Raw genomic sequence first — 57671 nt, 5'->3', positions numbered from 1 at the left:
TGCATATTGGTTGAGCAAAGAAGAAAAAGTAATCAATCCATATTTTGGTGAAGCAATGCTAACTTGTGGAGAAGTAAAACAAGTAATAGAATAATAAATCAAGTAATAACAATTAAATTTTAAACAATGAAGAAAGTAATTTTAAGTGTAGTTGCAATAGCAGCATTAGGTTTAACAAGTTGTAAAAACGAAACTAAAAAAGTTGAAGAAACTACAAAAACAGAAGTGTCAAAAGAAATCGCAATGACAGATTTATCTTTTGGAGTAAGAGGAAATTGTGGTATGTGTAAAAGTACCATTGAAAAAGCTGCCAATAGTGTTGAAGGTGTTGCAAGTGCCAATTGGGATGTCGATAAAAAGAAAATTGATGTCTCATTTGATGATACCAAAACTGATGCAATGGCAATTCATAACGCCATAGCAGCATCAGGTTACGATACCGAAAAAGTGGCAGGAAGTGAAGAAGCTTATAAAGATTTACCAGGCTGTTGCAAATACGATCACGAAATGATGATGAATCAGTCAGGTGAAATAAAATCAGAAGACTATTCAAATCATGATCATTAATTTTAAACAAAAAAGAGCCTTTTTTAAAAGGCTCTTCTGTTAAAAAAAAGTTATATGCTCATTTTATTTGCACAACCATTGCATTAAATAATTGATATATTTGTATAAATTATATGAAAATCCTTTTTTCCATATCAATGTCAATTTTATTCCTTTTTCAAGGGATAAGTATAGATATGGACTTTTGTGGGCCAATTAAAGAAATTTCAAACGTTATTAACCATTATCAAGACCATAAAGTTTATGGCGACTCTTTCTTTGAATACGTAGTTGAAGACTACTTTGGTAATGATGCTCAAAATGAAGAGCATCATCATAACCCAGATAAGGAAAATACACCTGTTCATTCTCATAATCAGTGTTGTCACCCATTGGTATTAATTATTGCGAACAACAATTTGGCTTTAAACAATCAACTAAAGTTTGAAGAGAAAAAACAGTATAATTTACATAAAGTAAACTTCACTTCCAGATATTTGGAATCACTTTTCCAGCCACCAAGGGCATAATTCAGTTTTTTTAAAGGATAACTATATCCAATTTTGAACCTTAAAGGTTCATTTCATTTCGTGTAATTCTATTTTCTATATCAGAATTGTACCGAAAAGTTTAACTGAATTAAAACATTTTCTATGATTAATAAAATCATTGATTTTTCAATCAATAACAAATTCATTATTGGTTTGCTAACGCTTACCATTATTGGAGCAGGTATTTGGAGTATGACCCAAGTACCCATCGATGCTGTTCCAGATATTACTAATAATCAAGTACAAGTCATTACACAAGCACCAAATTTAGGTACAGAGGACATTGAACAATTTGTAACCTATCCAGTAGAAGTTGCAATGAGCAACCTACCTGATGTAAAGGAAATCCGTTCCATTTCTCGTTTTGGTTTATCTGTGGTTACTATTGTTTTTGACGATGATATGGGAACCTATCTACCACGTCAATTAGTAGCTGAAAAGCTAAACGAAGTTAAAGAACAAATTCCAAGTGGTTTTGGCGAACCTGCTATGGGACCTATCTCTTCTGGTTTAGGAGAAATCTATCAATACACACTTAAAGTAAAACCAGAGTATAAAGACAAATATTCAGTTACTGATTTGCGCACAATGCAAGATTGGATTGTACAACGTCAAATGGCAATGGTAGAAGGTGTAGTTGAGGTAAATGCCATAGGTGGAAAAATTAAACAGTACGAAGTTGCTGTTGACCCAAACGAACTAAAAGCTATTGGTTTAACAATTACCGATGTTTTTGAAGCTCTTGAAGCTAATAATCAAAACACAGGTGGAGCATACATTGAAAAGAACCATCAAGCCAATTTTATTCGTGGAGAAGGTTTGGTGCGTAGTTTAGAGGATATTAAAAAGATTACGGTTAAAAACACAAACAATATTCCAATTACCGTTGGCGACATTGCGACAGTACAATTTGGTGCTGCCATTCGCTATGGTGCTTTAACTCAAGATGGAGAAGGCGAAGTAGTTGGTGGTTTGGTTATGATGCTTAAAGGCGCTAATTCAAACGATGTTATTGAGAATGTAAAAGTGCGAATGGCTCAAATTGAAAAATCATTGCCAGAAGGTGTCATTATCGAACCTTTGTTAGACCGAAGCAAATTAATAGCAGAAACGACTTCAACGGTTGCTACCAACCTAATTGAAGGCGCATTGATAGTCATTTTTGTTCTTATTTTCTTATTAGGCAATTGGCGTGGTGGTTTAATAGTAGCTTCAACAATTCCATTATCACTATTATTCGCATTTATACTAATGAATGTGTTTGATGTTTGGGCTAACCTAATGAGTTTAGGAGCAATAGATTTCGGAATTATTGTTGATGGCGCAGTAATTATTGTAGAAAGTACCGTTTTTTTAATTGCTTCCCAACTCTATAAGAAGAAAAAATTGACTTCCAAAGAACGTGAAGGTGTAGCAGCAAATGCCTCAAAAAAAATGATGAATGCTGCCTTTTTCGGTCAACTGATTATTCTAATTGTTTTTCTACCCATATTAGCATTAGAAGGCATTGAAGGCAAAATGTTTAAACCAATGGCATTGACCTTTATTTTTGCGATGATTGGTGCAATGGTGCTATGTTTAACCTACGTTCCAATGATGTCTGCATTAGTGTTAAGAGCACCAAAAGACGACAAAAAATCGTATGGCGATAAATTCGTGCATTGGGTAGAAGACAAATACCAACCGCTATTAGAAAAAGCCTTAAAGAAAGGAAAATTAATAATTGGTGTTTCTGTTGTATTATTTGGTATTGCAGTTTTTATGTTTACAAGAATGGGTGGCGAATTTATTCCACAACTCGATGAAGGTGACATTGCATTTCACGCCATTTTAAAACCCGGAAGCTCACTTACAGAAACGATTGAAACGACTACAAAAATTGAACAAATTGTAAAAGCAAAGTTTCCTGAAGTTGAAAAAATTGTAAGTCGAATTGGTGTTGCCGAAATTCCAACAGATCCAATGCCAATGGATTTAGCAGATGTATTTGTAATACTGAAACCAAAAGGTGAATGGACAACTGTTGAGACAAAAGATGAACTCATTGAAAAAATGAAAGAAGCTGTGGAAATAATTCCTGGTGTAAATTATGAGTTTACCCAACCCATTGAAATGCGTTTTAATGAATTGCTTGAAGGTGTTCGTGAAGACATTGCTATTAAACTTTATGGTGAAGATATAGACGTGCTATCTCAAAAAGCAGAAGAAATATCAAAAATTATTGCTGGTACAGAAGGTATTGGCGATATGAAAGCGGAAGCTACAACAGGTCTACCGCAAATGACCATTTCGTATAACAGAAATAAATTGGCACAATACGGACTTCAAATAAATACCTTAAACCAAATTGTACAATCAGCATTTGCAGGAGGTACGGCGGGAGTTATTTTTGAAGGTGAAAAACGGTTCGATTTGGTTGTGCGTTTGACTTCGCAAAATCGAAAGGATATTACAGATGTGCAAAATTTGTATATCAACTTGCCTTCTGGTGCGCAAATTCCGCTTCGCGAAGTAGCTGATATAAGTTACAAAGGTGGTCCAATGCAAATCAGTAGAGACAATACCAATAGAAGAACTTATGTAGGTATTAATGTAAGAGGTCGTGATGTAAAATCATTGGTAGAAGAAATTAAAACTAAATTAGATGCGCAATTAGAACTGCCATCAGGTTATTTTATTCGCTATGGTGGTGCTTTTGAAAATTTAGAACGTGCCAGTAACCGTTTACAAACTGTTGTTCCTATTGCCTTGTTACTCATTTTTGTACTGATTTATTTTGCATTAAAATCCTTACCACAAACCTTGATGATTTATATAGCAATCCCAATGGCAACAATTGGAGGAGTTGTAGCCTTATGGATGCGTGATATGCCTTTTAGTATTTCGGCAGGTGTTGGTTTTATTGTTTTATTTGGTGTTGCAGTATTAAACGGATTAGTAATGATTAGTGGTTTGAATGAGTTGAAAGATGAAGGTGTTACCAATCTAAAAGATAGAATCATAGAAGGTACAAAGCGAAGAATCAGACCAATTATGTTAACTGCGCTTACAGATGTATTAGGTTTTTTACCTATGGCAATTTCAGCATCAGCTGGTGCAGAAGTGCAGCGACCTTTAGCAACCGTTGTTATTGGTGGTTTGTTAACCTCTACACTATTAACATTATTCGTTTTACCTATATTATATCATTGGGTAGAAAACAAATCATTCAATTTTAGGGCTAACAAAAAGGTAATTACAGTTACTGCTATGGTGGCTTTTTTGTTTTTGTTGCCAATAACAGGAAATGCGCAAAAAATAAATGATTCGTTACCAATTATTTCGATGCAAGAAGCTGTAAAATTGGCTAAAGAAAACTATCCAAGTTTAAAACAACAACAACTCGAAATTGATAAGCAACAACAATTAAAAGGAACTGCTTTCGATTTTGGTACTACCCAAATTTTTACGGGAGGTGAAGAAATCAATAACGGAAATGGTATTTACACCACTATTGGAGTTGGTCAATCAAATATTGATGTATTTGGTATAGCACCAAAGAGAAAATTACTGGAGCAACGCATTCAGTTAGCTCAAAAAGCGTTTCAGCTTTCAGAATTAGATTTAGAACTGGAAGTAAAGAAAGCGTGGGCAAATGCTTTACAGAGTAAAAGGAATTATAATTTATACAAAGAGTTAGATTCCATCTATACCAACTTTGAAAAAGCAGTTGCTTTAAATTATGAAGTCGAAGCCATTTCTAAATTAGAATATTCAGCAGCCAAAAATCAAGCTTTACAGATTCAGAATAAATTAATGCAATCAAAAAGTGAATATGCTATTGCATTACAACAGCTAAACCTTTGGTTGGTTTCAGATGATTTTTTCACGGTTTCAGATGAAATTGATATAGAGAGCGAAATAAATGTAGAATCCTTTAGTATAGAAGCACACCCTTTATATACTGTTTCTCAACTTCAACTCGCAGAGGCAGAAGCAAACTTTAAAGCTGCCAAAGCTGAAAATTTACCAAAGTTAAACCTGCAAGGTGGTTTGCAAAAAGTAAACGGAAATTCAGGATTTTATACTTATCAAGCTGGTATTTCCATACCGTTTTTATCTGGTTCAACAAAAGCACAAGTTAGAACAGCCAAAATTGATAGACAAATTGCCGAATCAAATATGCAGTTCAAGCAAAAGGAAGTGCAATCTAAATTTAATCAAGCCAAAGAAAATCACCAAAAATGGAAAACATCTTGGCTGTTCTATAAGGATGAAGTATTACCACTTATTAAAGAACAAAAAACTGGTGCTTTGTTTGCTTATAAAGAAGGAGAGATTGATTACACAGCGTTTACACAACTTATAAAAGAAGCTATTCAATCTGAATTACAAGCTCAAGAAGCATTAATAAATTATTTAGAAAGCACATTTCAACTACAATATTTTAATCAATAAGACAATGAAAAACACACGATATATAATTTTAGCACTACTAACAGTTTCATTTTTAGTTGTTGCTTGCGGAAATAAAGAAAGCCATAAAGAAGGTGATGGTCATTCCCATAACGAAGAACAAAAGATTGAAGAAAACGATGACCATAGCGAAGGCGAAGAAGTGATGCTTTCACAACAACAGTTTGAAGCCTTAAAAATGAAGATAGACACAATTGCATTGCGTAATATGAGTGGCTATGTAGAAGCAAATGGCACATTGGAAGTACCACCACAAAGTGAAGCAGCAATAACTTCTGTAGTTGGTGCAAATGTATTATCCATAAAAGTGATTGAAGGAGACAAAGTGAATAAAGGTCAAGTTGTGGCATATCTTTCACATCCAAATATTATTCAAATGCAAACCGATTATTTGAATGCTTTTAGCAATAGTAATTTTTTAAAGAAGAACTTTGAGCGTCAGCAAAAATTATATGATGCAGGAGTTGGTTCTGGTGCAAATTTTCAAAAGGCCGAAGCCGAATATGATGCCTCTAAAGCAATGGTAAATGGATTGGAAGCGCAGTTGAAACTATTAAACATAAATACGTCATCAGTACAAAATGGAACAATTGCTCAAAGTATTTCATTACGCAGTCCTATTGAAGGCTATGTGCAAAAGGTAGAAGTAAAAACAGGACAGTATGTTGAACCACAAACCGAACTTTTTGAAATAGTAAATACACATCACGTTCACGCCGACTTAATGGTGTTTGAAAAAGATGTGTATAAAGTTAAGAAAGGTCAAAAAGTAAGCTTTAATATACAAACAATGCAAGATGAAGAATTAACAGCTGAAATTTATTCGGTAAGTAAAACTTTCGAAGACAATCCTAAAGCAGTGCACGTACACGCAGAAATTGAAAATAAAAAAGGAAATCTTATACCAGGAATGTATATTCAAGGGAAAATCCAAACAGAAAATACGGAAACTATGGCGTTGCCCGAAAGTGCCATTGTAAAAGAAGGCGATAGATTTTTCGTGTTTTCGGCAGAAAAAGAAAATGAAGATTGGAGTTTTAAACCTATTGAAGTGCTTTTAGGAGCAAAAGATGGCAATTGGGTAGCTGTTCAATTTACTGAAGAACAAAATAAAACCACAAAATTCGCTTATAACAATGCGTATTATTTAATAGCCGAAATGAAAAAAGGAGAAGCAGAACACGAACATTAATTATGCAAACAATAGAACAATTATTAGAGTCAAAAGATATACGTGTTACGGCAATGCGTTTATTGATTTATAAGTTTCTTGCAGAGAAACAAGTAGCAGTAACATTAAGTGATATAGAAAATGCTTTTGAAAAAGCAGATAGAACTACATTGTACAGAACTATTAAAACATTCGAGGAAAAGGATATTGTGCATCAAATAGATGATGGTACAGGAATTACTAAATATGCTTTGTGTGAAAAAGGTTGTAATTGCGAAATTGAAACCGATTTGCATTTACATTTTCATTGTAACAACTGTAATGAAACTGTTTGTTTAACAGAACATAAAATCCCACAAATTAAAGTGCCTGATGGCTTTGTTTCGGAAAATGTAAACTTGGTTGTAAAAGGTATTTGTGATAAGTGTAGTAGATAACAAATGCACTTCCATTGCACTTACTATTAGATTATTTTTATGAAAAATTAGTGGATATGAAGTTTAATACTAAAATACCTAAACCTCTTAAACTGGCTTATAACGAAGAATTAAAACGATATAGTTTCTGTTTAGAAAATAAGCAGTATAGTAATGCTTGGTATCATTTAGAACGCAGTCATATCATAGGGCAATCTTACCCAATAGAACATACCTATTCACATTGGTTAATGCTAAAGTTTGGATTTATGCAAAAAGATACTAAAGAAGTACTCGGTCAAATTATTAGGTTACTTGTTGGTGGTTGGAAATCATTTATTGACCACGTTCCACTTGGTAACACAGGCGGTGCAAACGTACCACCATTAAAATCTATGCCTATACCTAATGATATTAAAAATTTATTCAATTCAAAATGAAAAAAAAGAAAGTCAATTTAAGAGATTTAAAACCAAATTCAGAAGAGCAACATAGTAACGATGATGGTCATAATCATAGTGGCAACTCAAGTAATATTAAAGCCTATGTACCAGCAATTATAAGTTTTTCAATGCTAATTATTGGTATTGGGTTAGACTATTTTGATGTTGCTTTTTTCAAAGATTGGATTCGTATTGCTTGGTATGGCATTGCTTATGTACCTGTTGGATTTCCTGTAGTAAAAGAGGGTTGGGAAAGCATCAAAAAAGGAGATGTGTTTACAGAGTTTTTTTTAATGTCTATAGCCACTATTGGAGCCTTTATTATTGGCGAATATCCTGAAGGTGTTGCAGTAATGTTATTTTACGCAGTTGGTGAATTATTCCAAAATGCAGCAGTAAACAGAGCAAAGGGAAATATAAAAGCTTTGCTTGATGTACGACCAAATGAAGCTCTGGTATATCGAAACAATGATTATATATCTGTAAGTCCAGAAACGGTTGAAATTGGTGAAAAAGTGCAAGTCCGAGTTGGTGAAAAGATACCATTAGATGGTATTCTACTTTCCGACAAAGGTTCATTCAACACAGCAGCATTAACAGGCGAAAGCAAACCTGATACGATTGTAAAAGGCGAAAAAGTATTTGCAGGGAGCATTAATTTGGATGGAGTAATTGAAATTGAAACCACCAAAGAATTTAAAGATAGTTCCATAGCAAGAATTTTGGATATGGTACAGAACGCAACAGCTCGCAAATCTAAAACAGAATTATTCATTAGAAAATTTGCACGTATTTATACACCAATAGTTGTGTTTTTAGCAATAGGTGTTACGTTGCTGCCGTATTTTTTTGTAGATGATTATGTCTTTAGAGATTGGTTGTATCGTGCCTTGATTTTTCTTGTAATTTCTTGTCCTTGTGCTTTGGTAATATCCATTCCGTTAGGTTATTTTGGTGGATTAGGAGCAGCTTCAAAAAATGGAATATTATTCAAAGGTGCTTCATTTTTAGATGCAATGACCAAGATAAATACATTAGTGATGGACAAAACAGGAACTGTTACTAAAGGTGTTTTCAAAATCAAGGAAGTTAAAGCTATTGATTGGGATGAAACAGAATTTATGAAATACCTAATGGCAATGGAGGAACAATCCACACATCCAATAGCAAAAGCTATTTTGGAATATAAAGCTGAAGGTTCGGATTATGAAGCCAGCGAAGTTTCAGAAATCGCAGGTAAAGGTTTAAAAGGTATCGTGAATGGTAAAACAGTTTTGGTTGGAAACAAAGCGTTGATGATAGCGAACAATATTGAAGTACCAAACGAAACGGAAAATATCGTAGAATCAATTGTTTTAGTCACTATCAATGGAAAATTTGCTGGTTATGTAGTTATTGCGGATGAATTGAAAGACGATGCAAAAGAAACAATAATCAATTTACAAAAAGTAGGAATTGAAAATATTATGATGCTTTCTGGTGATAAAGATTCCATTACCCAACAAGTAGCAAGAGAATTAAATATTAAGCAAGCTAAAGGCGGATTATTACCTGAAGACAAACTAAATGAAGTTGAAATTTTAAAGCAAAATCCTGATAATAAGATTGCTTTTATAGGCGATGGTATTAATGATGCGCCAGTTTTAGCAGCAAGTGATGTAGGAATTGCTATGGGTGGATTAGGAAGTGATGTCGCTATTGAAACAGCAGATGTAATTATTCAAACAGACCAACCATCAAAAGTGGTAAAAGCCATTAAAATTAGTCGTTCAACTCGTAAGATTGTATGGCAAAACATCATTTTAGCATTCGGTGTAAAAGTGATTGTTCTAATATTAGGAGCAGGTGGTTTAGCTACAATGTGGGAAGCTGTATTTGCAGATGTAGGAGTGGCTTTATTGGCTATTTTGAATGCGGTTAGGTTGCAACGTATGACATGGAGTGATTAAAAGTTTAGTGGTGACTTAATATTTATTACGTATCCTTGAGCTCAAAAAATCTTCCAGATTTTTAAATTTATTTGTACCTCAAATTAGTTTATGTGTTATAAATAAAGGAAAAATTAATTCTGTATCGGGAAGTAAGGACAGTCCTTAAGTTATTTTACTGTTTTAATATGGTACTACGTTGCATTAGATAGGCTATAAGCTTGTTTTAAGTCTATTATAAGTATGCTGTAACCACGCTATAACCTATTTTTAAAAATTTTGTATATTGCTGTATTGTAGGTGTTTAACTAAATTTTTAGGGTATGGCAGAACAGAAAGGCATTATTCCCTTGGTTGGGACGATAGGCGGTATTAATTTTTATTACTTGAACGGTAAACCGATTGCACGAAAAGCGGGTGGTGGGTTTAATGGCAAGGCTATAAAGACCAAGGCGAGCATGCAGCGTGTACGCGAAAATGCCAGTGAGTTTGGGCATTGCTCTGGTGTTAATAAAGCGTTTAGGGCTGGCTTACAAGCTTTTTATAAGGGCTACACGTTTACGCATTTTCATAGCCGATTGATGGGTTTGTTTACACGCCTAAAGGATTTGGATACTACTAATAAACGCGTTGAACGCCGCGTTGCCCAAGGTATTGCCCATGCGGATGGGCTTACGTTGGTACAGCACTTTAACTATACGCCAGCTTGCCAGGTACGGCAGGTTTTACCTTTTGCATTTGCTATTGACAGCACAACCTATACTCTGACCATTACAGATTTTGATATAGCACAGGTGGGTTTTGTGGAAGGTGCTACCCATATTGCCCTGACCTATGGTGTGTTGGATTTTGATTTTGAAAACTTGGATTGGCAATTGCATTTGGCACCGCCATTGGTTATAGACCGTAATTATGCAGCATCTACTGTGAGTTTGGTGCCTGATACTTTGCCTAGCGGCTTAGGCAGGCTACTTTGTGTGCTTGGTGTACGGTTTTACCAAGACGTAGATGGTGCTTTGTATGGGTTAAATGCTAAGGACAGTGTTGGGATTTCGGTTTTGGAATGTTTTTAAGGTTTTGGTTGGTGTTATGATCTGTTTTTAAACTCAAATGTGTATGGCTTTTAGTGTTGGAAATTCAATTATTGTTAGACAATATTTTCAACAAACTCCAAACAGCTATCCACTAATAATGCAGATTCAAAATTTTCAAAAACTTCTTCATTTTTAATTAATGATAATACTCTTTTTCTTTCAAAAACGAGAATGTCTGTTCCAAATTCGTGATGTTCAAAGAACGAATTATTATTATTATTTATTAAAGCATATGGTATAAAAATCGAGTGTTTTATGTTTGAATGATAAACTTTCAAAAAGTTATTGTATCGTCTTGTTTCGTTTAGTTTACTCGTCCAATTTTTACCACAAGCACATTGACCAAAAACGGAAATATAGTTGCCTACATTATCAAAAAATGGAATCCATCCAGCAATATCCAATCCTAAATCTTGAGTTCCTTTTTTTGAAATGGTATTCAAATAGAACTCGTCTGGCTCCAAATTCATTATTTTGGCAAGTTGTTGAATTTTATCAAATGTATATCCCTTAAAATCATTGTTTTTACCGAAGGACTTGGTTATAGCAAATGTTGGTAGATAATTTTTTAATGCTTCAAGAGATAAGAGTTCAAATTCATTAGTTAAGTTAGCTTGAAAATCAGAAAAAAGATTAAGGTTAGAAGAAATAAGTAAAAAAATATATGTTCTTTGTTTATTGTTTAAACCATCATTTATTATGATTGTTTCCTTTAAATATTTAAATGGATAATCATTTCCAAATAAATCTTGACGTTGATTTAAAATCTCAAATATACCTCTAACAAAAAACTCTTCATCATCATTTTGCTCTGCCTGATCAGAAACATCCGTACTTTGGTTTAATATTCCTTCATCATTTAATCTATCAAGCATATCTCCAACAGTAATGAAGCTACCTTTATTAAACAAAGCAACTAATTCAAAATAATCAGCGTATAAATACGATTTTGAATCAAATGGGTATTTTTCAGATAGAGTTAATGAAAAATTTGAAAAAAAGTGTTCAATTTTATCCTTCATAGTCTTCCATTTCTTTAGCTGTGCTACCAATTTTAGTGGAAAGTATTTTGATATTTCTCAAATCAGTATCTAAATCAGGATATATGTTTTTTACTTTTAAAATCATCGCATCTGCTTTTTCTAAATAGTTATGTGCATTTGCGATAAAATCACGAAAGACTATATCTTGAACTCCAGTTAATTCTTTTGCTCTTTCAAGAGAATATCCTTTCTCATCAAATGCAATTAGAGCGTCATTATGTTCAGGTGCAAGGATTGAATTTAAGTCGTTTAAATCTGAACTATTCCCAATTAGACGAGTTTTGTTTTGGTCGTTTTTTTCATATAACCATTTAGTCCATTTTTTTAGATTATTTTCAGAAAGATTTTCACTTGGCTTTTCAGCTTGAAAATTAATACCAATAAATGCTCTAATATGAGCTCTACTTAAACTATCAACTATGTAATTAAAATAAAAAGTAGTATCGTTTAAATCCCGTATTTGAAAGAATTTTTCATCCTCAATTATTTTATAAACCTCATAACCAACTAAAATTCTTCTAACATAATCCATTCTACTTCCAATCATTTTGGCAATTTCACGTGAAGTATTATGGATATCAATAGTACTAAACAAGGATTCTCTCAAATTGTTTAAATAACGTGCCTTTTCAAGTAGTCTCCATTCTTTAATTCCAGTTATATGTCTAAATCCAAGGTATCTGTGAATTTCTGCATCTGATGGAAAAATTAGGCAAGGAATATTTTCTGGTCTTTCAGTTGTTTCTTCTATAACCTTATTAACTTTAGCTTTTTGTACTGTAGCTAAATTCGGATTGTTTAGTAATTTAACAGATGAAAGTCTTCTGTTACCTTCTATTACCTTATAATTTCCATCTTCGGTTGGTGTAACAAGTAATTGTTCTCCAGGAAAATACCCGTTTTCGCCTATTGCCAGCATCAATTCAATTAAAGATGCATCAAGCAACATAAACTCAATTAATTCTTCTTGCGATGGTTTACTGTCTCTTAATGATTTAGGAAGCCTTGGATTCTCATCGTCCAATTTGAGTTTGTCAATATGTATTTCCTCAAATTCATATTTTTTGTTTTCTTCCATTTCAATGTTATTTACTTATTTCGTTCCCAGAATTGTGACAATTTAAACAATTTTGCCTTATCAAATTCTTTAATGTTAGAAATTGCTTGTCCAGATTCAATTTTTTCTAAACTACGAGCAGCTGTAATACCCTCTTTATCGCTAAAACCTAAAAATTTATTTATCGATTTTGAATTAGTTTTATCTTTGATATTTAGTAGAAATGACATTTCACAATTACTTGAAAAATCAAATCCTGGTTGATTAAATTCCGCAATACCTTGTGAAACTAAAACTACTGCAACACCTTTAGAGCGTATTTCTCTTAAAATTTTATCAAGTATTTCTTGATATTTTTTCTCTTTAAAAATAACGTGTGCTTCGTCAATTAAAAGTACATATCGCATTCCACGATAACCATTTTCAGTTGGTGTACTTTCCATATTCATAAACGTGTTGTATATGTAATTTATGATTAAGAATAATGAAGTGAATCGAACTGAATTGGATAAATCTCCAGATAATGACAAATAAACATTTTCGTTCAAAAAGGATTTACCTTTCTTTTCTTCTGAAAATATATTATAGCGACTTAATTCATCTATGATTTCTGTAAGCGTGTCTCTTTTATCTCCAACAACATCTAAAAGCTTATCATTAATTTCTGGCATTGTTGGATACTCGCCAGGTTTCTTATCGTGAAAACTTTCCAATACAGCTTCTCGTAATTCTCCACGTTGTTTCGGTCCAAGATTAGAATATTTACATACAATATCCACAAATTTGTCAATTCCCATTTGTTTGTCTGTTTCATTTATACTGTCAATAAATGATAATGGATTGACTGGAAATGATGTACTTGGAACATCTACAAAAGTTGCTTTTGTTTTGTCAAAGAAAGGTTGATAATATTTTAAATCATCATCTTTTAGACCTTTAAAATCTAAATAGATAAAGCTGACGTGATGATTAGATTCTTTACTTATTTGATTTAAAAGTTCAAGAGCAAATTGTGTTTTTCCTGTTCCTGAAGCTCCTGCAACTGCTATATGAGAGTTGTTGTAAACCTCTGTATTATTAAATTGAAGAGTAATTGGTTCTTCATTTTCAATTGTAGAACCAATATTTAAATTAATTGGCTCTTTGAAAAATGTTTTTTCAATATTTTGATTGTTGTTTCTTACAGCGTCAAGATTGACTTCAACACTGTTTAACATTGAAATTCCTTTGTCTAAATGTCCAACTAGAAAATCAAAAAAAGTATAGTTTTTACTATTTGAAAAGAGATTGTCCATTAATTCTAAACCGTGGTCAATATGTAATTTAACATATTTTGGAATATTATCATCAGTTTTATAGATGCCATAATATTGGCAAATACTTGCGATGTAAAAGTCACGATGTTTTGCATCAAAAAGAATATGATCTTTATATTCTTTTCCTTTAGAATCGTATAAATTAAAATCGTTTGAAGTAAATTTTTTTCCTGTTTGTAATGAATATCCCAGAGCAATTCGAGCAATTACATTTTCTTTCGTTCCTGTTGGTAGTTTACTTGTAAGGCTACGAACAATATCTTGGTTATCTGCTGAAGTCCTTATATTAATTTGCATCGAGTTCGTTGTATTTTGTTAATAAATTATCGGTTGTGGCTTCAACGAATTTAGAAGCATCTGTACTAAAATTATGAATTAAGTATGCTTTACTAATTTTTGGTTTTAATAGATTAAATTCTGCAACTGTTAACTCTTTGTGAAGCAAAGGAAAAAGTACTACTTGCTTTGAAACGTTAGGATAAAATTCTTTAATAACATTTTGTGCGTGGTCTGCATCAAATTTTTGCATTGGCGAATCAATGAATACTGGAAATTCAATGTCAGACTCATCTACAAGAGCTTTTAATAATGCAGAAGCATACATTTGACGTTCTCCCATTGATAACGAGCCTTTGTCTATTTTTTCTTTTCGATTATTATAAAGGCTAATATCTACATCATCTCCAGCTTGATTAATATCAACACTAACATTTTTAATAAAATCTTTTTTATGTAGTAGAATGTTAAGCTCATTTAAAATATTCTGTTCAAGCGATTTTTTCTTTTCTTCTTTGAATGATTTTATAAATATTTTTAGCTTATTGATTATATCCTGTGCTTTAGCATCTTTTTCTGAATATTTTCTGGAATTATCAATCTTTTTCCTTAATTCTTCCTGTCGTTGTTTTAAAGTTTTTTTATCGTTTTTGAAAGTTCCTATTTTTTCTTTTAAATCACGAATTTCAAGTTCGATTGTTAGTATTCTTGAATCTAACTTTTCCTTTTCGGCTCTTAAAATAGCAATATGCTCATCTTCCGCATCTTTTTCTGCATCTCGTATTTTTCGGCGAATACTATCAATAGAATTTTTTGTACGTAAATATTCATCATTCAAACTTGTGAATGAGTTTTTAAACGAATGTTTTAAATTATTTATTAACGAATTAAATTCGTTTGTTTCTGTATCTGAAAAATCGTGTAACGTTTTAAAATTATTTGGTAATTCTGGTGTGTCAGAAAAGAAGTGTTTTTTTACTAAAAAACTAATCTGTTTTTCATAAAAATGACGAATGTCAGTTGGAATTACAGTAGGAAATGATTTTTTCTTTTCCTCTAAATCATCAAGGATGAGTTTTGTTTTTTGGTCAACATCTTCTTGAATAAATTTAGAATCACGAAAATCTTTTTCATTAGCAAGTTGTGTTGAAACTTCCATTAAAGTTTCTCCAGCCAAACCAAACGGAATTAAGTCAAACAACTCTTTAAGTTCATCTTGTAAACTGTTCATAGTTTGATTTAAAACAGTTTCTTCCTCTTTAAGTTTATTGAGCTGCTCCAAAGTCATTTTGTTACCTTCGGTAATTAATTTTCGTTGGATATCGTTAGAAGCGTTTGCTTTTTCTATTTTTTCCTCATCAAGTTGTTCGACTTCTTTTTCAATACTTTCAATCTCAATATCTGCATTTTGAATATCTGTGATAATTTGATTTAGTTCTGTTTTTTCTTGAGGCTTAGCAGATTTTTTTCGATAATCGTCTTGAATATTTTCTAATTGTTCTTTTAAATCTTCATATTTTTTGATACCCAAAACCTCTGTGTATGCCTTACTTAATAATCGTCTTTGTTCAGGCGAATTTATTTCAGCTAATGCAACAATTTTTTCTGCGTCAAAGAAGAAAAATTTCGCAATTTCAATAGGAAGAATGTAATCACGAATAAAAATTTCTTCTCCTTGTTGTCCATCAGTTGTGAGGTCAAGAATTAATTCATTTTCAAAACCGTCAACTAATACTTCAACTTTATCACTTGTGCTTGTTATGGTGTCAAACGAACGGGTTATTTTAATTTCTTTGCACGGAATTTCTTGAATTTTGACATCATTAAATGTTACGGAAACTGAAAATTTACTTTCTCCTTCAACTTTTGCTAATCTATTTAAACTGTTGCCAATGTATTTTCCGTATCCTCCTTTGTCAGAAATTTCTTTTAGGTAAAGTTCGTCAACATTTTGCATTTGTTTCCCATACAAACACCAAACCAAAGACATAAGAAAAGTAGTTTTGCCAAAACCATTTTTACCACTAACAAGTGCAATGTTTTTATCAGATTCTGGGGAAAGGTCAATTTTATTTTTTCCTTTATATATTCTGAAATTATTGAGTTCAATTTCTTTAATGTACATTTATTCTTCTTTCTTTAGGTATTCCTCAATTTTATTTTCAATATCGCTTTTAAGACCTCGCTTTTTATTTAACAAGGCTTTGTTTTTTTGAAGCATTAACAACTCTTGAATGAGTTCAAAATCTTCTGGATTTTTTTCGCAAGATTTTTTAAGTAATTCCAATTCCTTTTCTTGCTTTTTATTTTGTTCTTCCATATTGATATTTGTTTTGTACGCTTTATGGTAAATTTCAGAAACTTTATAATTGAATATCAAATCTCTATACCAAATAGTTTGAATTGCAACCAATTCTTGGTTTGTAATCAATTCTACATGTGGTTTGTCAATTTGAATTTCTTTTTGAGCAATTAGAACACGTTCCAAAATTGATGCTCTGTATTTTGGTGTATAAGGCCCCATTCCATTGACGGCTTCTGTTCCATTTCTACGTTGTGGCATTCTATTCTCTTTGATGTTTCGCTCATCATAGAGTTGATTTCTAAATTCAAGTAGTGGTTGTAGCCAAGTAAGTCCATTTTCAATCAAGGCACTCATCGACTTGTCTTTTTTTACAACAGTACAAACCCAACATCCAAACCTACTTTGACCACAAGATTTATGTTCTTTATTGGTGACAACTGTAGGACATTCGTAGTCGTCAGCACTTGCGTCTGAGTATATTTGAAAAAGTTCAGAGTTGTTAGCTTTCCAAGGTGATGGCATAGTGTTTATAACGTACCAAACTTCTTCTAATGACAGATTACGTATTGGTGCGTACATAAAAGTATTTGCCTGTGTTGGATGTTTTGTCAGTCGTTTACCTTTAATAGCGTGCTTTTTCATTGATTTCGCACGTTGCGCACTTTCAGCAGACCTCGTTCCTATTAAAATTACTGCTTCGCCAAATTCATCAACTTGTTCTAAAATAAATCTTGAAGTTGGTCGAATCTTAAGTCGTTCTGTACACCAACGGAATGCATTATTTGGTGCAGGATATCCACGTCCAATAAGGTTAACCCAAAATGAGTCTTCTAACCTTGGAATTGTTTTAATAACATAAATTGGTATTCCTTGGTCTCTTGCAGCGATTTCAATTTTGTCTAATACTCTGTAGACATACTCTGTGATAACAGGGTTTTCTACCATTGTATCATTGCAAACCACATAAACATCACGTTTGACAATTCCTGTTAATTCTTTGATTTGTGAAATAGCTTCCCAAACAAGTTGAAGCATTACAGTAGAATCTTTTCCACCACTAAAGCCAATAATCCACGGACGCTTCGTATCGTCAGCGTACATATATTGGTCAATTATTTCGTCTATAAGATGTTGTATAAATTTTGCCATATTTGGGTATAAATGTAATAAAATTCTTTGTGAAGAATGGTAGTTTAAATTTTAGTTTTTAATTTCAAAAAAATGAGTGTTATTAGCTGCTTGTTAACGCATAATAGTTCTGACTTTTGATAATGACTTAGATTTTTTATATTAAAATTCCAACCAATATTTGGTTCTAAACATTATTTTCAATCCACTTGAACATTCCATGCAGGTAAAACACCGTTACTCTATTTTAATTCTGTAAAACTATAAAATACTTTATATACCTCTATAGGTTACAATATGCGTTTTTCAAATTATTTAAAAGTTAATAAGGAAAGAGCATAATTTTATTTGAAATAGTTTATTAAGTTATTTCACTTATGTATACCTATCGATTATGTAAACCGAAAAGGAAATTGACCAAATGGTGTATGCATTGTATGGCTTAAGCGATGCGGAGATTGCTATTGTAGAGGGTAGTGTTAAGCACTAAACTTGTGTTAAACAAAACTAATAGTTGTTAAAATTTTGTAACTTCGTAATCCGTATGAAACAAGTATTCCATAAAATAATGTCTTTAGCAATGGCTTTTGTAGTGTTATGCTCTACAATGTCATTTACTGTGAATATGCATTATTGCGGAGATACTTTAGTAGAAACTGCCATATTTCATAAGGCCAAAGGGTGCGGAATGGAAATGGAAAAGCCTTCAACCGAAGGATGTTCTATTACCAAGAAAAATTGTTGTGATGATGAACAATTATCAATTGAAGGTCAAGACGAATTACAATTGCAAGTTGACAAAATCACATTTGAACAACAAGTATTTATAGCTTCATTTGTTTACACTTATAGTAACCTTTTTGAAGGTTTAGAAAATAACGTTTCTACTTACGAAGAATATAAACCGCCACTCGTCATAAGGCAACTCTACAAGATTGACGAAACATACTTAATTTGATTTTTAAACAATGGACTTTTTTATCCTATGGCTTTATGTCGTAAGGATAATTCGCTGTATTCGGTGTTTTCTTAATACCGAATGAATTTTAAAATGATTGATAGTGAATTTGAATTATATTTTCTTTAGATGAAATAGGAAATATAAGCATAGCCAAAGTTACGGTTCTATTTTATATTGAAATATAAAGGAAATAGAAACTAATTCAATCGATTATTTTGAAGTTTATTAGGTATCAAACCAATGTCTAACTATTTAATAATCAAAGCCAATGCTCAATAAAAGCATCAAATTTTTAATAGAAAACAAACTCGTAGCAGTTCTGCTACTCGTCCTTTTTGTAGGATGGGGAACGGTTAATGCACCTTTCAATAGGGATACTGGTTTCTTACCAAGTAATCCAGTTGCTGTAGATGCCATACCAGATATAGGCGAAAACCAACAAATCGTTTTTACCAAATGGGATGGACGTTCGCCACAAGATATAGAAGACCAAATTACCTATCCATTAACCACATCATTATTGGGTATTCCTGGAGTAAAAACCATTCGTAGTTCCTCTATGTTTGGCTTTTCAAGTATCTATATCATTTTTGAAGAGGATATAGAATTTTACTGGAGTAGAAGTCGTATTCTCGAAAAACTTAATTCCTTACCAAGTGGTTTATTGCCCGAAGGTGTTAATCCTGCTTTGGGTCCAGATGCAACAGGATTAGGACAAATATTTTGGTACACTTTAGAAGGTCGTGACGAAAACGGAAATGTAACTGGTGGTTGGGATTTGCAAGAGTTACGCAGTATTCAGGATTACTATGTAAAATATGCTCTATCTTCTGCAAGTGGTGTTTCAGAGGTTGCTTCTATTGGTGGCTATGTTCAGGAGTATCAAGTGGACGTAAATCCAGAACTAATGCGTCAGTATAATATTGGATTGCATCACGTTGTAAAAGCGGTTAAGGAAAGTAATAAGGATATTGGTGCACAGACTTTGGAAATTAACCAAGCCGAATATTTAGTGCGTGGTTTGGGTTATGTGAAATCCATTTCAGACATCGAAAATGCAGTAGTCACTTCAGAAGATTATACTTCAATTAGGATAAAGGATATTGGTAAAGTTTCATTAGGTCCTGCAACAAGACGTGGTTTATTAGATAAAGAAGGTGCAGAGGTTGTTGGTGCTGTTGTGGTGGCTCGTTATGGCGCAAACCCAATGGAAGTTATCAATAATGTGAAAGAGAAGATTAATGAATTAAGTGCAGGATTACCTTCAAAAGTATTGGCGGATGGTAGAACTTCCCAAGTAACAATAGTCCCATTTTATGACAGAACAGAACTGATACAAGAAACTTTAGGTACACTCAATGAAGCATTGACTTTAGAAATCTTAATTACCATCCTGGTAATTATCATTATGGTATTTAATCTTCGAGCTTCCATACTAATTTCTGGACTTTTACCAGTAGCGGTTTTAATGGTGTTTATTGCGATGAAACTCTTTGGTGTTGATGCTAATATTGTGGCATTATCAGGTATTGCTATTGCTATTGGTACAATGGTCGACGTAGGTGTCATACTATCAGAAAACATTATAAGGCATTTGGATGAAAACGAAAATGTCATTCCGACAGAGCAAGGAACGAGCGACGAGGAATCTCATAAAAAGTTACCCATAAACACAGTAGTCTATAACGCAACAGCTGAAGTGTCTGGTGCAATCGTAACCGCAGTTATGACAACTATTATCAGTTTCATTCCTGTATTTACAATGATTGGAGCGGAAGGAAAACTATTCAGACCATTAGCCTTCACAAAGACTTTTGCATTAACAACTTCTATAATAGTAGCGTTGTTTTTAATTCCACCGTTTGCTGCATTTTTATTCAGAAAGAAAAACATCAAAAACACTTTTAAATATGTTTTAAATGGTGTTTTAATAGCATTGGGAATCGTAGCCATAGTCTATGGATATTGGTTAGGATTAATTTTAATTGCGTTTGGGATTACAGCATTTCTCAATCTTCAAAGTAAGATAACAGACAAGCAAGCTAATCTTATCAATATCATTATTTCGGTATCAGCTATTGTATTCTTGTTAGCCGAATATTGGAGACCATTAGGCGTTGATAAAAGCATTTTTTGGAATCTCATTTTTGTGAGTGTTATTTGCTTTGGTTTATTAGGTGTTTTCTCATTATTTATAAAATACTACACACGTATTTTAAGGTGGTGTTTAGATAATAAGTTATTGTTTTTATCTGTACCAACGGCTATTGTAATTGCAGGTTTTTTCATTATGAAAAATACAGGCAAAGAGTTTATGCCCTCATTAAATGAAGGCTCATTTCTACTAATGCCAACCTCGATGCCTCATTCTGGCGTGGAAGAAAATAAACGTGTTTTACAGCAATTGGATATGGCAGTAGCCAGTATTCCAGAGATTGAAACCGTAGTTGGTAAAGCAGGTAGAACAGAATCAGCGTTAGACCCAGCACCTTTGTCGATGTATGAAAATATCATTCAGTATAAACCAGAATATATGCTGAATGAAAACGGAGTACGCCAACGCTATAAAGTCAATGATGATGGTGAATATGTGTTAAAAAACGGAATGTCATTGCGAGCGGAACAGCGTGAAGCGTGGCAATCTCTTAAAGCAAAAGAACAACTCATTCCAGACGATGATGGCGAGTTCTACCGTAATTGGCGACCAGAAATACAATCACCAGACGATATTTGGAACGAAATTGTAAAAGTTACCAAATTACCAGGTGTCACATCAGCACCAAAATTACAACCTATTGAAACTCGATTGGTAATGCTACAAACAGGTATGCGTGCACCAATGGGAATCAAAATAAAAGGACAAGATTTAAAAGAAATTGAAGCGTTTGGAATGCAGTTAGAAACCATTTTAAAAGAAGCTGAAGGTGTAAAGGATGAAGCCGTTTTTGCAGACCGTATTGTAGGTAAACCGTATTTACTTATCGATATTGACCGAGAAAAAATTGCACGTTACGGTGTAAGTATTGAAGAGGTGCAAAACGTATTAAAAGTAGCTGTTGGTGGTATGTCATTAACCCAAACCGTTGAGGGTCGTGAGCGTTATGGTGTTCGTGTACGTTATCCAAGAGAATTACGAGCAAACCCAACCGACTTACAACAAATTTACGTGCCTGTTGAAAAAGGTAGTCCTGTACCTTTAAGCGAATTGGCAACCATTCGTTATGAGCAAGGTCCACAAGTGATTAAAAGTGAAGATACCTTTTTAGTGGGTTACGTGTTGTTTGATAAACTAGATGGTTATGCAGAAGTTAATGTGGTAGAAAATGCCCAAGCCTTAATTCAAGAAAAAATAAATAATGGTGAATTGGTAGTGCCAAAAGGTATTAACTATCAATTTACAGGAAGCTATGAAAATCAGTTAAGAGCTGAAAAAACCTTATCCGTTGTAGTGCCTTTAGCATTAGCCATCATTTTTTTAATTCTGTATTTCCAATTCCGTTCAGTCGGTACATCCTTAATGGTTTTTACAGGGATTGCAGTAGCTTTTGCAGGTGGTTTTTTAATGATTTGGCTCTACGGTCAAGATTGGTTTTTAAACTTCAATTTCTTTGGGGAAAACCTGCGTGATTTATTCCAGATGCACCCAATTAATTTAAGTGTGGCTGTTTGGGTAGGCTTTATTGCACTTTTCGGTATTGCAACCGATGATGGTGTTGTAATGGCAACCTATTTAACGCAAACATTCGATAGAAATTCACCAGAGAATAAAAAGGAAATTAGAGCGTCAGTTGTGGAAGCAGGAGAAAAACGTATCAGACCCTGTTTAATGACAACAGCAACGACCATTTTAGCATTATTACCAGTATTAACCTCTACAGGTCGAGGAAGCGATATAATGATACCTATGGCAATACCAAGTTTTGGTGGAATGCTTATAGCCTTAATCACTTTGTTTGTTGTACCAGTATTGTATAGCTGGAAAGCAGAAGTTCAACTTAAAAGAACATCAAAATGAAATATAAATCAATACAAATAAAAATCGTCTTGGCTCTTGGCTCTTGTTTCTTGAGTCTTTTTGCGAACGCTCAACAATTAGAAATACTTATCGATGAAGCCTTAACAAACAATCCAGAAATTCAAAAGTTTGAGTTACAATACAAAAGAGCTTCCGAAAAGGTAAACGAGGTCAACACCATTCCTAATACCGAATTTGGTGTTGGTTATTTTGTGAGTGAGCCAGAAACACGAACAGGTGCACAACGCTTTAAAGTATCTGCTAAACAAATGTTACCGTGGTTTGGGACTATTACTTCGAGAGAAAATTACGTGAGTTCAGTGGCAGATGCTAAATACGAAGACATTGTCATCGCAAAGCGAAAACTAATGGCTTCGGTATCACAATCCTATTATAATTTATACGCCAATAAAGCCAAACAAGACGTATTAGCTCAAAATATCCAACTATTAAAAACCTATGAAACTATGGCGTTGACTTCAGTAGAGGTTGGTAATGCGTCAGCAGTAGATGTATTGCGTTTGCAAATGCGACAAAACGATTTACAGCAATTAAAAGACGTGTTGCAACAACAGTTTTTAGCAGAACGAACTAATTTTAATAACCTTTTGAATAGGAAAAATGATGTTGTAGTTACTGTGGTAGATAGCTTAACAATTCCGATTGAAGATTTTGAAATCAATACTGAAAATCTATCGGTACATCCTGAATTACTAAAATATGATAAACTCTATCAATCCATAGAGCAATCAGAATTATTGAATCAAAAAGAAAGTAGTCCAATGATTGGTTTCGGATTAGATTACATCAATGTTGCTGAAAGACCAAATATGGATTTCAGCGATAACGGAAAGGATATTGTAATGCCAATGGTTTCGGTATCTATCCCAATTTTCAATAAGAAATATAAATCCCAAACCAAACAAAATGATTTGCAACAGCAGGAAATTACTGCTCAAAAACAGGAACGTTTAAATGCATTGGAAACGCTTTTAGACAAAGCAAATAACGAACGCATTTCTGCAAGAATAAGTTATGCTACTCAAACAAAAAACTTAAAGCAAGCTAAAGATGCAGAAGATATTTTAATCAAAAGCTACGAAACAGGAACGATAGATTTTAATGATGTTTTAGATATTCAAGAGTTGCAGCTAAAGTTTCAAATGAACCAAATAGAATCTGTGAAGACCTACTATGTGCAAAGTACAATCATTAATTATTTAATTCAGTAAACAATGAAAACATTTAACACAATATTTCTCTTGTTTCTAACTTCAATGGCATTTGCCCAAGTTGGTACAAATGGTGAAGATAGAAAAGAAGAAGGCCGAAACATACAAGAGTATAACCTTACTATAGAAGAAAATGAAATAACTCTTTCAGGTGTAACCGCCAAAGGAATGACAATTAATGGTGGAATTCCAGGTCCTACATTAGAATTTAATGAAGGTGACCTCGCTATTATTAACGTAACTAATAAAATGGATGAAGAAACCTCTGTACATTGGCACGGTTTAATACTTCCTAATTTTTATGATGGTGTACCTTATTTAACTACGCCACCTATAAAACCAAACACTACATTTCAATATAGAATACCTATAAACCAATCTGGCACATATTGGTATCATTCCCACACGATGTTGCAAGAGCAAAAAGGAGTTTATGGCTCAATAGTCATTCATCCTAAAGAAAAGACCTTGGACTATGATAAGGATTTAGTCGTAGTCCTTTCCGATTGGACAAATGAAAAACCAATAAATGTACTGCGAAACCTTAAACGAGGAAATGAGTGGTATCAGGTTAAAAAAGGAACAGCGGTACCATTAAGCAGAGTTATAAAAGAAGATGCATTAGGCGCACAATTCAAATTTTGGCGCGATAGAATGGAAGGTGCAGATATTGCAGATATCTACTATCCTGCGTTTTTAGCCAATGGTAAAAAAGTTGCAGAATATCCAGAGTTTAAAACAGGTGAAAAAGTACGACTACGTTTTATTAATGCATCTGCTTCATCTTATTATTGGATGGATTTTGGTGGTGGTAACCCGATGATTGTAGCGAGTGATGGTGTGGATGTAACACCAAAATATAAAAACCGATTTCTTTTTGTAATTGCCGAAACCTATGATGTGGTTGTAACCATTCCAGAAGGCACATTGGAAATTACCGCAACAGCACAAGATGGTTCTGGTAATATGTCCATTCGTTTAGGTAGCGGAAAACTGTATCCAGCAACAGTTATAGACAGACCAGATAAAGTAGCTATGATGAAGCAAATGGCAAAAATGGATATGAAGATGGGTGCACCTGCTTTAGTAGGAAATAAAAACAGTAACACACCAGAAGTCCTAATGCAGAAATATGGGATGAAGATGAATATGGATATGAAAGATGGACAGATGGAGAATGAAATGAATATGGAAATGAAAAAGGATGTGATGCCAATGAATCATAAGATGATGCAAAAGGACACCACTTCATTTAATTATGACACACGTAAAACCTATTTCAATTATGATTTTTTAAAGGCAAAAGAAAACACGACTTATAAGGCAGACATACCTGTAACCGACCTTTTACTTAATCTAACAGGTAATATGCAACGTTATGTTTGGAGTTTGAATGGCATACCACTTTCGGAAACAGACAAAATTAAAATTAAAGGTGGAGAGGTTACTAGAATTACTTTGAATAACCTAACAATGATGCATCATCCAATGCACTTACACGGACATTACTTTAGGGTCATCAATGAAAATGGCGAACGTTCCCCATTAAAACATACCGTCAATGTACCACCTATGCAAAAAGTGGTCATCGAATTTTATAACGAAGAATATGGTGATTGGTTCTTTCATTGTCACGTGTTATATCATATGATGGGTGGTATGGCAAGAGTATTTAGCTATGATACACCACGCGATGAAAGGATGAAACCTTATCCAGTTCAAAAACTAATTGATGAAACTGACCATTATTACTCTTGGGGAGCTGCACGTGTAGGTTCAAACTTTAATGAACTTTTATTGATGTCAAGCAACATTCGTAACGAATTTGGACTACGTGCCGAGTTTGATTATAACCAAAATGCCGAGATAGAAGTAAATTATAACAGATATCTCAATGATTGGGTACGTGTGTATGCAGGTGTAAATACTGAAACTTCTACACCAAATTCTTATGATACATTTAATACTGTAGGATTAGTTGGAGTTAAATATTTCACGCCTTACAGATTTAATGTGGATGTGAGTATGGACCATCAACTGCGCCCAAGAATACGTTTGGACAGAGAACTATTGATTTTTCCTAGAATTTTTCTCGAAGGAGAATACGAGTATAGAGCGGATTTTGGATGGGTCAATGATTTAGAAAACAACAATTCTTATGAAGGTGAAACTCAATGGTTAATTGGAGCATCGTACATCTTATCTCGAAATTTTTCAATTCAAGGGAATTACAATAATAAATATGGCTGGGGAGGCGGACTATTAGTTCGATTCTAATAATACATAACAATTTTATATAAACAAATATTAATCTTAAAAGTAAGTCAAAATGAAAAAAGTAAAATTAGTAACAACAATTATGGTAATGGCTTTTATAAGCCTAACAGCAATGTCTTGTAAAGACGCAAAAAAAGAACATAACAACGATGAAGGTCATAATACAGAAATGAATCACGACAATAGCGATGGTCATCACGATAGTGATAAAAAAGAAATGGCAATGAATAGCAATCAAGACGGGAATGCCGAAATTATACTTAAAGATTATTTTAATCTAAAAGATGCTTTAGTTGTAGATGATGAAGCAAAGGCAAAAAAAATAGGTGCTTCATTAGAAAAAAGTTTAGAAAATTTAGATGTTTCTAAATATACGGATGCTCAAAAATTAGAATTAAAGGATATTATTTTGGATGCCAAAGAACACGCAGAGCATATATCCAAAAGCCCAATAGCACACCAAAGAGAACACTTTAAGGTTTTAAGTAAAGATATTATAGATATGGTTGCGATAACAGGTGCTTCTAATAAATTATATGAGCAATATTGCCCAATGTATGAAAAAGGAAGTGCTTGGTTAAGTATGAATAAAGAAGTACGTAACCCTTATTATGGTAGTAAAATGCTGAAGTGCGGAAAAGTACAAAGAGAAATTAACTAAATGAAAACTGTTAAAATCATATTGCTGATTTTATTGGTCGCTTTTATGGGAATACAATTTATTCCCACAGAAAGTAACCACACTGATATTGTACCAGTAACCGATTTTATGTTGGTAAATAATGTGCCAAATAATATAAAAAATAAGTTGCAAGTATCTTGTTATGATTGCCATAGTAACAACACTAAATATCCTTGGTATAATAAAATACAACCAGTTGCTTGGTTTTTAGAAGAACATATTAAAGATGGCAAAAAAGAATTAAATTTTAGTGAATGGGGTTCATTAACAATTCGAAGAAAAACAAGCAAGTTGCGTTCAATTATAAAACAAATAGAAGGCAATAAAATGCCTTTAGATTCTTACACGTTAATACACAGAGATGCAAAATTGTCTGAAAGCGAAAAGAAATTACTCATAGAGTATATGTCAGATTTAAAAGAAAATTTAAATAATTAAAAGTCAAACATCAAAATATTCGATTATGAAACCACCCATATTTGTCTTATTATTCACGATTTTAATTGTGAGTTGTAAAGAAAGTAAACAACAAGATACAACTATCGAAACTTAAAAAGAGGTCGTTGTTGACACCACAAATGAAAAAGAGGAAGTGTTGAAAATTATGAAATCTTATAAAAATGCCATTCAAAACTTAACAACCGAAGGCACTTTTCAACTCTTTACGCAAGATGCCACCGTTTTTGAGCAAGGTAAAGTAGAAGGAACTTATAAAGATTATATAGATGGTCATTTAGGTCCAGAACTTGGTCATTTTAAAAGTTTTACATTTTCAGATTATCAGATTGATGTAAATGTAAGTTTGCCCTATGCATATACAACTGAAAATTATTTGTATACGATAGTTTTAAAGGCAGATGAAGCTAAAGGAACAAAAGAACGAACCATTGAAAGTAAAGGCGTAGCAACTTCAATTTTAAAAAAAAATTGATGGAGATTGGAAGATTATTCATTCACATACTTCATTTAAAAAATTGAATCAATAAACAATGAATCATATTCTTCATATAAAAAATATGGTCTGTAATCGCTGTAAAATGACGATTATAAATTTGTTGGATGATGAAGGTTTTGAAGTGGAATCTATACAATTGGGTAAAATTGTTGTTAAAGAACAGTCTAGTGATGATTATGTTCGGCTAGAAACACAGTTGAATGCTTTAGGATTTGAAGTGATTAAGGATCCTACAAAGGCATTGATTGAAAAAATTAAAATTAATCTTATTCAGCATATTGAAAAAAATGAAACAGATGAAATTCTTGGTAAACTTGAGAGTGAAATAGGCAAAAGTTATTCTACATTGAGTAAAACGTTTAGTAAATCAGAAGGGATAACACTTGAAAAGTATTTTATCAACCTGAAAATAGAAAAAGCTAAAGAGTATATTCAATTGAATCAGCTTAATTTTTCAGAAATAGCCTATAACCTTAACTATAAAAACAGTAGTCATCTATCGAAACAGTTTAAACAAGTTACTGGAATGTCAATGACAGATTATAAAAACTTACAATATGGAGACAGAAAATCCTTGGATGAAATTGTATAAAAATTAGCCAGAATTAGAATAATATTATAAGGTAAGTTATTGTAATTTAGACTAATAATTCTAAAATATTTAAAAATGAAACATACATATCATATACACGGAATGACCTGTAATGGTTGTAGAACACACGTAGAAGAAACGCTCTCTAAAGTAGAAGGTGTTTCAAAAGCAACAGTCGATTTAGAAAAGGCAGAAGCTACCATAGAAATGGAATCACACATACCTATAGAAACATTTCAAGAAGCCTTAAAAAAAGATAGTGATAGATACACTATCCATAATCAAGGTGAACATCATCATCATCATACCAAAGGTAAAAAGGAAAAGCAACAAAAAGGGAAAGGCACAGGCACATTTTATTGTCCTATGCATTGCGAAGGCGATAAAACTTATGATAAACCAGGCGATTGTCCTGTTTGCGGAATGGATTTGGTGGAAGAACAAAATCTATCAGCAACTTCAAAGGAACAATGGACGTGTCCGATGCATCCAGAAATTGTAAAAGAAGAAGCAGGTTCGTGTCCTATTTGTGGGATGGATTTAGTGCCAATGGAAGCAGATAGTTCAGCAGAAGAAAAAACGTATAAAAAGCTATTAAAGAAATTTTGGATTGCCACAGCATTTACCTTGCCCATTTTCTTAATGGCTATGAGCGAAATGCTCAATAACAATCCGTTGTACGATATAATGGAACAGAAATATTGGAACTGGATTCAGTTTGTTTTATCCATTCCAGTTGTCTTTTACGCTACGTGGATGTTCTTTGAGCGTGCTTATAGAAGCATAAAAACGTGGAATCTCAATATGTTTACACTTATTGGAATCGGTGCAGGTGTGGCTTGGTTATTTAGTGTATTTGGGATGTTGTTTCCAGATGTATTTCCTGAACAATTTAAAACTGAATCAGGCGCAGTTCACGTCTATTTTGAAGCAGCAACTGTGATTTTAACGTTAGTGCTTTTAGGTCAGTTGTTAGAAGCTCGTGCCCATAGTAAAACCAATTCGGCAGTAAAAGAACTGTTGAAATTAGCACCTAATAAGGCCATAAAAATAGTAGATGGTGAAGAAGTTGAAGTCAGTATTGACGAGATAGAACTTAATGATATTCTAAAAGTAAAACCAGGAGATAAAATTCCTGTAGATGGTATGATAACCGAAGGTGAAACAACCATTGACGAATCTATGATTACAGGTGAACCCATTCCTGTAAACAAATCTCAAGAAGATAAAGTAAGTAGCGGAACCATTAATGGGAATCAATCCTTTTTAATGAAAGCAGAAAAGGTAGGAAGTGACACTTTATTATCACAAATCATTCATATGGTTAATGATGCCAGTAGAAGTCGTGCACCTATTCAAAATTTAGCAGATAAAGTTTCAGGCTATTTTGTGCCAGTTGTAGTTCTTATTTCTATTATCACATTTATTGTATGGTCTATTTGGGGACCAGAACCAGTTTATGTGTATGCGTTTGTCAATGCAATTGCAGTACTAATCATTGCTTGTCCTTGTGCTTTAGGTTTAGCAACACCAATGTCTGTAATGGTTGGTGTGGGTAAAGGTGCTCAAAATGGTGTATTGATTAAAAATGCTGAAGCTCTTGAAAAAATGGATAAGGTAAATACGCTTATCGTTGACAAGACAGGAACAATTACCGAAGGAAAACCAACAGTTGAAACCGTTGGAGCTTTTAATGATGCTTTAAGCGAAAAAGAAGTGTTACAATACATCGTTTCATTAAATACCAATAGCGAACATCCTTTGGCAGAAGCGACAGTTAAATATGGCAAAGAACACAACACAGAAATTTTAAAGTCCGAAGATTTTAGTGCAGTCACAGGAAAAGGTGTTGAAGCGACAATAAAAGATAAAAAAGTAACATTAGGTAATCCTAAAATGATGGAATATGCTAAAGCAGATGTTACATCGACAATGAAAGACGAAGCTAAATCTTACCAAAAACAGGGTAAAACAGTTTCTTATTTGTCAATAGATGAAACCGTCGTTGGATATGTAGTTATAGGCGATAAGATAAAAGAAACAAGTGCTAAAGCCATTAAAGCACTTCAAGATAAAGGGATTGATGTTATAATGCTTACAGGTGATAATCACGATACAGCACAAGCAGTAGCATCAGAACTAAATCTTGCAGATTTTAAAGCCAGTATGTTACCAGAGGACAAACTCAAAGAAGTAGAAAAATTACAAGAAAACGGAAAAGTAGTTGCTATGGCAGGTGATGGTATTAACGATGCACCAGCATTGGCTAAAAGTGATGTCGGTATTGCTATGGGAACTGGAACAGACGTAGCGATAGAAAGTGCTATGATAACACTCGTAAAAGGCGATTTACACGGTATTGTAAAAGCAAAAAATTTAAGTAATGCTGTAATGAAGAACATTAAGCAAAACCTATTTTTTGCACTTATCTACAACACTTTAGGTGTGCCTATTGCAGCAGGTGTGTTGTTTCCATTCTTCGGAATACTACTCTCGCCAATGATAGCAGCTTTAGCAATGAGTTTTAGTTCGGTTTCGGTAATAGGTAACGCATTACGATTAAGAACAAAAAACATTTAATTATATGCAGAAAACAGTTTTCAAAATATCAAAAATGGATTGTCCTTCTGAAGAAAATCTAATTAAGATGAAGCTATCTGATATAGATGGTATCAAACAACTTGATTTTAATTTAGAAGAAAGAATCTTAACACTATATCATAATTCAAATGTAAATGAAATTGGTAATGCCTTAAATGAATTAAAATTAAATGAAAGTTTAATCAGTTCAGAAGATACAGACACAATTATTACTGAATCTACAAGGAGTCAATCCAAACTGTTGTGGACAGTTCTAATCATCAATTTTGCATTTTTTATTATCGAAATGAGTACAGGACTTATTTCAAAATCAATGGGATTAGTTGCTGATAGTTTAGATATGTTGGCAGATTCATTTGTTTACGGATTGAGTTTAATAGCGGTTGGTGGTACAGTTTTAAAAAAGAAACGGATTGCAAAATATGCAGGCTATTTTCAGATAACACTTGCAATTATCGGAATCGTTGAGGTAATACGTAGATTTTTAGGCTATGAAGCTTTACCTGTATTTTCAACAATGATTATAGTTTCAGTATTTGCTTTGATTGCAAATGGCATTTGCTTGTACCTCTTACAAAAATCTAAAAGTCAAGAAGCACATATGCGTGCCAGTATGATTTTTACCTCTAACGATATTATAATAAATCTTGGCGTAATTACAGCAGGCGTTTTAGTCAATTGGCTGCATTCTGGTATTCCAGATTTAATTATAGGAATCATTGTATTTGGATTGGTGATACAAGGTGCATTCAGGATATTAAAATTAAGTAAGTAAAAAGTTTAACTATAAAATCAAAAAATATGGAAAATTCAAAAGAACACTCAAACAAAGGAAATTACAAAACCTTCTTTATAATGTTGGCTTGCTCATTTGTAGCAATGTACATCACAATGTATTTAAACACCTATTCCATAGACCACGTATGGTTTAGTCTAACACGATTCTATATGACGTGTTTAGGGATTTCAACAATGGCAGTAATAATGTGGTTTTTTATGCGAAAAATGTATAATGATAGAAAGAAAAACATAGCAATTCTTGCAGGTAGTTTTATTCTGTTTATAGGGGCTTTGGGGTTAGTAAGAGCACAATCACCAATAATTGGTGATGTCCTTTGGATGAAAGCAATGATACCGCATCATTCTATCGCTATTTTAACAAGTGAAAGAGCAGATATAAAAGACCCAGAAGTAAAAAAACTGGCAGAAGATATTATTGAAGCACAACGCAAGGAAATAGAAGAAATGAAAGCAATGATAAAACGATTAGAAAATGAAAACAAATAAAATATTAATCTATTTAGGATTATTAGCAGTTGGTCTATTATTGGGTTGGTTGCTTTTCGGTGGTTCATCAAAAGAAGAAGCAGACCATAATCACAATGAAGTTGAACAAACCAATCAAATGTGGACTTGCTCTATGCATCCACAAATTATGCAGCCTGAACCAGGCGATTGTCCTATTTGTGGGATGGACTTAATTCCTGCCGAAAGTGGAGCAGATGGTTTAACAGCAGATCAGTTTAAATTAACCACTAATGCTATGGCTTTAGCAAACATTCAAACCACGGTGGTTGGTAATGGTTTAGTAGAAAATGGAATCATAAAACTTTCAGGAAAAATTGCCGAAAACGAAGAAGCCAATGCAGTACAGGTAAGTTATTTCGCTGGAAGAATTGAACGTTTGAATGTGAGTTTTACAGGCGAAGAAGTTCGTAAAGGTCAATTATTGGCAACCATTTATTCGCCAGAACTCTATGCAGCACAACAAGAATTAATCACAGCAGCTTCTTTAAAAGAATCTCAACCTGCTTTATACAAAGCAGTCCGTAATAAATTGAAATTATGGAAACTCTCTGAAAATCAAATCAACCAGATTGAAGAAACAGGAAAAGTAAAAGAAAACTTTCCAGTTTATGCAACCGTTTCAGGTACTGTTACCGAAAAATTAGTAGAACAAGGCGATTACATAAAACAAGGTCAACCATTACTTAAAATTGCAAATCTCAATACGGTTTGGGCAAATTTTGATGTGTATGAAAATCAAATTGAACTATTCAAAAAAGGGCAAGAAGTTGATATAATCACCAATGCCTATCCTAATAAACAGTTTAAAGGAAAAGTAGATTTTATAGATCCAATTTTAAACACCAAAACTCGTACTGTTGATTTACGTGTGGTTTTAAATAATAAAGAAACCATTTTTAAACCAGGAATGTTTGTAACCGCCAATATTGAACGAGTTTCAAGTAGTAATGATGAGGTATTAACAATTCCAGCATCTGCTGTACTTTGGACAGGTGAGCGTTCTGTTGTGTATTTAAAAACCAATCCAGATCAGCCAGTTTTTGAAATGCGTGAAATTGTTTTAGGTAATAAAATCGGTGATGAATACGAAGTTTTGGAAGGTTTAGTTGTTGGCAATGAAATCGTGACTAACGGCACATTTACGGTAGATGCGGCAGCACAATTGCAAGGCAAAAAATCGATGATGAATAAAGAAGGTGGCAAAGTATTGACTGGTCACGAAGGACACTTAGGAATGGAAAATAGTACTTCTATTAATGAAAGCGACCAAACAAAGATGAACGAAAGATTGATAGTATTGGAGAAATTTCAAAAACAATTAAAAGTTGTTTACAATGATTATATCCATTTGAAAAATGCTTTGGTAAAAGAAGATTCAAAAAACACTTCAGCTAGTGCCACAAGTTTATTAAACAATTTAAGTAAAGTGGATATGAAATTATTATCAGACAATAAAGCTCATACCCATTGGATGTCTTTAGTAGGAGACATCAAATCTACTGCGACATCTATTTCTGAAACCTCTGATATAAAAACACAAAGAGACCATTTCAAACATTTATCATCACACTTAATACATGCAGTACAACTGTTTGGTGTTAAGGAAAAAGTGTATGTAGAATTTTGTCCGATGGCAGATAATAACAATGGTGCTTACTGGTTGAGTAAAGAAGAAAAAGTAATCAATCCCTATTTTGGAGATGCCATGTTAACCTGTGGAGAAGTAACACAAGTCATAGAATAAAAATAAATAAAATAATAATTAAAATTTAGAACCATGAAGAAGGTAATTTTAAGTGTAGCTATAATAGCTGCAATTGGTTTAACAAGTTGTAAAAACGGAACCAAAAAAGAAGTAGAACCAACAACTACAGAAGTATCAAAAGAAATCGCAATGACTGATTTGTCGTTTGGAGTAAGAGGCAACTGTGGCATGTGTAAGAGTACCATTGAAAAAGCAGCAAAGGGAGTAGAAGGTGTGGCAAGTGCTCATTGGAATGTGGATAAAAAGAAAATTGATGTTTCTTTTGATAGTACTAAAACAGATGCTATAACTATTCACAACGCCATAGCAGCTTCAGGTTACGACACTGAAAAAGTTGATGGTGATTTAGAAGCTTATGATGGTTTGCCTGGATGTTGCAAGTATGACCATGATATGGCCATGAATCAATCAGTAGATAATAAGGATGAGGATCATTCAGGTCATGATCATTAATAACAAATATAGAAGAGCCTTGATAATAAAGGCTCTTCTATTATAAAAGTAGCGTGCTTTTGTTTTGCAATAGCATTATATTGAATGATTTATAACTTTACTAGCAATATTTGAATGCGGTTAGGCGACAGTGCTTGCCAGGGAGTAATTAAAACCTCGGAGGTGATATTAGGCTTATAACATTATTTATAAACTCAAAAAAACTTCCAGATTTTTTCAATTTGTTTATACCTCAAATTAGTTTAGGCTTCATAAATAAAGGGAATATTAATTCTGTATCGGGAAATGATACAATATTTTAGTAAATCCTTCTAATTTTTTAATTCTTAAGTATTTGGATTTAACTAATTGAATGTATTTAATGGTTAATAATTATTTTTTCTTCAATTATATTATTGCATGGTAATTAACTAATAGACTATTTTCTACTATTTGATAGGATGTTTCTATATATTTTGTTGATAAGTATTTTGATAAATATTAACAGTTATCTGTTTGAATTATAGCTATTTATTATTTTTGCATTATCTTAAAGTTTGATTGCGTCTAAATTTTTACTGGGATTCATTTAGATATTTATAATCTTTAGATGTTGATCTTAACTATAGGATAATTGCTATTATCTTAACAAAATATATTAAAGGCTAATATATTTTAAATGTGTAACGAAAAAGAAAAATTACTTGAAGAATTACAGCACATAAACGGTTTTACAAAAAGTTACATAGAATCAATAAAAGACGGCTTAGTAATTATTGACACAAAGGGTCATATAGTAATTACTAATAGTGTTTTTTGTAACATTACTGGTTATACCCAAAATGAGTTATTAGGACTAAGTGCTCCGTTTCCATTTTGGCCTCCCGAGTTTTACAACGATTATAAGCAGATTTATAATGAGATGTTGGACGAGAGGTTAAAGTTGGATTTTGAGGCTGTATATCTTCGTAAAGACAATAGTCGTATTCCTGTGTTTTTGGTTATCTCGACTATTAAAAACGATAAGGGTGCTTCATTAGCTTATTTAATTTTAGTACAGGATATTAGTGCTCAAAAGAAGGAGTTAGAGCATAAAACATTTCCTAATAAAGACCTGTTTTCAGTTTTAAATTACAAAAAGGGATATCTCGACCTAATTGATGAAAACCTGTTAAAATCTCAACTAGATACTGCTTTAGATTTGATATCTGATGGTTTAGTATCGTTTGATAACGATTGGTGCTATACTTATATAAATAAAAGAGCAGGTGAGTTAATTGGAAGAGATCCTGAAAGTCTTTTAGGCAAACACGTTTGGACTGAATTTCCGGAAGCGGTTGGAAAAACAACTTATAACGCTTGTTATAAGGCTGTAGAGACTAAAGAGACGCAAAAGTTTAATGATTACTACGAGACCTTAGATCTTTGGTTTGAAAACAGAGTATATCCACATTCTATTGGTTTAACGCTGTACTTTACGGATATTACGGATCGGAAGAAAATAGAGGAACGCTTAATAGAAAGTGAAAAAAATCTAGATAATATAATTAATAATATTGGTGATCCAATATTTGTTAAGGATGATAAAAGCCGCTTAATTTTTGTGAATGATGCTTTTTGTAAAGTTTTTAATCATTCTAAAAATGAAATTATTGGAAAAACCTTAGAACAAGATGTTGATCCTGAAGAACGCATAAGTTTTTTAAATATAGATAAAGAAGTACTTGAAACAGGTATTGAAAATATTAATATTGAGAAGCTTACCGTAAAAGGCCGTAAAACCCAAGTCATTTCTACAAAAAAGAATAGGTTTATAGATTCTAATGGGAATAAATTTATTGTTGGAATTATAAGAGATATAACCCAACTAAAAGAATTTGAAACCCAACTACTAGAAAGCGAATACAATTTAAGGCAATCTCAAATAGTTGCGAATATAGGCTCCTATACAGTTGATTTGAATACTATGGAATGGACAGCCTCTACTGTGCTGGAAAAGATTTTTGGAATTGATGCCTCTTTTAATAAAACGATTGATAACTGGAGTGATTTAGTACATATTGATGATAGAGAAGAAATCTTGGCTTATTTCCATGCGTGCGTTACTAATAAATTGAGATTTGACAAAGAGTATAGGATAATAAAGCACAATACAAAACAAGAAATTTGGGTACATGGTATAGGGGAATTTGTTTTTGATAATGATTCAAATCCTATAAAAATGATAGGTACCATCCAAGATATTACCGAACGAAAGCAATCTCAAATCAGGCTACAAAAAAGTGAACAATCCTTATTAGAAGCCCAAAAAATAGCAAAGGTTGGAAACTATAACCTGGATTTAAAAACAGGTAAATCCCAAACATCGTTAGTGTTTAAGGAAATCTCTGGTTACGATTTAGATAGTGAAATAACACTGGAGGGATGGACTAAAATAATGCATCCAGAAGACGTTTCAAAATGCTTGGAAATGATTGACAAGTGTATTGCGACTGGCGATAAATTTAATTTAGAATATAGGATATTTACTAATGATACTAAAACCTTAAAATGGATTCATGGTTTAGGTGAGGTTGTTTATAAACATGGAGAACCCACCAATTTTTTTGGTACCATCCAAGATATCACAGATAGAAAAAATGCTGAAATTGAATTAAAAGCAGCTACCCGTTTCACTGAAAATCTTGTGATGTCAATGCAAGAAGGTTTGCTGATGCTAGATAGTTTAGGGAAAGTGATAAAGGTGAATGACTCACTATGTAATATTTTGGGCTATTCGGAAGATGAACTTATAGGACTAGAATTGCCTTATCCTTTTGCAAAACCAGAAGATTTTGAAAAAATGCAAAAGATTAAAGAGAAAGTTACAAGTGGTGAGGTAACATCGTTTCAGTTAGAGTTTTTTAGAAAAAATGGAGAACAGTTTACGGCCTCATTTTTAGCTGGTAATATAAGAGATGATAAAGGTGAAGTTGCTGCAATATTTGCTACCATTAAAGATGTATCAGAAGAAGAAAAGTCGAAAGCATTATTAGAAGAGGTGGCTGTTAAGTCTACCCAAAAGAAAAACGTAATGCTAAAATTAGCCGCAATGGTTGGTGAAGATCCAAGTAAATCATTTAAAAGTGTTACAAAGTATGCCGCTGAAACATTAAATGTTGCTAGAGTAAGTATTTGGAAGTTTAACGAAAATAGAAGCGAGTTAGAATGTAAGAAACTGTTTTTGTTAGACGAAAATAGATTTGAAAACGGACATATAATTACGCACATCAATACTACTGAATACTTTAAGATTTTAGATGAAAAGAAAACCATTCTTATTAATGATGTTGAGAAAGAACCTGTACTAAAACAATTTGCTCAAAGTTACATTAAACCCAACAATATAAAATCCTTGATGGATGTACTCATCAATAGTGCTGATGGTTATTATGGCATCATTTGTTTTGAGCATATTGGTGAACAAGCTAGGAGCTGGACTGCAGATGAACAAGAGTTTGCAACTTCAATAGCTAGCATTGTGTCTTCTATGGTTGAAAGTTATGAGCGAAAAATAACGGATGAAAAAATTGTAAAAGCCAATACAAAACTTCTAGAAGCCAATAACGAGTTAAATAAACTAAGGGAACAGTTAGAACAAGAAAACATTTATTTACGAAATGAGCTGGACTTAGTCTTTAACTACGAGGAAATGGTTTATGGAAGCGTAGCGTTTAGTAATGTGCTAACCGAAGTTGAAACAGTAGCTTCAACCAATGCTACGGTTTTATTACTCGGAGAATCGGGCACTGGTAAAGAGCTTTTGGCTAGAGCTATTCATAATACAAGTTTAAGAAACAACAAGCCCTTAATTAAAGTTAATTGTTCTGCGATACCCAGAGAATTAATTGAAAGCGAATTGTTTGGTCATAAAAAAGGTTCATTTACAGGCGCTTTTAGTGATAAAATCGGGAAATTTGAACTAGCAGATGGAGGTACTTTATTTTTAGACGAAATAGGTGAGTTGCCTATAGATATGCAACCTAAGATTTTAAGATTTTTACAAGAAGGTGAGATAGAAGTTGTAGGAGGTGTTGGGTCTAAAACGTTAGATGTAAGAGTTATAGCCGCAACAAACAGAGATCTTTTAGAAGAAATACAAAAAAAGCGATTTAGAGAAGACTTATACTTTAGACTTAATGTGTTTCCTATAAATATACCTGCCTTACGAGATCGAAAAGATGATATTCCTTTATTGGTTGAGCATTTTGTAGATAAGTTTAATAAGGCCTACGACAAAAATATAAAGTATATCTCTGATGATGCCATGAGTAAATTGAAAGCCTATAGCTGGCCAGGAAATGTTAGAGAATTAGAAAATCTAATTGAGCGTGCCTCTATATTATCAACCAGCCAGACCTTAGTGATTCCAGGTTTTGAAACCACCCATCAAAAAACGAAGCAGCTTATTGCCGGAAAAGATATGTCTCTAGATTCAGTTTTGCGCAATCATATCCTTCAGGTTCTTGAAAGTTGTAAATGGAAAATTAGTGGTAAAGATAGTGCTTCTGATTTGCTAGGTTTAAGACCGAGTACTTTACGTGATAAAATGTCTAAACTAGGCATTCATAAACCCAAATAAAATTGACGGTATTCCGTGACTCTTGTATTTTACCGGTAAAAAATCACGGTATACCGACGTTTTAATTTTTAGCTTAATTTTTTTATTAAACACAAAACACTGTCTAACAGTGTTTTGTGTTTTTTTTTGTGCTTTAAATTTTTTTTGGCATTGGAATTGGCATAAGGTAAAGCGATGATAATCTTTTGTTTAGCAATTGACCTGATTGGACTTAAACTATCATAATGCAAAATTGAAATTTTTAGAAATCAAAAGAATGAATAATAAAGACAATTATATAAAGATAGGATCTACGAGTTTTTGGTTAGATTCTAATGGTATTCTTAATTGTAAGTTTAGTAATAAAAACCCCAATTACAAGCTAGACAAATTCATATCTAGACTATATATAAATGCAATTGAAAAATTATGCAATGGTAAACCTGTGCCATTTCTAATTGATTTGAGGGGAACACGAGGGACTTTTACTGAGGAAGCGGTTAAAATCCTTGCTAAATCTACCTTACTTAAGGTGTTAAGACTATCTGAATCTTTTGTCTATGATTCTATAGGCATGAAACTATTAATTATGTCTTATAAGCGTATGTTTGATCATTATACACCTTACCAGTTATTTAACGAGTACCAATCAGCCCAAGCGTATTGTTTGGTTGTAAAAAATGATTTTTATGGAAGCAATTAAATATTATTTATCATCACGTGTAGACGACACCTTATCGCAGTTAGTAAAGGCTAGCTCTATATATACCTTATCGGATTCTTTTGGTCGTCTAGAACGTGTAAGTGATACCTATTGCGAAATTATGGAAACCAATAGCAATAGGCTAATTGGTGAACCTCAAAAATTATTGAAGTCTCATTTACATTCTGATACTCTTTATAAAAAATTATGGAGAACTCTTAAGATGAGGCAACAATGGAATGGTGTATTATCTGAAACACTAGAAAGTGGTAAAACCGTGCATCTGGACGCAACAATAATCCCTATACAAGATGAAACAAATCATAGTGTTAAATATGTAGGGATATACAATGATATCACCAATGTTCATAAACAAAAAGACCAATTTAAAACTGCTAATCTTGTTGACAAAAACTTGTTAAATGCTATGCCATTTCATGTGTTTTTAACCTCTAAGCATGGTAAAGTTTTAAATGTAAATAAAAGTTATAATGGTAAAGAGGTTTCTGAACTTATAGGCACCTATATATACGATTATTTTAGTCTGGAATGTTTAGAGCAAATAAAAACTAATATTGAGTTTGTAGCTTCAGAAAAGATTTCTAATCAGTTTGAAATTACAGATGTTGATTCGGCTAATAATCGCTGTAACTATTCCATATTGATTGCGCCAGTTTTTAATGAACTAGGAGGCTTCACTTCTTTAACGGTTACCGTTCAGGAAACAATTAAAACCCATTCCACTTATAAAAATAGAGAAGCCGAAAAAAAGTGCAGGTTAATTTATCAGTCCGTTAACGTAGGTATTATAGTAGTAACAGACGAGAATGGCAGAATTACGGAGTGGAATAAAGGAGCAGAAGTCGCTTTTGGATATACAGAATCAGAAATACTTGGAAAACCGCTTAATGTTTTAATTTCAAAAAAATCTAGAAGAACAAGTGTAAATGATCTATTAGAAATAGCTGAAAAAATTGATAACAACCAAGCTGTTGAACTCATAGAATTATATTGTTTAAGTAAAACCAAAAAAGAGTTTCCTGTAGAGCTTGCTCTAAGTAGTTTGACTTTTAGAGGTAAGAAGGTTTATTGTGCTATGATGCTAGACCTATCTAAGCGAAAAACTTTAGAGCATAAACTAAAACAAAAAACAAAGGATTTAAAGTTGTTTTTATATCGTTCTGCTCATGACTTAAAAGCTCCATTTTCAACAGCAGAAGGCTTATTAAATTTATTAGAAATAGACACTTCAACCGAAAATGAAAAGCTAGTGGAATTGCTCGGTGCCACAATTAAAAAAGGGAAAACGTTATCAGAGAGTTTAACGCAAGCGTCATTGATTACTGTTAACAAAGACGAAACTTCTAAAATTGATTTTCAGAAAACTATTGAAGATGTCTTGCAATTACTGTCTTTAAAAAGTAATCTAACAAAAATTGACATAGTAAAACATCTTGATACGAGCTCAGAGTTTTATTCTAATAATGAGTTAATAAATACAATTTTTCACAATGTCATTCACAACGCGATTATTTACTCTAAACCGTCTACCAAATTAAAGAAACCACATATTACAATATCCGTAAAAACATTAGAGGATAGAGCCATCCTAACAATTAGTGACAAAGGCATTGGTATACGTAAAGATAACTTGCAAAAAATATTCGATTTATATTTTAGAGCAAACGTTCTTGATGAGGCTGGTAACGGATTAGGCCTGTATGTTGTTAAAAGTATTGTGGATGATTTAAATGGAGAGATACATGTAAAAAGTAAAATTCATAAAGGATCTTCCTTTGAAATAATATTACCTAATCTTAAATAATTTTTACCTACTTATGAAACTGAACTTTATGCTGATTGATGACAATAAAATTGACCTATTTATTTGTAAAAAAATCATAGAAAAATCTTCGAGCGAATATAGTGTTAGAACCTTTCAAAGCGCTCAAAGTGCGATTAAATTTTTAGAAATTTTTGTAAAGAAAGAAAAATACCAAGATGCATTTCTTCCTAATGTGATTCTGTTAGATATCAACATGCCAGAGATGAATGGTTTTCAATTTTTGCGAGAGTTTAATAAACTCGAGCACTTTGTAAAAAGGCCTATTAAAATTTTTATGCTGTCCTCTTCAACAGATATACATGATGTAATAAAGGTTAAAAGTGAAAAGCTTTGTGTAAGATTTATCAGCAAGCCATTAACTGTTGAAGGGTTACACAATGTAGTAAGGGAATCCATACCATTTTCAATAGAACACCATTACTCTAAAAATAACAGAGTTAAATCTTATTAGATCTACACTCTTTCAAATCTACTACTAACCTTTAAACCTATTATTTATGAGAATCAAATTTTACTTATTTAATATTTTATTTATTTCGAGCTTTATTTGTGGTTACTCTCAAATTATGAATGAGGGTATCCTAAAAATTAAACCCTCTACAGATGTTTATTTTGAAGCGGCTTACATTAACACAGCAAGCGGTACACATGAAAGCCATGGTAATCTTTACTTAAATCATAGCTTTACTAACGATGGTACAACCGTTATACCAACATCTGGAACGACTTATTTTAAGAGTTCTGATAATCCAGTATTAAATATTTCTGGTGCTTCTAATGAAATTCGGTTTTATAATTTAGAGATTGATGTTACGGGAATTGATGCGAAAGGTGTTACCGTAGCTGATAATTTTGGCGTAATAGTAGATAATGGATTGCACTTAACAAATGGAGATTTTCGATTAGTAGGAGATGCGCAGTTAGTCCAAAGTTCTACTACTGATCTAAATACTATTAGCAATGGCGATTTATTGGTGGACCAACAAGGCTATGCGTCTGGTTTTAAATTTAACTATTGGTCATCACCCGTAAATCGTAATGGAACATTTTCACTTATAGCCTCTAAATTTGATGGAACAGATTCCAGTATTAACCCATTTCAACAAACGGAAATGTTGTTTAACTCTGGATCTCCTTATGATGGTTTACCTTCTATATTAGATGGATTTGGTAATGTAACTACTGCATTAACTATTAATACGCAATGGTTATACAAATATTTGCAAGGCACTGGTTTATATACTGATTGGGTGGCCTTAGACCAAAACAGTGATTTAAATCCAGGAGAGGGTTATACCATGAAAGGTCCTAATTCTCTTTTAGCTGAACAAAACTACGTGTACTCTGGTACTCCAAATAATGGAGAATACTTAATGCCAATAGCCACAGGACAACAATCCTTACTGGGTAATCCATATCCATCAGCTATTGATGCTCACCAATTTATTACTGATAATTTGTTACTCTTAGATGCCTTATATTTTTGGGTAGATGGAGGGTCTACGTCGCATGTATTAACCGAGTATTTGGGAGGTTATGCGATACGTAACCTCACTGGTGGAATTACTCCATCTGTAGCATCTCCATTGATTAGCGGTATAGGAACCTCAGGTAGTGTTACCGCACCTACACAATACGTGCCAATAGGCCAAGGCTTTTTTGTAGATGCTTATGGTAGTGGTAATATTACGTTTAATAATGCCCAAAGACTATTTTCTACCGGAAGCTTTTTGGGAGGCAGACAAGCACAAGAAGCCTTAAACCAATACATCCGCATAGGATATGAAGATACCGAAGGATTTCATAGACAGCTACTCCTAGGTTTTATGCCAAATTCTAATGCAGATATAAATTACAATATTGGTTATGATGCTGTTTTAAATGAGCATAGGGATAATGAATTGTTTTTTGTTATTGAAAATGATGAAGAGAAAAAATACGCCATACAAGGTTTAAGTACTTTTAATGAAAGTTTAGAAATTCCATTAGGGGTTTTAATTTCTAGTGCAGGTACTCATCACATTATGCTAGATAGTGTTGAGAACTTTCAGCATACGGTTTACTTAAAAGACAATGAATTAAATATTACACATAATTTAAGTGACTCTAGCTTCGATGTTAATTTGCCATTAGGTAATCATTTAAATAGATATTCAATTGTTTTTTTACCTCAGGAAACTTTATCTGTAAATGATGAAACCTCTGAAAACATCGATGTCTTCTTTGATGGGAATAAACATTTTATAATACATAACTATAACCAGCTTGAGATTAAGACTATTAAAATATTTAATGTTTTAGGACAAGAAATTTTACAATTGAACTCAAACTTAAACCACCAGAATAGACTGCAAATTCCTTTTAATAAAAATAAAGGTATCTACTTGATACAAGTAGAAACAGCTAACTCAAAATTAACAAAAAAAGTACCTAACTATTAAACGATAAATTATGAAAACTTTAAACCGAAGATTAACCCTACTAACCTTAGTATTATTTGTAACATTTAACTATAGTGCCTTATCACAAGTTGGTATAGGTGCAGATCCAGATGATTCAGCAATGCTAGATGTAAGTTCAACTGAAAAAGGCATGTTAACTCCACGAATGACTTCAGCAGAAAGAGCAGCAATAGCAAGTCCTGCCAACGGACTATTAGTTTATGATACAGACGAAAACGCCTTTTATTTTTACGATGGAGGCAATTGGAAGAAATTTGTAGATGAAAATAGCGCCAATGACTATACAGGATGGGGTGATTATGTTGATGGTACTTACACTTCAGCAAGTCCTTTAGTATTAACAACTAATACAAAGATTACTTTGCCTAATGATGCAACTACCATTAGAGATAGCCAAAAACCTACAGATGTAACAACGTTTTACGACCCAGCCACTTCTAAAATAATCGGAAGAGATGGGGATGGATTAAATATAGTGATAGAGTTTAAAATTAGACCTACTGCTAATACAACCACCAAAATAACTGTAGCAATAGATATTGGAGCACCAGTAGGAGAAATCTATACAAGAGACTTTATTACATCTAAAGGAGTTGGTGTAGAACATTATTTTTTGAGTTCTATTAATGCTTACACATTGAATACATGGGAAGCTAATGGAGGAACCGTTAAAATAGAGAGTGATAACCCTGCAGAAATCTACGACATAAGGTTTGTGTTTACAAGAACTCATAAAGCTAGATAACAATTACAACCCTTTTATTAAGCTTATAGGTTACATACATTTTTTTGTAACACTGAAAGTATAAGTTGATAGAATTCATAAATGCACCTCATTAAAAATGTATAAAAAAAGCCTTAAACAACTTATCATGAAAAAATTTAATTTTCGATTAATACTATTAACAATAGCCATATGTATTGGTGTTATTTTTAGTGCATTTGCTCAAGGCGGTACTGGAGGAGAACAATACACTTGGAATGGTTCAATATCTTCAGATTGGGATAATCTAAATAATTGGACGCCAAATGGAATACCAACAGGCACGTCAGAAATAACAATTCCATTAGTGGTTAATCTACCTTCAATAACAGGAGTAAAAACCATAAACGATTTAACCATTAACAGTGGTGCAAGTATGGAAATACCTTTGGGCGCTACGCTAAATGTAAATGGTGATATTCATATGTATTCAGAATCTAATTCTTATGCGAGTTTAATTGTAAATGGTACTATAGCTGTTACAGGTACCGCCAAATATCATAGGTTTACCAATTCGCAATCTAATGGTAACGACTTAATTGCACCACCATTAGTTGGACAAACGTGGTCTTCATTTTTAACCAGTGATACTAATTACAACGAAGGTTTAATTTTTAATAATGGTGTTCAACCAATGACTACCTATCTTTTTGGACCTTTTGAAAAAGCAGGTACAGATGATTATGTACTCTATAAAGATGACAGCATAGAATTGTTGGTATCTGGAACAGGGTATAGAGTAGCAACGAATACAGGAAATGGTGAAGCCCTAATTTTTACGGGAACTATTGCTACTGGAATAGTAACTAGCACGATAGTAAATGATATAACAGGCGATTTCTCTGAATGGAATCTGATAGGAAATCCATATCCTGCATATATTGAAGTTGGTGCTTTTTTGAACCATATAGGTTCTGTTTCTGAAGTCACCAATTTGAGTTTGCTAAGTGATACAACAGCTGCAATTTATGGTTATAGTGCTGATACATCTGGTTCTGGTAAGTGGACGGTTTTAAATTTAGCAACAGGTAGTACTTTAATAGCACCTGGTCAAGGTTTTTTTGTGTCATCTAATTTACCGATAGCAAATCTGGAGTTTACACCAGATATGCAAGTGTTGGGTAACGCTGATGACTTTATTCAAGGAAGATCATCTGAGACAACCGATTATATTCATTTACGTATGCATTCAGCTGTAAATAGTTCTTCAACTTCGATTTATTTTAATGCTAATGCTACTAACGGTTTAGACGTAGGTTATGATGCTGCTGTTTTTGGAGGAGATGTATCCAACTTCAAATTATATTCCCATTTGGTACAAGATAATACAGGTTTGCCTATGTCCATACAAACATTAAATACTGACTTTGGTAATAATGTAACGATTCCTTTGGGTGTTGATGTTAGTCAAGGGGAACAAATTACTTTCAGTTTAGAGGATTTTGATTTGCCAGATTCTATAGACGTATATATTGAAGATAATTTGACTGGTACATCTACTTTACTGAATACATCAAGTTATACAATTACAACAGCTACTGCAATTAATGGCACAGGACGATTTTTATTGCATTTTACAACGAATACTTTGTCTGAAGAAGACCATATTCATAATGCCTTAAGCATTTACAGTAACCCATCTGAGAGTACTATATTGGTAGAAGGTGTATTGGCAGATGTCACACAAGCAGCTGTTTATGATTTATTTGGTAGAATAGTTTTGCAAAAAGACTTAGATGCTTCTTTGAATAGAAACGTAATAAATGCAACTAAATTAAGCCCAGGTGTTTATGTTGTAGGTTTACAAAATGGTAAGCAAAGCGTTTCTCAGAAAGTGCTTCTTAAATAATATATAGTAATCCCCTAATTACTATTATGCAGTAATTTAACTAACTTCTCTTGCTTTAATTGTATTTGTATCCTACTTAGTAGGCTGGATATGACTACTTTTATATTGGGAAGTAAGGGAAGTTTTTAAGTTATTTTACTGCTTTTTTTTTATTTTTTATAGTTGCACCAGATAGGCTATGAGCTTGTTTTAAGTTTATTGTGTGTATGCTTAACTGCTATGGAGATTGTTATTATAGAGAACGCATAATACTAGAATAATTTCATAAATTGAAAAATGGTTTTATTGGCTATTTTGAATGTCGTTAGGTTGCAGTGTATGACATGGAGTAATTAATAGTTCATTGATGCTATAAAAATTTTAAGATTATCCAAATACAATACAAATTCTACAATGTATTACGGTTTTTTTGTGCCTTAAATTAGTTTACGCTTTATAAATAAAGGGAATAATAAATTCTGCTTAGGTAAATAGAATTGAAAATAATTACATACGTCTTGCCAAACCTGTCTCTCTGTTGTCTATAGAATTGTTGATAGACCTATTCATTATTAATTTTTAAATTTGTCTTTATAGAATAAAATTTGATCAATCAAAAATCTATAGCAGTACTTCCTTTTGTCAATATGAGTAGTGATATTGAAAACGAATACTTCTGCGATGGATTGACAGAAGAAATTATAAACGCCTTAGCAAAAATTAAACAGCTTTCTGTTACTTCCCGTACATCTTCATTTTATTTTAAAAACAAGTCAGTAACAGCAAACGAAATAAGAGAGAAACTTGAGGTAGCTACCTTTATTGAAGGTAGTGTAAGAACTTCAAAGAAGAAAATGCGTATTACAGTGCAGATGATTGATACTGTTGACGATTTTCATTTCTGGTCAGAAACCTTTGATAGGAACCCAGAAAACATTTTTGAAATTCAAGATGAAATTAGTCTATTCATTGCTGAAAAATTACGTGAACATGTAGGTCATATTGAGATAGAAGATAAGCTAGTAGCACCTATTGATGTGCCTGTAGCTATTTATAGAGAATACCTGAAAGGGAGGTATTACATCATGAAGTTGGATTATAAAAATTCAATTAAGGGTATCGATATCTTAAAAGACGTAATACTTAAATCACCCAGTTTTCCCAATCCCTATTTAGATATAAATCTTGCCTATTTTAATATGGGAACCATGGGACTTTTACCTGCATTTGAAGCTTACAGGAAGGCCCAGCCTTATTTGTCAAAGGCATTAGAGCTGGACCCAGACTCATCAAGGTCACAATTGAATTTGGCTTTGATAGAATGCTGGCAAAACTGGAATCTTAAGAAAGCATATGAACATGCTCATAAGGCTTTGGAGATTCAACAAGCAGACGATATTTACTTAACCATTTCTAATTTTTTGACAGTGGAAGGAAAATTAGATGCAGCACATAATTACCTTGAAAAAGCATTACAATTAGATCCGTATGCTGCTATCAATCATCATTATAAAGGGTTTTTATATTACTTAAAAGAAGAATACACCACAGCAATACCTTTCTTAAAAAAAGCTTTGGAGCTAGACCCTAAATTACCCTTTCCACCAATTTACATTGGGATTTGTTTATTACTATCAGGCAAATCAAATGAAGCTTTGTCATATTTCGGTTCACTTAAAGGAGTTTCTGTGAAAGACCTTACGAAATTAGGAGGTGAAACCATGTGTTATGCAAAGCTCAATGAAACGGAAAAGTGCAATGATGGATTAAAAGAATTAGAAACCTATTTAACAACAGCGCTAGTAGATAAGGCATTTACATTTTTGATATTAGTAAATGCGTTATTAGGTAATAATGAAAAGGTGGTAGATTTAATAACGCAAGCATACAATAATCATTTGCCATTAATTTTAGTATTAAATCCATCACCAATTCTTAAGCCTTTAAAAACTCACAAAGGGTTTAAAGATATTATGCTAAAAGCCATTCCTGATAACGTCAACTACAACCAAAAGAAAAAGTACAAGCAAGCACTATTAAATAAAGACGAAATAGAGAAGTACACAAAAGAACTTGAACAGATTATGATGGATTATAAACTTTACTTAAATCCAGATCTGTCCTTAAAAGATTTGGCATCTTATTTAGAACTGCCAACCAATTACGTCTCTCAATTATTAAACCTAGGATTTCAAAAAAACTTCTCTGAATATGTGAATACTTTTAGAGTTAAGGAATTTAAAAAAAGGGTGCTTTTTGAAGAAAATAAAGGTTTAACCATTATGGCTGTTGCTTATGATAGTGGTTTTAATTCTAAAACAGTGTTTAATACATTTTTCAAAAAAATAGAAGGGATAACACCAAATACTTACCTTAAGAACAATAGTTAGTTCTGATTCTTAAAATAGAACTTTTTAATTCTGAACTCTACTTAATTTTATCAAAAATTAAATGATACTGTAGAATTGAAAACTAATAAGTATCAAGAACTTATATAAATTCTACAATTCATCATTTTAAATCAACAGTTCAGTTATTTGGATTCAGAAACATCTATATTTTATAGAAAATTTGCAGCTGAATTTAAAAGTGCATCCATCATAAACGAATTATTATGACATCAATTAAAATGAAAAATCGATTTATTCTACTATTTGCTTTAATTATACTTAGTGCCTGTAATGAGAAAGTTAAATCAGGTATAACCCAACAACCAACACTAGCCGATTATGCTATTGGTGAAACTTGGATATGGAAGTATAAAGGCGTAACCACGGAAGGAGAGGTTAGATCTGAAGGGATAGACACTCGAGAAATAATAGAAGTTAATGGTGAGTTGCATATAACTATCGGTAAGGATACGATTCCTGTTTCAGAAATGGTAAAACCTGAAGAAAGTAAGACGCCAAAGTACGATTGGCCACTTAAAGAAGGAAAAAAGTGGGTTTATGAAGAAAATTGGACAAGTCAAGATGGTACAACAGGAAAACAGCAAATGAACGCTGAAGTATTATCCTATAAAGAAGAAACGGTAGGAGCAGGAACTTTTATGGCGTACACCATTCATTACAATGGTAACATCACAAATTCCAGAGGTTATAATGCGGTTGTAGATGAGGTTTGGCTATACGCACCTGAAGTTAAAAACTTTATTAAGTTAACGCAAAAACAAGATGATTTTGTTTATAACGAAGAACTCGTTGCATATTCTGATAAGCCATTAAAAAGTAAAGTCCAATTAGAGAATCAAATCATTGGAAAAGTGAAGTTTTTGGAAGAACCTGAGGACTTTAGCACTATAGCAAATAAAATGGTCGACTATAAAATACCTGCTCTCTCGCTTGCCGTTATTAATGATGGTAAAATAGAATGGGCAAGTATGTATCAAAATCCAAGTTTTTCAAGTCAAAATTTAAATGACAATAGCATTTTTCAAGCAGCTTCCTTATCGAAACCCGTAACTTTTTTTGCTGCTTTGCGTATGCATACAGCAGGAGAAATAAACTTAGATGAGAATATAGAACAGTACCTAAAGAGTTATAAATTACCACAAGGCAAGCAAACGGCTGAAAATCCAGTAACCTTACGAAATATCTTTTCGCATACTTCTGGTATTACCTCAGGAGGCTATCAAGGTTATGCTAAAGACCAGGTTATGCCAAGTGATGTTGAGGTTTTAAATGGTAGTGAAGGTGTTAATTCACCAGCAATAGAAGTTATTTCAACACCTAATGAAATGTTAGCGTATTCGGGTGGTGGCTATACCTTAGCTGAAGTAGCACTTCAGGATATTTTTAATGAAGAGTTTTCTACAATAATGAACAAATGGATCCTTCAACCTATTGGTATGGAGAATTCTGAATTCACACAACCATTGCAACCATCAGATTCAAGTAAAGTTGCAAAAGGCTATACGTCAAACGGTGTTGTTTTAGAAGGTGGTTGGAGAAACCATCCAGAACAAGCAGCAGCGGGACTTTGGAGTAATGCTAATGATATGGCTAAATTTTTAATTGAAATTTATAAAGGTTATCAAGGCAAAAGTTTAGTTTTTTCAAAAGAAGAAATTCAATCGATACTCAATCAAGAGCGAGATGGACATATTTATGGATTAATTGTAGAAAAGTCAGAAAATGGTTTTGCAATTACCCATTATGGTGGTAATGCTGGTTATCGTACAGGCATGACCATAGACCTTAATACAGGAAAAGGATTGGTATATTTAATCAATTCCGATAACGGTGGTGCTTTGGGTAATGAATTGCTGTTATCAGCTTCTCAATTGTACAATTGGAATCACTTTAAACGCACATCTGTTAAACGAAATCAATCAGATACTGCATTATTAAAACAACTTACAGGGAAATATAAATGGAATAATCAGGTTGATCTTTCTGTAAGTTTTAATGATGAAACAAAACAACTTTCATTGCACTTTCCAAACGGTGATGCTTATAATCTTATTTCAATTGAAGGCGATGAAATAAGCTTCATCAACCCAAACACTGGAGTAGATATTAAATTTTTAAAGTCGAGTGATTATAATTCATTTGTCTTATATGGACAAACGGCAGTTAAGCTTAATTAAGTTTACATTTTGTGTAGTTGCTAAAATAAATAGATGTAGTTAACACCAACCCATAAGCTGTAAAATATAACCACCCAAGGATATTCAATTCTTAATCTTAGTTCTGATTCTTAAAGTAGAACTTTAAATTCAGTCTACCACGCTACTTTTGAAATCATAAGTAAAAACTTAATCAATGGAAAAAATGAAAACAAAAAAAACTAAAAAAGGAGTCAAACTAGGCATAGGAATCATACTAGGAACTGTAGTAGGTTATTTAACCTCAAATATACAATTGTGGTTTGTTTTAGGAATTGCTATTGGAGCAGCTTTGGAATATGGCACTCAAAGAAAATCATAAAATTAAATAATCTATGAATGCAAATACAGAACAGAAGAATTTAATTAAGACCGCTAGAATAACTGGCTTATGGTATTTAATGATGGCTATTACAGGAATTCTAGGGTTTTTGGTCTTTCATTCTCAAATATTTGTGTCTGGTAATCCAGAACAAACGCTCACAAATCTAGTAGAATTTGAAGCTACAGCAAGAATTAGGTTGCTACTAGAATTTGGTATCGTAGTATCTCAGGCACTTACCGCAGTTTGGTTTTTCAAATTATTTAAAGATAATTATGAATGGGAAGCTTGGACGCTAGGTATATGGGGAATGGTAAATGCTTTAGCCATTTTGATAAGTGCAATTTCAATCGCCTCAGCAATAGGTATTGCAAATTCTGATATAAGTGCTATGGAAGACAAGGTTTTACTGATTCAAGTTTTTCAAAATATTATTTCGAATGCTTGGGGTGTTGGTGGCCTATTTTTTGGGTTATGGCTATTTCCAATGGGATACATAGTTATCAAATCTAAAAGGTTGCCTGTCTGGTTAGGAAGGGTTATTATATTGGGTGGTGTAGGCTATCTAATTTCAACAGTTATACACTACACAGAAATTGATTTTAGCTTCAATAAATTTCTTACGCTACCTGCAACCATTGGAGAATTTTGGATGATAGGTTATTTACTAATTTTTGGCATAAGACCTAGCGATAAGTAAAATTAAATTAAAACGGCACTCAACAATGACTTTAAGTAATTGCTTTTTTCGTGTACTGCTGAAAATCCTCACATATTTTGCTTGCGCCAGTTCGCTGCGCTCGTGTCAGCTTGGTGAGTACTTACAAAGTTGAGTGCTAAAGTACGCTACTACTCATAGATAAGACCATTATCAGAACATTAAATTAATACATAAAAATAAAAATCATTAATCAAAACAATCAAAAAACGAATAATTATGAAATCAATTAAAATGAAAACAATCAAAAAACAAATTTTATTAAGAATGGCTTGTGTTGCCTTTGCATTAGTATCTAGTACAACATATGCACAAAACACAAATTCAGAAAAAACAACACAAAGGGATGGATTCATCTTCGAATTCGTGGTAGGCGGAGGTCTTATCAGTGTAGAAGATAGTGCAGGCATTCAAACGTTCGACAAATCTCAAGGAACCTTCGTTTTTCCAGATTTAAAATTTGGCTACATGTTAAACGAAAAACTCGCCATTACTGCTGCTATGCCAGGAAACATTTATGAATTTCAGGATAATGACAGAAATTTTGGAGGTTTTATTCCATCACTACAATATTGGGTAAAAGATCGTTGGTGGATTCATGGAGGTATTGGTCTAGCCATAGATTCGCCAGCACTGTATGATATTAAAGACGATGTAAATGACGACTGGAACTTTGGTTGTGCTGTTATGGCAAGCACAGGTTACGAAATTTACAAAAAGAACAACTTTGCGCTTAACGTTCAATCTAAATTAGTGTTGGGTCGCACGTCTTTAGATGGAGATGCGCATAGAGATGCAGTAATCTTTAATGTAGGATTAGGATTTAGCTGGTTGTAAAAAAAGAAGAAAACAATATACGAGTCAATAAATGAAACTAGTAATTAAAAAGTATAAGAAAATGAAAAAAACGTATTATTTATTGACTCTTTTAGTGTTAATAGTATTTAGTTTGTGTAATACTAAAATCAAAGAGGCAAAGGAAGAAAACTTAATAGCACAAATAGACGAGATTTGGGCAACTGAACAGCTTCCAATTAGATCGAGAGATTCCCTAATTTCTATCTATGGCGTTGACCATAATTTAGTGAAAGTACAAGATTCAATTATTGATAAAAATCACGCCATTAACGAGAAAAAAGTAAAGACTATTCTAGATAAACATGGTTGGCCAACTAAAGATATGATTGGAGAACGAGGGAATTGGACTTTATGTAACGTTATTCAACATTCAGATAATGAAGTTAGAATACAATACCTTCCAATGATGAGACAGGCTGTAAAAGACAAAAAATTAGAACCACGTTTTTTAGTTAGAGCAGAAGACAGAATTGCAACTGAACGAGGGGATTTACAAATCTATGGTGGACAGATGAAATACTATCCAGAAACTAAAAGTTTTAATCTTTGGCCAGTTTTTGATCCAGAAAATATAGATAAGAGAAGAACTGCTATTGGTTTAGATTCTATTGCCATATTTCTAAAGAATAGATTTGATTTTGAATGGAATCTTGAAGAACAGATAAAGAGAACTAAAGCATTTGAAATGAAGCAACAGGAAGGGAGTAAAAATGAGTTAACCAAATAGATTACATTTTTTTAAAGTTAAAAAATTTAGTTGAACAAGAGAAAATTAAACCAGTTATAGATAGAATTTATCCTTTAAATAAAATGGCCAAAACGCATACATATGTTGAGCTTGGCCATAAAATAGGGGTCTAATCATCACTATTTAGCTGAACTATATATTGTTTAAATTTATACAAATGAAAATAGTAAAACGAATCTTAAAATTTGTCTTCGCGCTCATCGGTTTGCTCGTGCTAATAGGAATCATTACACTTTGGATTGATTCATCAGGAACAAATTATCTGAAGATTAACAAAAATGAATCAGGATCTAATAATTCTTATCTTATTAAGAATGTCAATGTTATTCCAATGAACCAAGACACTGTTTTAGTTGATAAAATGGTGTATATAAAAGACGGAATTATTGAAAAGATTGCTGATACTATTGAGGTCAATGGCATTGAAATTTTTGACGCGGAGAATAAGTATCTAACACCAGGTCTTATTGATATGCACGTGCATGTTTGGGATAGGTATGAACTCGGGCTTTACCTATCAAATGGTGTAACAGCTGTTAGAAATCTTTGGGGTATGCCAATGCATTTAAGAATTAAAGAAGATGTAGTTGAAGAAAATATTTTTGCACCATCGTTTTTTACGACAGGACCAAAACTAACAGGTTCAGAATTCATTGGTGATGATAATTTAAATCTACTGAATCCGAGTGAAGCTAAAGACAAGGTAATTTCATATAAAGAAAGAGGTTACGATTTCATTAAAACGTATTACGGATTAGATAAAGAGATTTTTGATGCTGTTATTGAACAAGCCAAAATTTCTGAATTAGACATTGTTGCTCATCCCTCTCAAAAAGTGCCATTTTCATATCATTTGAACACTCAAATCAAATCTATTGAACATACTGAAGAAATTGTACAACAACCTTTACAGTTTGATTTAGATACCATTAAGCTGCAACCAATAATTGATTCAATTTCGAAATCCAAACACACGAGATATTGTCCTACAATTACGGTATTTCATAACATTTATCAAATGATGATGAATGATTCCATATTAAATTCGGAATATTTGGAGTATATGAATCCACTTATTAAAAAAACGGATAGCAAAAAACAGTTTGAACGTTGGTTTAATGCAAAGCAAAAAGATCCATCTATAGTTGAGCGGATAAAGAAACAGCACGATTTTCATATTGCCATTGTTAAAAAGCTACATGAAGCGGGTGTAACTATCATTTGCGGTACGGATGCTGGTATTGGAGTTACCCTTCCAGGTTTTTCAATTCACAAAGAACTGGCGTTTTACAAAGAAGCTGGCCTTTCTAATTATGAAGTTTTGAAAACAGCTACTGTAAACGCCTCACAAACACACGCAATGATGAATCAATTGGGAACTATTGAAGAAGGCAAGATTGCCAATTTATTATTAGTGGATGACAGTCCGCTAGTTGACCTGTCTTCACTTCAAACTCCAACCTATGTTTTTGTTAAAGGACGAAAATTAAATAGAGAGAATTTGGATTCATTTAATGAAAAGTCAAAAAATCGAAAGAACCTAGTAGCTACTGCGCTTAGGTATTTGGAAAACTTAGTGATTGAAAAATAAACTATTGCCTAATAAAATTCTAATATACATCAATCCTTAAACCGTCAATCAAAAAACGATCAGTCTATGTTTTTCAAATCAAAAGAAGGAAAAGAAAAAATTATAGCCCTTTATAATCAAAAGTTAAAAGAGCTGAATATTGAATATTCAGAAAAATCTGTTGAAACAAAGTTTGGAGTCACTAATATTATTACTACTGGCTATTCTATTAACCCTCCTTTAGTTCTGATTCACGGAACAGGAGGTTGTGTGCCTCAAATTTTAGATTCTTTCCCCAATTTAGCCTCAAGGTATTGCGTGTATGCAGTAGATGTGTTAGCGCAACCCAATAAAAGTGATGAGAATAGACTAGATATGAAATCTTTGGATTATGGTAAATGGTTAATAGAAATTATTATAAAACTAAGACTCAGAGAGGTTACTTTAGTAGGTTTTTCGTTCGGTGGTTTAATAAGTTTGAAAACTTTAGAGTTTAATGAAACATCAATAAAACATGTTTTTCTTATTGCACCAGTTTATATTGTAAATGGTAACCCACTATTAGGGTTATGGAAGATGTTTATGCCTTTAAAGAAGTTTATAAAAACTAAGAATCAAAAGTATATCAAAAAAGTTATGAGTGCTTTATTTTCAGAATACGATGACTTTGCATTAGAGTATATGTCGCTTACGTTTACGCATTGTAATATGGATTTTTCACCACTTCCTGTAATCTCTAAAGATTCAGCTAAAAATATAAAAACACCAATCACCATATGTGCTGCTGAGAAAGATATTATGTTTCCAGGTAAAAAAATGATAAAACGAGCTAAAGATGTATTTCCTTCTTTAGAAGAAGTTGTATTGTTTGAAAGCTCTAAACACGTTCCAAGTGCAACAGATTTTAGAAAAATAGAAGAACTCATTTTAGATAAAAGCGAATAGTATTTTAAAAACAATAAAAGAATCTAATTGAGTCATTTTAGAGTAGTTAGAAAAAAAATGATTTTTGTATTATTAGTTTTATTAGAATTCTTTTTTACATAAATAATAAGAATTATTTGATTTTTATTGTGGCGGATTTGTCTCGCTTCTTCAAATTACTGCTAAATTCCATTGGTTTTACTTTCTGTATCGGGAAGTAAATTTATCACTTCAATTAGATGAGTTTTTTTAGAGCAGTATTTCACTTACAATTAAATTCTTACTTTTAATGCGTTTTCATAAAAGTTGAGAATTGTAAGCAAATGAAAAAACTATTGCCACTTATACTTACCCTCTTATTTTTTTCTAAAGTATGTTATGGTCAGTTCTCTCCGAGTATCCACAATTATTCTTTAGCAGAGTATAAAGCAAGTAATCAAAATTGGGACATCTCAAGGGCAGAAAACGGTAAGGTTTATGTTGCCAATAATAGTGGATTATTAGAATATGATGGCTTGGTATGGGAACTTTATCAATTACCAAATAAAACAACGGTTAGGTCTGTATTACCTGTGGGCGACATTATTTACACAGGTTCTTATGAAGAGTTTGGTTATTGGAAAAACGATACGTATGGCTTATTAAAATATCATTCCTTAAGTGATACCGTTTTGGATAAAATTTCACCTAATGAAGAAATATGGGAAATTGTTGAATATAAGGACAAAATCATTTTTAGATCATTTTTAAACGTCTATATATACGATTTTAAAAATGTTATTCAACTTACACCAAAATCTATAGTTATTTCCTGTAGTGTCGTGGATGATGATTTATATGTAAGTACTTTAAATCAAGGGGTCTTTTTGTTAAATGGAGAAACTTTAGAACCTTTTTATTCAAATGATTTATTGATAGATACTAAGATTATATCTATAAGTAAATATCAAGAAAAATTACTGGTAATGACTTCTCTAAAAGGAAGTTTTTTCTTAGAAAACGGGAGATTAAGACCAACGAACTTTCCGATTAATGTTCAAATAAAACTACATCAACTCAATGACTTTTCAATTTTGGAGAATGGCCATATGGTTTTTGGAACTATAAAAGATGGCGTTTTTTTAACCGATAAAGCAGGCCGCTTAAAATTTCATATTAGTAAAGAAAATGGTTT

The 57671-nt window shown here is 32.7% G+C and carries 44 protein-coding genes (2 of these 44 cut by a window edge); 39 read left to right on the top strand and 5 right to left on the bottom strand.

Going from position 1 to position 57671, the window contains the following annotated elements:
- The 9 genes from ACFFGA_RS10200 to ACFFGA_RS10160 form a co-directional block, all read left to right on the top strand.
- A protein-coding gene (locus ACFFGA_RS10200; protein WP_386063393.1) for an efflux RND transporter periplasmic adaptor subunit crosses the window boundary here: on the top strand, positions 1–94 show its 3' portion. Its footprint begins 1685 nt before the window's first position; the window shows 94 of its 1779 coding nt (coding positions 1686–1779); the start codon falls outside the window, past its left edge; it ends in the stop codon at positions 92–94.
- Between the two features lie 32 nt (positions 95–126).
- The gene (locus tag ACFFGA_RS10195) at positions 127–567 is read left to right on the top strand and encodes a heavy-metal-associated domain-containing protein (protein WP_386063390.1); all 441 of its coding nucleotides are present in this window, start codon (positions 127–129) and stop codon (positions 565–567) included.
- 137 nt (positions 568–704) lie between these two features.
- Entirely contained in the window at positions 705–1076 is a 372-nt protein-coding gene (locus ACFFGA_RS10190; protein WP_386063387.1) for a hypothetical protein, read from the top strand.
- 123 nt (positions 1077–1199) lie between these two features.
- Complete coding sequence (locus tag ACFFGA_RS10185; RefSeq protein WP_386063384.1) at positions 1200–5534, top strand: CusA/CzcA family heavy metal efflux RND transporter; 4335 nt, start codon at positions 1200–1202, stop codon at positions 5532–5534.
- 4 nt (positions 5535–5538) lie between these two features.
- Positions 5539–6744, top strand: coding sequence for an efflux RND transporter periplasmic adaptor subunit (locus tag ACFFGA_RS10180; RefSeq protein ID WP_386063381.1), 1206 nt, complete (start codon positions 5539–5541; stop codon positions 6742–6744).
- 2 nt (positions 6745–6746) lie between these two features.
- Positions 6747–7160 carry a Fur family transcriptional regulator gene (locus tag ACFFGA_RS10175; RefSeq protein WP_386063379.1) on the top strand — a complete coding sequence of 138 codons (414 nt, stop codon included), beginning with the start codon at positions 6747–6749 and terminating at the stop codon, positions 7158–7160.
- Between the two features lie 56 nt (positions 7161–7216).
- Complete coding sequence (locus ACFFGA_RS10170) at positions 7217–7579, top strand: DUF3703 domain-containing protein (protein ID WP_386063376.1); 363 nt, start codon at positions 7217–7219, stop codon at positions 7577–7579.
- On the top strand, positions 7576–9531 hold the full coding sequence (locus ACFFGA_RS10165) for a heavy metal translocating P-type ATPase (RefSeq protein ID WP_386063373.1): 1956 nt from the start codon (positions 7576–7578) through the stop codon (positions 9529–9531). The genes ACFFGA_RS10170 and ACFFGA_RS10165 overlap by 4 nt, the downstream gene beginning before the upstream one ends.
- 365 nt (positions 9532–9896) lie before the next feature.
- A complete protein-coding gene (locus ACFFGA_RS10160) occupies positions 9897–10583 on the top strand; it encodes a hypothetical protein (RefSeq protein WP_386063370.1) in 687 nt (228 codons plus the stop codon).
- Positions 10584–10657: 74 nt separating this feature from the next.
- On the opposite strand, the gene ACFFGA_RS10155 is transcribed toward ACFFGA_RS10160, so the two are convergent.
- Genes ACFFGA_RS10155 through dndC form a run of 5 tightly spaced genes read right to left on the bottom strand, consistent with a single transcriptional unit; the run spans position 10658 to position 17750 of the window.
- Positions 10658–11626: a hypothetical protein gene (locus ACFFGA_RS10155; RefSeq protein WP_386063367.1), complete on the bottom strand. Its 969-nt coding sequence runs from the start codon at positions 11624–11626 to the stop codon at positions 10658–10660.
- Positions 11616–12725, bottom strand: a complete 1110-nt coding sequence (locus ACFFGA_RS10150) for a ParB N-terminal domain-containing protein (protein ID WP_386063365.1) — start codon at positions 12723–12725, stop codon at positions 11616–11618. The genes ACFFGA_RS10155 and ACFFGA_RS10150 overlap by 11 nt, the downstream gene beginning before the upstream one ends.
- Positions 12726–12736: 11 nt before the next feature.
- Positions 12737–14317 carry a DndE family protein gene (locus ACFFGA_RS10145; protein ID WP_386063363.1) on the bottom strand — a complete coding sequence of 527 codons (1581 nt, stop codon included), beginning with the start codon at positions 14315–14317 and terminating at the stop codon, positions 12737–12739.
- Positions 14307–16421 (bottom strand): DNA sulfur modification protein DndD, encoded by a 2115-nt coding sequence (gene dndD, locus ACFFGA_RS10140; protein ID WP_386063360.1) that lies wholly within the window; start codon positions 16419–16421, stop codon positions 14307–14309. The genes ACFFGA_RS10145 and dndD overlap by 11 nt, the downstream gene beginning before the upstream one ends.
- The gene (gene dndC, locus ACFFGA_RS10135) at positions 16422–17750 is read right to left on the bottom strand and encodes a DNA phosphorothioation system sulfurtransferase DndC (protein WP_386063357.1); all 1329 of its coding nucleotides are present in this window, start codon (positions 17748–17750) and stop codon (positions 16422–16424) included.
- A 523-nt stretch (positions 17751–18273) separates the two neighbouring features.
- Here dndC and ACFFGA_RS10130 point away from each other — a divergent pair.
- From ACFFGA_RS10130 to ACFFGA_RS09985, 30 genes are all read left to right on the top strand, one after another.
- Positions 18274–18687, top strand: a complete 414-nt coding sequence (locus ACFFGA_RS10130) for an HYC_CC_PP family protein (protein ID WP_386063354.1) — start codon at positions 18274–18276, stop codon at positions 18685–18687.
- A 271-nt stretch (positions 18688–18958) separates the two neighbouring features.
- A complete protein-coding gene (locus tag ACFFGA_RS10125) occupies positions 18959–22705 on the top strand; it encodes an efflux RND transporter permease subunit (protein ID WP_386063352.1) in 3747 nt (1248 codons plus the stop codon).
- Entirely contained in the window at positions 22702–23937 is a 1236-nt protein-coding gene (locus ACFFGA_RS10120; protein ID WP_386063349.1) for a TolC family protein, read from the top strand. The genes ACFFGA_RS10125 and ACFFGA_RS10120 overlap by 4 nt, the downstream gene beginning before the upstream one ends.
- A 3-nt stretch (positions 23938–23940) precedes the next feature.
- The gene (locus ACFFGA_RS10115; RefSeq protein WP_386063346.1) at positions 23941–26214 is read left to right on the top strand and encodes a multicopper oxidase domain-containing protein; all 2274 of its coding nucleotides are present in this window, start codon (positions 23941–23943) and stop codon (positions 26212–26214) included.
- Positions 26215–26266: 52 nt separating this feature from the next.
- Complete coding sequence (locus ACFFGA_RS10110) at positions 26267–26875, top strand: DUF3347 domain-containing protein (protein ID WP_013868942.1); 609 nt, start codon at positions 26267–26269, stop codon at positions 26873–26875.
- Positions 26876–27334, top strand: a complete 459-nt coding sequence (locus tag ACFFGA_RS10105; RefSeq protein WP_386063342.1) for a heme-binding domain-containing protein — start codon at positions 26876–26878, stop codon at positions 27332–27334.
- A 166-nt stretch (positions 27335–27500) separates the two neighbouring features.
- Positions 27501–27827 (top strand): hypothetical protein, encoded by a 327-nt coding sequence (locus tag ACFFGA_RS10100; RefSeq protein WP_386063340.1) that lies wholly within the window; start codon positions 27501–27503, stop codon positions 27825–27827.
- Between the two features lie 106 nt (positions 27828–27933).
- The gene (locus tag ACFFGA_RS10095) at positions 27934–28443 is read left to right on the top strand and encodes a helix-turn-helix domain-containing protein (protein WP_386063338.1); all 510 of its coding nucleotides are present in this window, start codon (positions 27934–27936) and stop codon (positions 28441–28443) included.
- Between the two features lie 75 nt (positions 28444–28518).
- Complete coding sequence (locus ACFFGA_RS10090; RefSeq protein WP_386063335.1) at positions 28519–31023, top strand: heavy metal translocating P-type ATPase; 2505 nt, start codon at positions 28519–28521, stop codon at positions 31021–31023.
- Between the two features lie 4 nt (positions 31024–31027).
- Positions 31028–31819: a cation efflux transmembrane domain-containing protein gene (locus ACFFGA_RS10085; RefSeq protein ID WP_027879802.1), complete on the top strand. Its 792-nt coding sequence runs from the start codon at positions 31028–31030 to the stop codon at positions 31817–31819.
- 26 nt (positions 31820–31845) lie between these two features.
- Positions 31846–32331, top strand: coding sequence for a DUF305 domain-containing protein (locus ACFFGA_RS10080; RefSeq protein ID WP_106678902.1), 486 nt, complete (start codon positions 31846–31848; stop codon positions 32329–32331).
- Positions 32318–34096, top strand: a complete 1779-nt coding sequence (locus ACFFGA_RS10075; RefSeq protein WP_386063330.1) for an efflux RND transporter periplasmic adaptor subunit — start codon at positions 32318–32320, stop codon at positions 34094–34096. The genes ACFFGA_RS10080 and ACFFGA_RS10075 overlap by 14 nt, the downstream gene beginning before the upstream one ends.
- Positions 34097–34129: 33 nt before the next feature.
- Positions 34130–34570 carry a heavy-metal-associated domain-containing protein gene (locus ACFFGA_RS10070; protein ID WP_386063327.1) on the top strand — a complete coding sequence of 147 codons (441 nt, stop codon included), beginning with the start codon at positions 34130–34132 and terminating at the stop codon, positions 34568–34570.
- Between the two features lie 658 nt (positions 34571–35228).
- The gene (locus ACFFGA_RS10065) at positions 35229–39170 is read left to right on the top strand and encodes a PAS domain S-box protein (RefSeq protein ID WP_386063324.1); all 3942 of its coding nucleotides are present in this window, start codon (positions 35229–35231) and stop codon (positions 39168–39170) included.
- A gap of 256 nt (positions 39171–39426) precedes the next feature.
- The gene (locus ACFFGA_RS10060; protein ID WP_386063321.1) at positions 39427–39852 is read left to right on the top strand and encodes a DUF7793 family protein; all 426 of its coding nucleotides are present in this window, start codon (positions 39427–39429) and stop codon (positions 39850–39852) included.
- Positions 39839–41677, top strand: a complete 1839-nt coding sequence (locus ACFFGA_RS10055) for a PAS domain-containing protein (protein ID WP_386063318.1) — start codon at positions 39839–39841, stop codon at positions 41675–41677. Before ACFFGA_RS10060 ends, ACFFGA_RS10055 begins: the two co-directional genes overlap by 14 nt.
- A gap of 13 nt (positions 41678–41690) precedes the next feature.
- Positions 41691–42149: a response regulator gene (locus ACFFGA_RS10050; RefSeq protein ID WP_386063315.1), complete on the top strand. Its 459-nt coding sequence runs from the start codon at positions 41691–41693 to the stop codon at positions 42147–42149.
- Between the two features lie 46 nt (positions 42150–42195).
- Positions 42196–44139, top strand: coding sequence for a T9SS type A sorting domain-containing protein (locus tag ACFFGA_RS10045; protein WP_386063313.1), 1944 nt, complete (start codon positions 42196–42198; stop codon positions 44137–44139).
- Positions 44140–44149: 10 nt separating this feature from the next.
- Entirely contained in the window at positions 44150–44905 is a 756-nt protein-coding gene (locus ACFFGA_RS10040; protein WP_386063310.1) for a phage tail-like protein, read from the top strand.
- Positions 44906–45032: 127 nt separating this feature from the next.
- On the top strand, positions 45033–46772 hold the full coding sequence (locus ACFFGA_RS10035) for a DUF8693 domain-containing protein (RefSeq protein WP_386063308.1): 1740 nt from the start codon (positions 45033–45035) through the stop codon (positions 46770–46772).
- 584 nt (positions 46773–47356) lie between these two features.
- A complete protein-coding gene (locus ACFFGA_RS10030; protein ID WP_386063305.1) occupies positions 47357–49141 on the top strand; it encodes a helix-turn-helix domain-containing protein in 1785 nt (594 codons plus the stop codon).
- A gap of 224 nt (positions 49142–49365) precedes the next feature.
- Positions 49366–51339, top strand: a complete 1974-nt coding sequence (locus tag ACFFGA_RS10025) for a serine hydrolase domain-containing protein (protein ID WP_386063302.1) — start codon at positions 49366–49368, stop codon at positions 51337–51339.
- Positions 51340–51523: 184 nt separating this feature from the next.
- Positions 51524–51679: a glycine zipper domain-containing protein gene (locus ACFFGA_RS10020; RefSeq protein WP_386063300.1), complete on the top strand. Its 156-nt coding sequence runs from the start codon at positions 51524–51526 to the stop codon at positions 51677–51679.
- Between the two features lie 13 nt (positions 51680–51692).
- A complete protein-coding gene (locus ACFFGA_RS10015) occupies positions 51693–52379 on the top strand; it encodes a DUF4386 domain-containing protein (RefSeq protein ID WP_386063297.1) in 687 nt (228 codons plus the stop codon).
- 237 nt (positions 52380–52616) lie between these two features.
- The gene (locus ACFFGA_RS10010) at positions 52617–53234 is read left to right on the top strand and encodes a hypothetical protein (RefSeq protein ID WP_386063295.1); all 618 of its coding nucleotides are present in this window, start codon (positions 52617–52619) and stop codon (positions 53232–53234) included.
- A gap of 61 nt (positions 53235–53295) precedes the next feature.
- Positions 53296–53982, top strand: a complete 687-nt coding sequence (locus tag ACFFGA_RS10005; RefSeq protein ID WP_386063292.1) for a DUF6624 domain-containing protein — start codon at positions 53296–53298, stop codon at positions 53980–53982.
- The gene (locus ACFFGA_RS10000; protein WP_386064340.1) at positions 53979–54116 is read left to right on the top strand and encodes a zinc-binding dehydrogenase; all 138 of its coding nucleotides are present in this window, start codon (positions 53979–53981) and stop codon (positions 54114–54116) included. The genes ACFFGA_RS10005 and ACFFGA_RS10000 overlap by 4 nt, the downstream gene beginning before the upstream one ends.
- 44 nt (positions 54117–54160) lie before the next feature.
- Complete coding sequence (locus ACFFGA_RS09995) at positions 54161–55594, top strand: amidohydrolase family protein (RefSeq protein WP_386063289.1); 1434 nt, start codon at positions 54161–54163, stop codon at positions 55592–55594.
- A 66-nt stretch (positions 55595–55660) separates the two neighbouring features.
- Positions 55661–56518: an alpha/beta fold hydrolase gene (locus ACFFGA_RS09990; protein ID WP_386063286.1), complete on the top strand. Its 858-nt coding sequence runs from the start codon at positions 55661–55663 to the stop codon at positions 56516–56518.
- Positions 56519–56820: 302 nt separating this feature from the next.
- On the top strand, positions 56821–57671 hold the beginning of the coding sequence (locus tag ACFFGA_RS09985; RefSeq protein ID WP_386063283.1) for a helix-turn-helix and ligand-binding sensor domain-containing protein. 1939 nt of this gene lie beyond the right edge of the window; 851 of the gene's 2790 nt are visible here — the first part of the coding sequence; its start codon is at positions 56821–56823; the stop codon falls past the right edge of the window.

Source organism: Winogradskyella pulchriflava (assembly GCF_042434315.1).
In the GTDB taxonomy this organism is placed as follows: domain Bacteria; phylum Bacteroidota; class Bacteroidia; order Flavobacteriales; family Flavobacteriaceae; genus Winogradskyella; species Winogradskyella pulchriflava.
The sequence above is the reverse complement of the archived record's forward strand: the minus strand, read 5'-3'. Positions and strand labels throughout refer to the sequence as shown.

Excerpts from the sequence above, each read along its gene's own strand:
- ACFFGA_RS10195 (WP_386063390.1), top strand. The coding sequence starts at position 127 with ATGAAGAAAGTAATTTTAAGTGTAGTTGCAATAGCAGCATTAGGTTTA.
- ACFFGA_RS10190 (WP_386063387.1), top strand. The coding sequence starts at position 705 with ATGTCAATTTTATTCCTTTTTCAAGGGATAAGTATAGATATGGACTTT.
- ACFFGA_RS10185 (WP_386063384.1), top strand. The coding sequence starts at position 1,200 with ATGATTAATAAAATCATTGATTTTTCAATCAATAACAAATTCATTATT.
- ACFFGA_RS10180 (WP_386063381.1), top strand. The coding sequence starts at position 5,539 with ATGAAAAACACACGATATATAATTTTAGCACTACTAACAGTTTCATTT.
- ACFFGA_RS10175 (WP_386063379.1), top strand. The coding sequence starts at position 6,747 with ATGCAAACAATAGAACAATTATTAGAGTCAAAAGATATACGTGTTACG.
- ACFFGA_RS10170 (WP_386063376.1), top strand. The coding sequence starts at position 7,217 with ATGAAGTTTAATACTAAAATACCTAAACCTCTTAAACTGGCTTATAAC.
- ACFFGA_RS10165 (WP_386063373.1), top strand. The coding sequence starts at position 7,576 with ATGAAAAAAAAGAAAGTCAATTTAAGAGATTTAAAACCAAATTCAGAA.
- ACFFGA_RS10155 (WP_386063367.1), bottom strand. The coding sequence starts at position 11,626 with ATGAAGGATAAAATTGAACACTTTTTTTCAAATTTTTCATTAACTCTA.
- ACFFGA_RS10150 (WP_386063365.1), bottom strand. The coding sequence starts at position 12,725 with ATGGAAGAAAACAAAAAATATGAATTTGAGGAAATACATATTGACAAA.
- ACFFGA_RS10145 (WP_386063363.1), bottom strand. The coding sequence starts at position 14,317 with ATGCAAATTAATATAAGGACTTCAGCAGATAACCAAGATATTGTTCGT.
- dndD (WP_386063360.1), bottom strand. The coding sequence starts at position 16,421 with ATGTACATTAAAGAAATTGAACTCAATAATTTCAGAATATATAAAGGA.
- dndC (WP_386063357.1), bottom strand. The coding sequence starts at position 17,750 with ATGGCAAAATTTATACAACATCTTATAGACGAAATAATTGACCAATAT.
- ACFFGA_RS10130 (WP_386063354.1), top strand. The coding sequence starts at position 18,274 with ATGAAACAAGTATTCCATAAAATAATGTCTTTAGCAATGGCTTTTGTA.
- ACFFGA_RS10125 (WP_386063352.1), top strand. The coding sequence starts at position 18,959 with ATGCTCAATAAAAGCATCAAATTTTTAATAGAAAACAAACTCGTAGCA.
- ACFFGA_RS10120 (WP_386063349.1), top strand. The coding sequence starts at position 22,702 with ATGAAATATAAATCAATACAAATAAAAATCGTCTTGGCTCTTGGCTCT.
- ACFFGA_RS10115 (WP_386063346.1), top strand. The coding sequence starts at position 23,941 with ATGAAAACATTTAACACAATATTTCTCTTGTTTCTAACTTCAATGGCA.
- ACFFGA_RS10110 (WP_013868942.1), top strand. The coding sequence starts at position 26,267 with ATGAAAAAAGTAAAATTAGTAACAACAATTATGGTAATGGCTTTTATA.
- ACFFGA_RS10105 (WP_386063342.1), top strand. The coding sequence starts at position 26,876 with ATGAAAACTGTTAAAATCATATTGCTGATTTTATTGGTCGCTTTTATG.
- ACFFGA_RS10100 (WP_386063340.1), top strand. The coding sequence starts at position 27,501 with ATGAAATCTTATAAAAATGCCATTCAAAACTTAACAACCGAAGGCACT.
- ACFFGA_RS10095 (WP_386063338.1), top strand. The coding sequence starts at position 27,934 with ATGACGATTATAAATTTGTTGGATGATGAAGGTTTTGAAGTGGAATCT.
- ACFFGA_RS10090 (WP_386063335.1), top strand. The coding sequence starts at position 28,519 with ATGAAACATACATATCATATACACGGAATGACCTGTAATGGTTGTAGA.
- ACFFGA_RS10085 (WP_027879802.1), top strand. The coding sequence starts at position 31,028 with ATGCAGAAAACAGTTTTCAAAATATCAAAAATGGATTGTCCTTCTGAA.
- ACFFGA_RS10080 (WP_106678902.1), top strand. The coding sequence starts at position 31,846 with ATGGAAAATTCAAAAGAACACTCAAACAAAGGAAATTACAAAACCTTC.
- ACFFGA_RS10075 (WP_386063330.1), top strand. The coding sequence starts at position 32,318 with ATGAAAACAAATAAAATATTAATCTATTTAGGATTATTAGCAGTTGGT.
- ACFFGA_RS10070 (WP_386063327.1), top strand. The coding sequence starts at position 34,130 with ATGAAGAAGGTAATTTTAAGTGTAGCTATAATAGCTGCAATTGGTTTA.
- ACFFGA_RS10065 (WP_386063324.1), top strand. The coding sequence starts at position 35,229 with ATGTGTAACGAAAAAGAAAAATTACTTGAAGAATTACAGCACATAAAC.
- ACFFGA_RS10060 (WP_386063321.1), top strand. The coding sequence starts at position 39,427 with ATGAATAATAAAGACAATTATATAAAGATAGGATCTACGAGTTTTTGG.
- ACFFGA_RS10055 (WP_386063318.1), top strand. The coding sequence starts at position 39,839 with ATGGAAGCAATTAAATATTATTTATCATCACGTGTAGACGACACCTTA.
- ACFFGA_RS10050 (WP_386063315.1), top strand. The coding sequence starts at position 41,691 with ATGAAACTGAACTTTATGCTGATTGATGACAATAAAATTGACCTATTT.
- ACFFGA_RS10045 (WP_386063313.1), top strand. The coding sequence starts at position 42,196 with ATGAGAATCAAATTTTACTTATTTAATATTTTATTTATTTCGAGCTTT.
- ACFFGA_RS10040 (WP_386063310.1), top strand. The coding sequence starts at position 44,150 with ATGAAAACTTTAAACCGAAGATTAACCCTACTAACCTTAGTATTATTT.
- ACFFGA_RS10035 (WP_386063308.1), top strand. The coding sequence starts at position 45,033 with ATGAAAAAATTTAATTTTCGATTAATACTATTAACAATAGCCATATGT.
- ACFFGA_RS10025 (WP_386063302.1), top strand. The coding sequence starts at position 49,366 with ATGACATCAATTAAAATGAAAAATCGATTTATTCTACTATTTGCTTTA.
- ACFFGA_RS10020 (WP_386063300.1), top strand. The coding sequence starts at position 51,524 with ATGAAAACAAAAAAAACTAAAAAAGGAGTCAAACTAGGCATAGGAATC.
- ACFFGA_RS10015 (WP_386063297.1), top strand. The coding sequence starts at position 51,693 with ATGAATGCAAATACAGAACAGAAGAATTTAATTAAGACCGCTAGAATA.
- ACFFGA_RS10010 (WP_386063295.1), top strand. The coding sequence starts at position 52,617 with ATGAAATCAATTAAAATGAAAACAATCAAAAAACAAATTTTATTAAGA.
- ACFFGA_RS10005 (WP_386063292.1), top strand. The coding sequence starts at position 53,296 with ATGAAAAAAACGTATTATTTATTGACTCTTTTAGTGTTAATAGTATTT.
- ACFFGA_RS09995 (WP_386063289.1), top strand. The coding sequence starts at position 54,161 with ATGAAAATAGTAAAACGAATCTTAAAATTTGTCTTCGCGCTCATCGGT.
- ACFFGA_RS09990 (WP_386063286.1), top strand. The coding sequence starts at position 55,661 with ATGTTTTTCAAATCAAAAGAAGGAAAAGAAAAAATTATAGCCCTTTAT.